Raw genomic sequence first — 49177 nt, 5'->3', positions numbered from 1 at the left:
TCACCGTCCAATATGTTTGACAAACCTACAAAACCTGTAAACAAATGATTGCGTTACGATTCAGCGGCTTCCTCTTCCAGCTCCCGTAGCAGCTTCTGATCCTCTTTGGAGGTCAGATCCAGCTTGGCATAGAGATCCGGGCGGCGCTGACGGGTGCGGAGGATGGACTGCTTGCGCCGCCACCGGGCGATGTTTTTGTGGTCGCCGGAGCGGAGGATGGGGGGAACCTTCCGGCCGTGCCACTCCTCGGGGCGGGAGTACTGGGGGTACTCCAGCAGGCCGTTCCAGTGGCTCTCCTCCTCGAAGCACTCCGGGTCGGAGAGCACCCCGGGTACCAGCCGTGCCACCGCGTCGGCCACCACCATGGCGGCCAGCTCGCCGCCGGTGAGCACAAAGTCGCCGATGGAGATCTCCTCGTCTACACACTCCTCAATGAACCGCTCGTCGATGCCCTCATAGTGGCCGCACACCAAAATCAGGTGGTCGTAATCGTCCCGCAGGCGGCGGGCGTCGGCCTCCACGAAGGTTTTGCCGGCGGGGGACATGTAGATGGTATGTCCCGGGCCGAAGGTGTCTACAATGTGCTTCCAGCACTGGTATAGGGGGTCGGCCTGCATGACCGCGCCGTGGCCGCCGCCGTAGGGATAGTCGTCCACCTGCTTCTGCTTGTTGAGGGTGTAGTCCCGGATCTGGTGAGCCTCGATGCGAATGATGTCCCGCTCCTGGGCGCGGCCCAGGATGGACTCGTTCATCATATCGCCCACGGTCAGATCAAAGAGGGTCATAATATCGATCCTATACATCGGTGCGCATCCCCTCGATCAGACGAACCTTGATATAGCCGCCCTCCACATTGGTCTCCGCCAGGAACTCGTCCACGGCGGGGATCATGTATTCATGCTCGCCCTTCACCACATAGACCTCGTGGGCGGGCGGGGTGAGCACGTCGGCCACAACCCCCAGCTTCTCTCCGCTGCCGGCGTCCAGAACCTCCAGGCCGAGCAGATCGGCGATGAAGTGCCGCCCCTCAGGCAGCACCACGCCGGAACGGTCGATGGAGACGGTCTTGCCCTTGAGGGCCATGGCGGCGTTCACGTCGGCGACGCCCTCCAGCGCGGCGAGGACATTGCCCTTGTGTACCCGAGCGGCGCGCACCTTTACGGGCGCTCCGTCCAGATAGAGGGTATCGAACTGGAGCAGAAACTCGGGGCTGTCGCACCAGGGGACGATTTTGACCTCCCCCTGAATGCCGTGGGTGTTGACAATCTGTCCGGCCTCCAGAAACTGATTTTTCATTTGAAATACCTCCCGCAGGCGGCGCGTCCAGGAGGCCGCGCCCTACATTGAAAAAGCGGCGGGGCTCGCTACCCCGCCGCTTTTTAGTCGACGATTTCGACGGAAACCTTGGTGCCCTGGCGCTGGGCCACGGAGCGCATCAGCGTGCGGATCTCCTTGGCGATGCGGCCCTGGCGGCCGATCACCTTGCCCATGTCCTCGGGGGCCACCCGAAGCTCCAGAACGGTCTCACTCTCGCCCTTGTGCTCGGTGACCGACACCGCGTCGGGGTGATCCACCAGGTTCCGGGCGATATAGGTCAGCAATTCCTTCATGCCAGCCGTGACCTCCATTAGATGGCGCCAGCTTTTTTCAGCAGAGCCTTCACGGTCTCAGTGGGCTGGGCGCCAGTCTTGATCCAAGCCTGGGCGCGCTCCGCGTCCACCTTGATCTCGGCGGGCTGGGTCAGAGGATTGTAAGTGCCGATCTCCTCGATGAAACGGCCGTCGCGGGGATAGCGGGAGTCCGCCACCACGATGCGGTAGAAGGGAGCCTTCTTGGCGCCCATCCGGCGCAGTCTGATCTTAACCATTGTATCTTCACCTCCATGTAATTGTTGCACATCTATGGAAACGCGCCGCAGCGCGCTTACCAACCGGTCAGAAGGGGAGTCCCGGCAGCTTGCCGAGCTTTCCCATTTTTCCAAGTTTGCCCATGCGCTTCATCTGCTTGCCGGAGAACTGCTTGGTCATCTGCTGCATCATATCGAACTGCTTGAGCAGGCGGTTGATGTCCACGACCTGAGTGCCGGAGCCGGCGGCGATGCGCTTTTTCCGGCTGTTGTTCAGCAGGGAGGGGTTCTCCCGCTCCGCCGGGGTCATGGACAGGATAATGGCCTCGGTGCGGGCCAGGGCGTTCTCGTCCACGCTGGCCCCTTCCAGTGCCTTGGCGTTCATGCCGGGGAGCATCCCGGCGATGTCGGACAGGGAACCCATGCCCTTGATCTGAACCAGCTGATCGTAAAAATCAGCCAGGGTAAACTTGTTCTTGCGGAGCTTCTGCTCCAGCTCGGCGGCCTTCTTGGCGTCAAAGGTCTGCTGAGCCTTCTCGATGAGGGAGAGCACGTCGCCCATGCCCAGAATACGGGAGGCCATGCGGTCGGGGTAGAAGAGCTCCACCTGGTCCAGCTTCTCGCCCACACCCACAAATTTGATGGGCTTGCCGGTGACCGCCTTGATAGAGAGAGCCGCACCGCCCCGGGCATCGCCGTCCAGCTTGGTGAGCATGACGCCGGTAATGTCCAGCGCCTCGTCGAAGGTCTTTGCGGCATTCACCGCATCCTGGCCGATCATGGCGTCCACAATCAGCAGGATTTCGGTGGGGTCAATGGCGGCCTTCATCACCTTGAGCTGCTCCATCAGCTCCTCGTCCACGTGGAGTCGGCCGGCGGTGTCGATGAACACAATATCGTTGCCGTGCTTCTTGGCGTGCTCGATGCCCGCCCTGGCAATGTCCACCGGGTCAATCTGGCCCATCTGGAACACCGGAACGTCCACCTGCTGGCCCACCACCTCTAACTGGGTGATGGCGGCGGGGCGGAAGGTGTCGCAGGCCACCAGGAGGGGCCGCTTGCCCTGCTTCTTCATAAAGCCCGCCAGCTTGGCGCCGTTGGTGGTCTTGCCGGCGCCGTTGAGGCCGACCAGCATCACCACCGTGGGGGGCTTGGGGGAAATCGTCAGCTTGGTGTTCTCGCCGCCCATCAGGGCGGTCAGCTCCTCATTGACGATTTTGACAATCATCTGGGCGGGGGTCAGGCTCTCCAGCACGTCGGAGCCGATGGCCCGCTCGGTGACGGTGGCCACAAACTGCTTGACCACCTTGAAGTTCACGTCGGCCTCCAGCAGGGCCATGCGGATCTCCTTCATGGCCTCCTTCACGTCGGCCTCGGAGAGGCGGCCCTTGCCGCGCAGCTTCTTGAAGGCGGCGGAGAGCTTTTCGGTCAGTCCTTCAAATGCCATGGGTTACTCCTGTTTCAACTGGGCCAGAACGCCCTTGAGCTGTCCGCACAGGGACTCCAGCTCGTCGTCCTGCCAATGGGCCTCGTTGCGTTGGGCGATGGCGTCCACCGCCGTCTCCATCTGGCCGAACTGCTCCTGCATTCTGTGGAAGCGGCGGATGATGCCCGTCTTGTCCTCCAGCTCGGTGAGGATGGCCTCGGCGCGGACGATCACATCCCGGACGCCCTGGCGGGTGATGCCGTAGTTCTCCGCGATCTCGGCCAGGGAGAGATCCTCATTGTAGTAGAGGTCGTAGAACTCCTTCTGGCGGTCGGTGAGCATGTCGCCGTAGAAATCATAGAGCAGGGCCATGCGGTATGCCTGGTTTTTCATCGCTGCCGCCTCCTCCCGTGTGCCGGTTTTCTGTAAAGGTGGTAAAGCTGCGGAGCTTTACAACAGAAGTGATGATACTATAAATTGGCCGGATTGTCAAGAGAAAGATTGCGTCTTTTCCGGCTCTGCGGCGTACCAGAGGGGGAGGCCCAGCAAAACCGCGCCGCCCAGCAGGTTGCCCAAGGTGACCCACAGCAGGTTCCAGCCCATGGAGGCCCAGTCCGCGCCGCCGTTCAGCAGGGCATGGAGTGCGAAATAGGCCATGTTGGCGATGGAGTGCTCCAGTCCGGTGAGGACGAAGGTGGTGATGGCCAGGGTGATCACCAGGGCCTTGGCGGTCTCGCTCTGGAGGCGGAAGCCGGCGAACACGCCGATGCACACCAGAAAATTGCACAGCACGCCCCGGAGGAGGAGCAGATACCAGGGGGCGGACAGCTTGCCCGGGACGATCAGGGCCAGATAGGCCCCCAACAGCTCCCCGCTGGAGCCGGAGCCGGCCAGCAGCAGGCAGAGCACCAGAATGCCCAGGAGATTGCCCAGGTAGGCCAGCGCCCAGACACGGAGGGTTCCGGCCAGGCGGACCCGGCCGTCGTAGAGGGATACGCTCATGACCAGGATACAGCCGGTGAACAGCTCACCACCCAGCAGGACAATGAGGGTGAGAGCGGCAGAGAAGGCCAGGGCCCCCAGCAGCTTGGCCAGAGGGAGATTGGTGTCGTAGAACCAGGCGGCGCAGAGGCTGGAGAGCAGGGCGCCCACAAAGATAAATGCCCCCGCCAGGGCGGCCCGGGTCAGGTAGCGGCCCGGCGCGGTGCCGGAGAAGCGGAGCTTCTGCACTCCGGCCTGCGTGATCTGTTCCACAACGGTTCGTGTCATGGTGTGGCCTCCTTATAAAATATAGGTAATTTCATTTTACCGGAGGTTGGGGGCGGGAGCAAGCTGCCGCGGCACCAATCTTTTTTCGTTTTCCTAGTGTCAAAACCGTCAAAACGTTGTATAATATCCGATGTTGATACTTTGGCAGTTCCCATAAGGAAAGGAATGGTAAAGCTGTGATTGAGGTCACCCGGACACAGCTTCTGCCCGGCGTCCATCTGACGGCGGTGCAGACGCAGAAATTCAAATCCAGCGTGCTGGGGATGCAGTTCCTGCTGCCCCTGGCCCGTGAACAGGCCGCGCTCCACGCGCTGCTGCCCATGGTGCTCCGCCGGGGCACCGCGGAGCACCCGGATATGGAATCCCTCTCCGCCGTTCTGGACGAGCTGTACGGCGGTTCCCTGGAGCCTACGGTGCGCAAAAAGGGGGAGACCCAGTGCGTGGGCTTTGTGGGCAGCTTCTTGGACGACGCCTATACTCTGGACGGTTCCGCCGTGCTGGAGCCGTCGGCCGCCCTGCTGGGGGAGCTGGTGCTCCGCCCGTACACCCGGGACGAGGTATTCTGCCCCGACTATACCCGCCAAGAGCGGGAGAACCTGGTCACCCGTATCCGCGCCCAGGTCAACGACAAGCGCCAGTATGCCCAGGTGCGTGTGGTGGCGGAGATGTGCGCCGGAGAGCCCTTCGGGGTGGACAAGTTGGGGGATGAGGCGTCCGCGGCGGCCATCACACCCCAAAAGCTGTGGGACTGCTACCAGCAGGTGCTTCGCACTGCCCCGATAGAGTTCTACTATTGCGGTTCCGCCCCCCTGGAGCGGGTGCGGGCGGCGGTTCAGGCCATCGTGGACGGCCTGCCCGCAGGGGAGCGCGCGCCCCTCGCGCGCCCCGAAAAGGGGAACGCTCCCGCCCAGCCCCGCCGGGTGGAGGAGGCGCTGGACGTGACCCAGGGCAAGCTGGCCATGGGGTTCCGCACCTGCATTGACGCCTGGGACGAGGATTACCCGGCCCTGATGCTGCTCAATGCGGTCTACGGCGGAACCACCACCTCCAAGCTCTTTCTCAACGTGCGGGAGAGGCTCTCCCTGTGCTACTATGCCAGCTCCGGCCTGATGAAGTACAAGGACGTGATGCTGGTCTCCTCCGGCGTGGAGTTCTCCAAGGTGGGCCAGGCGCAGGACGAGATCCTTGCCCAGCTTCAGGCCTGCAAGGACGGCGGCTTTACAGACGACGAGCTGGAGTGGGCCCGCCGCTCGGTGGTGAGCACCCTGATGACCACCCTGGACGCCCAGAGCCGTCTGGAGGATTACTGGCTGGGTCAGGCGGCCGCCGGCCTCACCGAGGCGCCCGACGAGCTGGCCCAGCGGGTGGAGCGCACCACCCGGGCGCAGGTACAGGCGGCGGCCCAGAAGCTGACGCTGGACACGGTCTATTTCCTGAAAGGCAAGGAGTGAGCCCATGGTAAGCAAAGAATACCCCCGCATCGGGGAGAAAATCTATCACGCGGAGCTGCCCAACGGCCTGCACATCTATGTGGACCGGCGGCCCGAGTTTCAGAAGAGCTACGCCTTTTTTGCCACCAACTACGGCGGCATGGATATGAAGTTCCGGCTGGATGGCCAGTGGCGGGACACTCCGGCGGGGGTGGCCCACTTCCTGGAGCACAAGATGTTCGATACCGAGGACGGCAACGCCCTCCAGGATCTGGCGGCCAACGGGGCTTCCCCCAACGCTTTCACCAGCTCGGCCCTCACCGGCTACTATTTTGAAAGCACGGAGAAATTCTGCGACAACCTGAAAATTCTCCTCTCCTTCGTGTCCATTCCCTGGTTTACCCAGGAGAGCGTGGACAAGGAGCAGGGGATCATCGGCCAGGAGATCCGCATGGTGGAGGACGATCCGGACAACCAGGTGTTTTACGGCCTGATGGAGTGCCTGTTTGATCACCACCCCATCCGGGTGCCCATCGCCGGCACCCAGGAGTCCATCTCCCACATCACCGCCGACACCCTCTACGCCTGCCACAAGGCGTTCTACACCCCCTCCAACATGGTGCTCACTGTGGCGGGGGACGTGGAGCCGGAAGAGGTGGTGCGCATTGCCCGGGAAATCCTGCCGAAGGAGCCGGGCGGGCACATTGAGCGGGATTACGGCGGGGAGGAGGACGGCGCGGCGGCCAAGCCGGAAAAGGAGCTGCGCATGGAGGTGTCCACCCCCATCTTCCAGCTTGGCTTCAAGGCCGAGCCCGCCCCCGCCGGGGAGGAGCACCTGCGCCGCCAGCTCATGGGCGAGCTGGCCTGCGAGGCGCTGCTGGGCAATTCCAGCCCCCTGTATGCCAGGCTCTACAGCGAGGGCCTCATCAACAAGAACTTTGGCTACGGCTTTGAGCTCTATCCCGGCTGTGCCCTGATGGCGGCGGGCGGCGAGAGCTGCGATCCCCGTGCGGTGCGGGACGCCGTGCTGGCCGAGGGGGCCCGCATCGCCCAGGAGGGTGTGGACGAGGGCCTGTTCCGCCGGCTGAAAAAGGGGGTGTACGGCGCCAAGGTGCGGGGCCTCAACTCCTTTGAAAACGTGTGCATCGAACTGGCCCAGGCCCACTTTGCCGGTGTGGAGTACCTGACCTTCCCCGAGGTGTTCGACGGTATCTCCAAAGCCGATGTGGAGGACTGCATCCGCCGCTGGGTAACGCCGGAGCGGTGCGGTCTGGCCGTGGTCCGGCCGGGGGAGGAGGCATGATGGGAACCGTCTCCTTTCCCGGCCTGGGTCTGGAATTCCACCTGAACCGGGTGGCCTTCCACATCGGGAGCTGGCCGGTGTACTGGTATGGCATCATCATTGCCGCCGGATTCCTGCTGGCCGTCCTGTACTGCTGCCATGCGGCCAAGCGCTTCGGCATCAAGCAGGACGACATCATCGACATGCTCTTTTTTGCCGTGCCCCTGTCCATCGTAGGGGCGCGGCTGTACTACATCCTCTTTTACCTGGACCTCTACCGCCGGGAGGACGGTTCCCTGGACTTTGGAGCCATGGTCCGCATCTGGGACGGGGGCCTTGCCATCTACGGCGGCGTCATCATGGCGGTTGTCGTCCTGCTGGTGTTCTGCAAGGTGCGGCAGATCCGATTTCTGGCCTTTGCAGACCTGGGGGTGTTCGGTATGCTCATCGGCCAGATGATCGGCCGGTGGGGCAACTTTGTCAATATTGAAGCCTACGGCGGCCCCACAGAGCTGCCCTGGCGCATGGGCATCTATGCCTATGTGGACGGAGTGCGGCAGTACATGGAGGTGCACCCCACCTTCCTCTATGAGTCTCTGTGGAATCTACTGGGCTTTGCCCTTCTGGTGCAGATTGCACGGCGCTGGCGGAAGTTTGACGGCCAGATGTTCCTGAGCTATTTTGCCTGGTACGGCGTGGGCCGGGGCTTTATCGAGGGCCTGCGCACCGACAGCCTGTACCTGTTCGGCACCTCCATCCGGGTGTCTCAACTGTTCGGATTTGTCACCGCGGCCGTCGCCATCGTGCTGCTGGTGGTCAACCTGGGCTTCCGCAACCATGACCCGGCCAAGCTGTGGGTGAATCAGATGAAGCGGCGGGCCCGCCGGGTGGCGCTGGTGTATCCGGCTGGAGTGCCTGCGGCGGAGAAGTGGCTCAAGGCCCAGAAGAAGAGCCTGGAGCAGGAGTTTGCCAAGACCGAGGAGTATGCACTGCCTAAGGGAACCCCGGCTGAGGAGGCTGCGGAGTTGGTGGCCTCCCTCAAGGCCCGGGAGGATCTCAGCGAGGTACGCCAGCCAAAAGCGGGCAGATAAAAAATAACAGAGGCGACGGACATCCTGTCCGCCGCCTCTGTTATTTATAGGTAGCGTCTGACCGAGCCGCAGTAGCGCTCGTAGGCCGCGCCGAAGGTCTGGCGGCACCAGCGCTCCTCGGCCCGGATGACGGTGTGGGCGGTGAGCTGAAAGACGAGGAGGGCGGCCAGAAGCGGTAGCGACTGCGTGAGGAGGACGCAGCCTAGAAAGACGAAAAAATAGGAAACATACATGGGATTGCGGGAGATGCGGTAGACACCCTTGTGGCGCACGCCGCTCTCCGAGGGGGCCGCGAAGCCGATGACGGAGAGCAGGAGAAGGAGCAGGCCGAATGCGTAGAGGGCCGCTCCGCTCCAGAAGAGGGGGGCGGGCGCAGTATGGACCGACGCGAAGAAGGGGCCCAGCAGCAGGGCGGCGCTGGAGAGCTGATAGAGCCAGTAGGCAGGCTTTTCGGGCCCGCGGAACGGGGGGAAGTGGGCGGCCCGCCGGAGTGCGCTGCTGTCCAGCATGGAGAGCACTCCGAAGCGCAGGCTTAGAAATGGAATCAGCAGAACGGCCGCCATGATATGTCCTCCCTGTGTCATGATAACCCATTATAGCACGGGGCGGCGGGGAGGGGAAGAGGAGGAAAGGGCGGGATACCCATGGGTATCCCGCCCCTTCCTGTTGTTTGCCGGGCTCAGCCCAGCAGCTTGCTCTCCAGATCCTGGAGCATAATGTCCAGAGCGGTGATGCCGCCCTCGGCGGTGTACCATACGGCGGGGTGGGCCAGATAGACGATATTGCCGTTCTTGTAGGCATCGGTTCCCATGACCAGCTCGTTCTCCATGATTTCCTGGGCGAGCTGGGCGCCGTCGGTCTGAATAGCGGCGTCCCGGTCCATGACGAAGATGTAGTCGGGGTTCTTCTCCACAACGAACTCGAAGGAGGCCTCGTTGCCGTGGGTGGAGGTATCGATGTCAGCATCCACGCCGATGTTCTCAAAGCCGATCTCCCGGCCGATGATGGAGCAGCGGCCGTCGTTGCCCAGCACGTTGAAGCCGCCGCTGGTGCACATGCCCACAATGGCGGCCTTGTCCGCGGCGAAGTCGGCCAGGGTCTGGATGCGGGCGTCAAAGCCGGCCATCAGCTCGTCCACCTTGTCTTCCAGACCAAACATGGAGGCGATGGTAGCGGCGTTTTGGCGGACGCTCTCCACCACGCCCAGCTCGCTGTCGGTGGCGAGGTAGACCACGGGGGCGATCTCGCTCAGGGCGTCGTAGGACTTGGCCAGGCGGCCGCCGATGAAGATCACATCGGGCTGGGCGGCCATGACCGCCTCCAGATCGGCGGTTTTGATGGTGCCCAGATTGGCCACGTTCTCATCGGTCACATAGCTCTGGAGGTAGTCCAGGGAGGTGTCGGCGGAGCCGACAACGCGGCCCCCGGCCACGCCCAGGGCATCCAGAATATCCAGGGAGGCCATGTCCAGAATGGCGATGCGCTGAGGATCGTAGGGGACCTCCAGCTCCACGGCCTCCTTGTCGGCGTTCAGGGAGGTGATGGTGACGGTTTCGGGGGCGGAGGGAGCCTCGGTGCCGGCCGCAGGGCTCTCCACGGCGGGGGAGGGGCTGCCGGTGGACCGGGTGTCGTCTCCACCGGTGGAGCAGGCGGTCAGGCCCAGTGCGAGGGCCAGGGCGAGTGCAAGAGAGATTCCTTTTTTCATGTGTGTTCTCCATTTCTAAGCGAATGTTCGCGGTTGTTTGAGCGGCAGGGTCAATAGTAGATGGACAGGGGGCGACCCTCGATCTCCATGATTTCAAAGTCCACCTGATAGATCTGCGACAGCGTTTCCTTGGTCATCACCTCCTCTACGGTTCCGAATTTGGCGATCCTTCCGTCCTTGAACGCGCAGATGTAGTCGGAATAGAAGGCCGCGTAGTTGATCTTATGGAGGACCAGAATCACCGTCTTTCCCAGCTCATCGCAGAGGCGGCGGACGATTTTCATCATGTTGGTGGCGTGATAGATGTCCAGGTTGTTGGTGGGCTCGTCCAGAAGGATAAACTCGGTGTCCTGGGCGATGACCATGGCGATATAGGCCCGCTGGCGCTGGCCGCCGGAGAGCTCGTCAATGAACCGGTCCTGAAAGGGCTCCAGCTCCATGTAGGCGATGGCCTTGTCGATGATGCGCTGATCCTCCTCGTTCAGATGGCTGCCTGAGTAGGGGAAGCGGCCGAAGGTCACCAGCTCCCGAACCGTGAGCTTCATCTGTATGTTGTTGCTCTGGGTGAGGATGGCCAGCCGCTTGGCCAGCTCCTTGCTCTTCCACTTGCCGATGTCCCGGCCGTCGAAGTCCACCAGGCCGCTGTCCCGGGCGATCAGGCGGGAGATGATGTTGAGCACCGTGGACTTGCCCGCGCCGTTGGGGCCGATCATGGAGATGACCTTGCCTTTCGGGATTTCAAAGCTGACGGAGTCCACCACCGTCTTGCCGTCGTACTGTTTGGTCAGATCCTTGACACGCATGGGTTACACCCTCCTGTTGGACAAAAGAAGATAGAGAAAGTAGACGCCGCCGCCCACGGTGATGAACACGCTGATGGGCACCGCGTAGTGGTAGATACGCTCCACCACAAGCTGTCCCGCCACCAGCACCACCATGCCCACCAGGGCGGAGCCCAGAATCAAATAGGTGTGGCGGTAGCTCTTGAAGAGCTGACGGGCGATGTTGGCGATAATCAGGCCGAGGAAAGAGATGGGGCCCACCATGGCAGTGGCCACCGCGATGCACAGGGTGACGCCCAGCAGCAGGCGGCGGATGCTCCGGTCGTAGTCCACTCCCAGATTGATGGCCTGGTGCTTGCCCAGGGTGAGCACATCCAGCAGGGCCAGATCCCGCCGCAGGACGAAGATCAGCCCCGCCAGCAGCACCAGGGCGAAGACGATGATCTCGGAGTTGATGTTTTCAAAGTCCGCCACCAGGGTGGAGAGCAGGCTGTCGTACTCATTGGGGTCCATCACCCGGGTCAGCGTGGTCTGGATGCTGGAGAAAAAGGAGGAGAGCACGGTGCCGATGAGCAGGACATAGAGTACATTGTGGTTCGTTTTTTGAAAGAGATAGCTGTAGATAATGGTGGCCACAATGCCCATCAGGATCACATCCGCCGCGAAGGACAGGTTCGCGCTGCGGGCCAGAAGGCTGCCCGAGCCGGCGAAAAAGACCACCGCCATGTGAATCAGGGTGTAGAGGGAGTTCATACCCAGCAGGCAGGGGGTGACGATGGTATTGTTGATGATGGATTGGAACACGATGGAGGCGCCGCCGATGGCAAAGGCGGTGATGAGCATGACTACCAGCTTGGGGGTGCGGATTTTCATGGAGTAGAGCATCAACTGCTGGCTGCCGAAGTTGACCGCCACAACCATGTAGCACACCGCGGCCAGCAGAACCAGCAGGGCCAGCAGAGTCACCTTGCGGACGTTCGCCTGATAGGAGGCGGAGGGAAGGGCCGTGCTTGTCCGGTTCATGCGGCGTCACCTCCATCCAGATGGGCCGCCGAGGCGCAGCCGCAGCCGGCGCCGCCTCCCGTGAGACGGATCGCCTTGCGGCCGTGGCGGAGCCGGTAGAGCAGCAGCACCACGAAGATAAGGCTGCCCAGTATGCCCACAATCAGCTCGATGGGGAGCTCGTAAGGGGCGATGACCACCCGGCCGATCATGTCGCACCCCAGCACGAAGACGGCGCCGAACAGGGCCGTGTCCATCAGCGTGCCGCGGATCTTGTCCCCCTTGAACATGGCCACCACATTGGGGACGATCAGGCCGATGTAGGAGATGGAGCCCACGACCACAACCACGCTGGCGGTGATCATCGCGGCGATGGTCAGCCCGAGGAACAGCACCAAGTTGTAGGGCACGCCCAGGTTCTTGGAGAAGTCCTTCCCCATACCGACAATATTGAAGTGGTTGGCAAACAGAAAGGCCAGGGTGACCAGCGGTACGATCAGGTAGACCAGCTCATACCGGCCGCGGAGCACCATGGAGAAGTGGCCCACGGTCCAGGTGGACAGGGCCTGAGTCATCTCATACTGGTAGGCCAGATAGTTGGTGAGGCCGCCGATGACATTGCCGAACATGATGCCCACCAGGGGAACCATGACCACGTCCTTGAACTGGATGCGCTGAATGAACCAGACAAAGGTCCAGGTACCCAGAACGGCAAAGACGAAGGAGAAAAGCGCCCGTCCCCACAGAGTGGAGTTCGGCAGGAACAGGAGGGCCAGAAGAATGCCGAACTGGGCCGAGGAGATGGTGGCTCCGGTGGTGGGAGAGACGAATTTGTTCATGCAGAGCTGCTGCATGATCAGACCGGCCACGCTTATGCCGACCCCGGTACACAGGATCGCCAGCAGGCGGGGCAGACGCGAGATCAGAAAAATCTCCAGTTGTTCGAGCTCTCCCGACAGCAGCCCGGACAGGTTTATATCGATCACGCCGAGAAACAGTGACCAGATCGACAGCACCAGAAGGGCCAGTGCCAAGAGCAGGGTGGAAAGATGTCGTTTGATGGGAGGTCCTCCTCTCAAGGTTATAATTAGCTATAACTAACTTTTGGGCAAAAAAAGACAGCGCACCTTGTGAGCAAACTGGACTTACATGCCGCATCACATTGCACGTCGCTCGGGACTCAGTAAAGTGGTTAGCAATAACAAACCTAATTCGTCCATAGGGTACCATATCCGGGGAGAACTGTGCAAGCGGTGATTCCGACAAAATTATGACCGCCAATCTATGGAAAATATACAAAATAGATAGGAATAGTGAATATAAATAGAAGGGGCATAAACGGGGACAGGCGTTCATAGGATGTGCCAAGTACAAAAGAAGGACGTGAGGGTATGTCGGAAGAACGAAATGCAGTCCGGTTCCGCCAGGCGGCGGCTCTGCTGCCGCCCCATCTCAGGCGGCCGGTGGAACGGCTGGATGGGACAAGCCAGGCCCGGGCGGAGGAGCTCCGCCTGCGGGCGGGGCGTCCACTGACTCTGGTCTGCCCGGAGGGTGAGCGGACGGTTCCTGGTGCGGAGGCGCCGGTGCGTTCCATGGATCTGAGCCTGGTGCTGGAGATTGCCACTCAGGCCTCCGCCCATACGGCGCTGGAACGGGTGCGCAACGGCTTTTTTACCGTACGCGGCGGGCACCGCATCGGCATCTGTGGAAGCGGCGTGGTGCGGGATGGGGAGGTGCGAAATCTGCGGCAGCTCTCCTCGCTGGCCATCCGGGTGGCCCGGGAGGTGCCGGGGCTCTCCGCGGCGGTCCTGGACAGGCTGTGGAGTGGGGGCGTGCTCCAGAGCACACTGCTCCTCTCGCCGCCGGGAGGCGGAAAGACCACCCTGCTGCGGGATCTGATCCGTGCCGTCTCCGACGGGGAGGGCGGCCCCGCCCTCCGTGTGGGGGTAGCGGACGAGCGGGGCGAGCTGGCCGCCATGTATCAGGGGGAGCCGCAGTTCTCCATCGGGCGGCAGACCGACGTGCTGGACGGCTGCCCCAAGGGACCGGCACTGCTGATGCTCCTGCGGGGAATGAACCCCCAAGTGCTGGCGGCGGATGAGATCACCGCGCCGGAGGACGCTGCGGCGCTGGAGATGGCGGCCAACTGCGGCGTGTCGCTGCTGTGCACCGCCCATGCGGGGAGTCTGGAGGAGCTGAAGGCCCGTCCCCTGTACCGCCGCCTGCTGGACGAGGGGCTGTTCCGGCGGCTGGTGATCATCGAGCGGGCGGGGAGGGAACGGCGCTACCAGGTGGTGGAGCTATGCTGAAGCTGATCGGGGCGCTGCTGCTGGCCGGCGGGGCGGGGGCGCTGGGCTGCTCCGCCGCCGCCCAGCTCTCCCGCCGGGTGGCGGTGCTTCGGGCTCTGCTGGGGGCACTGGAGGGGATGGAGCGGGAGATTGCCTTCCGCCTGACGCCCATGCCGGAGCTGCTGGAGCGCGCCGCGGCGGAGAGCCCTCCGCCGGTGTGCACGCTGTTTGCCCGCTGCCGGACCCTGCTGGACGAGCTGGGAGAGCGGTCCATGGCGGAGCTGTGGCGGGAGGCCCTGGAGCAGGTGCCCCTGGGGCTGGACGGCCCGGGGCGGCTGGCCCTGGAGGAGCTGGGGGAGGTGCTGGGCCGCTATGACGGGGACGGGCAGCGGGAGGCCCTCGCCCACACCCGTGCGGAGCTGTCCCGGGCGCTGGAGCAGGCCCGGGAGGCCCGGGAAAAACAAGGGAGGATGTACCAGGTGCTCGGTATCACGGCCGGGGCATTCCTGGTTATCCTGCTGCTGTGAGGGAGCGTGCGATATGGATGTGGATTTGATTTTCAAGATTGCGGCCATTGGGATTCTGGTCTCGGTGCTCAATCAGGTGCTCTCCCGCTCGGGGCGGGATGAACAGGCCACCATGACCACCCTGGCCGGGCTGGTAGTGGTGCTAATGATGGTGGTGCAGCAGATCAGCGGCCTGTTTGAACTGGTTAAAAACCTGTTCGGGCTGTGAACCATGGAGGATATTCTGAAGATTGCCGCCGCCGCCGTAGCCGCCGCTGTGTGCGCCGTGGTGGTGAAGCAGCGGGCGCAGGAGGTGGGGCTGGTTCTCTCTCTGGCCGCCGGAGCGCTGGTTCTGACCATGGCCCTGGGGGCGGTGGAGAGCGTGCGCGCCCTGATGGACGAGCTGGGCGAGGCCGCCGGCCTGTCGCCGGCGGTGCTGGCTCCGGTGCTCAAGACCGTGGGTATTGCAATCCTGACCCACATTTCCGCCGAGGTGTGCCGGGACGCGAAGGAGAGCGGCATCGCGGCCTTCGTGGAGACCGCGGGGGCCGCCGTGGCCCTGTGCGTGGCCCTTCCGCTGCTGCGGGCGGTGCTGGACACTGTGACGGGACTGCTGTAAAAGACGAAGGGGATACGAATGAGACGAAGAATACTGATGTGCCTGGCGGTTCTGCTTCTGCTGTCGGGCATGGGGGCGGCCTCGGCCAGCGATGTGCTGGCCGCCCAGTCGGAGGCGCTGGATCTGGATGCGCTCCAGGACGCGGCGGGGGGCTATCTGCCCGACGGAGCGCTGGAGGCGGGCATCAGTCTGGATGAAGGGCTCCAAACCATTCTGGATACCGGCAGCGGACAGATCTCTGGTGTGGTGCGCAAGGCTGTGCGCAGCGGTGTGCTGCTGCTGACGGTGGTGCTGCTGTGCGGCCTGGCCGAGGGGCTGTATGGCGGCATGGGGGTGAGTCAGACCACCGATGTAGTGGCCATTGTGGGCGCACTGGCCATCACTGCGGTGGCGGTGGCGGACGCCAACTCCCTCATCGGAATGGGACGGGAGGCGCTGGAACAGATGGAGACCTTTTCAAAGATACTCCTGCCCACGATTACGGCGGCGGCCGCCGCCGCAGGCTCTCCCAGTGGGGCAGTGGCCCGCCAACTGGCCACCATGCTCTTTTCCGACATGCTGATTACCCTCATCAACCGCCTGCTGCTGCCCCTGGTCTATACCTACATAGCCGCCTGTGTGGCCTATGCGGCGGTGGGAAACGAGGGGCTCAAGCGCATCGCAGGCACCCTGAAGTGGGTGGTGACCAGTGTACTAACCGTGGTCCTGCTGGTTTTTGTGGGTTATCTGACCGTCAGCGGTGTGATTGCGGGCTCTACCGACGCGGTAACCGTCAAGGCGGCCAAATTTACCATGTCCAGCCTGGTTCCGGTGGTGGGCGGTATCCTGTCCGACGCGGCGGAAACCGTATTGGCCGGGGCCGGAATACTGAAAAACGCGGTGGGGGTGTTCGGCATGCTTGCGGTGCTGTGCATGTGCGTGGCGCCCTTCCTCCAGCTCGGTATCCACTACCTGACGTATAAAGTGACCTCCGCCCTCAGCGCTACCGTTTCCAGCGGCCGGGTGGCGGGGCTCATTGACCAGATCGGCGGCGCCTTCGGGCTGGTACTTGGGATGACCGGAGCCAGCGCCCTGCTGCTGCTCATCTCCATGGTTTCCGCCATTACGGCGGTGGTGAGGTAGAGGCCATGCTGGAACTGATTCGACATTGGCTGGTTGGGATCACCTGTGCGGCTATGCTCGTGGCTCTGGCCGAGAGCCTGATTCCGGCGGGGAGTATCAGGCGCATTGCCCGCCTGACCGGGGGGCTGGTGCTGCTGGCGGCTATCCTGAACCCCCTGCTAAAGCTGGATACCACGGCGCTGACCCGGGCACTGACGGAGTACAAGCTGGAGCTGAGCGCATACAGCGCGGATCTGGAGGAGGAGAACGAAATCTTGATGAAGGACATCATAGAAGAACAGTCCGGCGCATATATTCAGGACAAGGCGGCCGCCCTGGGCATCGACTGCCAAGTTACGGTGGAGGCGGACGGGGAGGAAGAGTGGCCTATTCCACAGTCGGTTACCGTCATGGGCAGCCTGACGGCAGAGCAGCAGGAGGCGCTGGAGCGGACCATTGAGGAAGACTTCGCCATCCCGGCGGAGCGGCAGCGGTACGAAAGCGGGGACGAGGGATGAAAACAGAGGGCTTCGGGGTATGGGGCAGCAAGCTGCGCAGCCTGTTTGACCGGTACAAATTTGTACTTGTGGTGATTCTGGCCGGAGTGGTGCTTTTGCTGCTGCCTTCCTTCGGCGGGGAGAAGCGCGGCGGCGGGGCGGTTGAAAGCAGTCAGGAATCCGGTTCCGACCCTTTCCAGGTGGAGGAGCTGGAGCGGAAGCTGGAACAGGCCTTGGCCCAGATCGACGGCGTTGGGGAGGTGCGGGTGGTGCTGACCCTACAGAGCGGCCCGCGCCGGATTCTGGCCCAGGACTCCCAGAGCACAGTGGATGAGGGGAGGACGGAGGCGGAGGTAACCAATGTAGTGATTTCAGCCGGCTCCGGCGTAGAGGGAACGGTGACTTTACAGCAGCTTTCGCCCCAATTCCAGGGGGCTCTTGTGGTATGCTCGGGAGGCGGAGAGCCGACGGTCCAGCTTCGTCTGGTGGAGGCGGTTTCCGCGTTAACGGGACTTGGCGCGGACAAGATATCAGTTTGTAAAGGAAAGTGAGGAAGCAAAGATGAAAGTGTGGAAACGAAATGCCGTGGTGGCCGCGATCGTGCTCTTTGTCTGTGTGGCCGTCTATCTGAACTGGTCGTATCAGAGTGGAGAGACGGCGGATGCGGGCAAGACACTGGGTGAGGCGGCCCTGGTGAACGGCCAGACCAGCGACCCGCTGGTGGGAGGAACGGCAGCGAGCCCCGACCCGGCATCCTCCGCCTCGCCCGAGGCAGGGACCACCGGCGGCGGGAGCTATTTCGACTCGGCCCGTCTGAACCGGCAGCAGGCGCGGGACAGCGCCCTGGCGATCCTCCAGGATTCCATCGCCAATGAGAGCGCCGATGAGACCATGAAGGAGGCCAACGGCGAGGCAATCCAGACCCTGGCCAGTTATACCGTCTCCGAGGCGCAGATTGAGAACCTGGTGACGGCCAAGGGCTACACCGACTGCGTGGCCTTTATCGGCGATGAGAGCGTCAGCGTGGTGGTATCGGCCCGGGAGGGCGGCCTCACCGATGCGGACGTGGCAAAAATCACTGAAATTGTCACCGACGAGACCGGGATGGAGGCCAGCCAGGTGAAGATTATCGAGGCCGAGTGATAGGTGGTTCTGGAGCGCGCGGAGAAAAACCAGTTGTAATTTCTCTATTTTGTGGTACAATGAAAACGACCGAGTAGAGAAAAGGAGCGTGACCGGAATGGCGGATGGAAAGGAATATGTCTCCCGCCCTGACGAGCTTGGGAACATCCATATTTCTGAGGAGGTTCTGGCGGTGATCGCCGCTGCCGCTGCCATGGAGGTGGAGGGGGTTGGAAGCCTCGCCGCCAATCTGGGCAGTGACATCGCCGAACTGCTGGGCGGAAAGAAGAACCTGTCCAAGGGCATCCATATCGCAGTGGAGGAGGAGAGCATCCGCGTGGATGTCTCTTTACTCATCAAGTATGGCTATACCATTATTGATGTGGCGAAGGAGGTCCAAAACGCAGTATACAGTGCCATCGAGAACACCAGCGGCCTGACGGTGGAGTGTGTCAACGTCCATGTGCTGGGCGTTGCCTTCGACCGGGATGGAAAGAAGGCCCAGTAAAGGGAGAAGCACCAGACGCGTGCCGGGTTCCGGCACGCGTCTGTGTATGTTTTTCCTGGAAAACCCGGGGTGCGGAGGGCGTGCCCTGGGCTTTTTGACGTTGCGTGGAATTTGCTCTTTTCTTTTTATGCATGGTTGTTGTATAATACAATCATCTATGACAAAAAGCCGCGGGATTATCCCGCCATGGAGGAACCGGAATGACCAGAACTGCTGCCCGAGAGATTGCCGTCCACTTTGCCTTTGAGCTGGGCTTTACCAACCAGACGGCAGAGGAACTGCTGGCGGAGGCGCTGAACCGCAAGACCTTTGAGCAGATTGGGGAGGAGGAGCCGCTCTATGCGGAGTTCCCCAATGAGAAGCAGCGGGAGTATATCTCCAAGCTGGTGAAGGGCGTGTATGAACACAGCCCCGAGCTGGATGAATACATCTCGAAGTATGCCATCGGCTGGAAATACTCCCGTCTGAACCGGGTGGCCATCGCGATCATGCGGGTGGCCATGTATGAGATCCTGTATATGCAGGATATCCCCAACGCCGCCGCCATCAATGAGGCGGTGGAGATGACCAAGCACTATGAGGAGCCGGAGGTCGTGTCCTTTGTCAACGGCATCCTGGGCTCCTTCGTCCGCAACGAGTGCCCGCCGGAGCCGGTGGGCCTCAAGCCAGCGGCGGAGCGGCCGCAGGACGAGGCGTAATATGCGCGCACTGGGCATCGACACAAGCAACTACACCACCTCGGCAGCGGTATTTGACGGCAGCGGCGGCTATAACGCCGGCCGGCTGCTGGAGGTGCGCCCCGGCGAGCTGGGTCTGCGGCAGAGCGACGCGCTGTTCCAGCACATCAAACACCTGCCTGGGCGCTTTGCCGAGCTGCGGGCGGAAGGCTGGCTGACCGGCCTGTCCGCCGTGGGGGCCAGTACCCGGCCGAGGGCGGTGGAGGGCTCCTATATGCCCTGCTTTCTGGCGGGAGAGGGGCAGGGGCAGACGCTGGCGGATGCGTTGGGCGTGCCGTTTTACGCCGTGTCCCACCAGCAGGGCCACATCGCCGCCGCCGCCTGGTCAGCGGGACGGCTGGAGCTGCTGGACCGGCCCATGCTGGCTTGGCACCTGTCCGGCGGCACCACAGAGCTGCTCTATGTGGAGCCGGACGGGGGCAATGTCAGGGCGCAATGTGTGGGCGGCACCAGCGACATCTCCGCCGGACAGCTCATCGACCGCACCGGTGTGCTCCTGGGCCTGCCCTTCCCGGCGGGAAAGGCGCTGGACGTCCTGGCGTCGGAGAGCGACTTGATACGGGGATTTCCTGTAAAGCTGAACGACCTGACATTCTCCCTGTCCGGGATGGAAAATAAGGTAAAGGCGCTGGCAGAGCAGGGAAAGCCGCCGGCGGAGATCGCCCGCTTTACCCTGGAGACGGTGGCGTCGGCAGTACGTCGGGCCACCGACGCGGCCCGGAAACGCTGGCCCGGCCTGCCGGTGCTGTGCTCCGGCGGCGTGGCCTCCAACCGCCTGCTGCGTACTGTTATGAGCGACGCAGCCTTTGCCGCGCCCCAGTACTCCACCGACAACGCCATGGGGGCGGCCATTCTGGCTTGGCGCAGTCTGAGACAGGAGGCCGAGGCATGAAGAACGCCCCAATTTACAGCGTAACCCAGGTCAACCAATATATCAAAGGCCTGCTGGACCGCGACGGTGCTCTGGCCGGCCTTTTTGTGCGGGGAGAGCTCTCCAACTACAAGGCCTATCCCTCCGGACACCACTACTTCTCCCTGAAGGACGCGGAGGGGGCCATCCGCTGTGTCATGTTCCGGCGGGAGGCCATGGGCCTGCGGTTCCGTCCGGAAAACGGCATGAAGGTGGTGGCCTTTGGCCGGGTAACGGTCTTTCCAAGGGACGGGCAGTATCAGCTCTACTGTAGTGAGCTGACACCCGACGGCGTGGGGGACCTCCATGTGGCCTTTGAACAACTCAAGCAGAAGCTCTACCAAGAGGGGCTGTTCGACCCGGCCCACAAGAAGCCCATCCCGCGCTATCCCCGAAAAATCGCCCTCATTACCTCCCCAGCGGGGGCGGCGGTGCGGGATATGCTCCGCATACTGGGGGCCCGCTGGCCGCTGGCGGAGGTGCTGGTGCTGCCGGTGCGGGTACAGGGGGCGGAGGCCCCTGGGGAGCTTTGCGCGGCCATCGCCTGGGCCAACCGGCATAGGGTGGCCGACCTGCTGATTACCGGACGGGGCGGCGGCTCCATGGAGGATCTCTGGGCCTTCAACGACGAGGACGTGGCCCGTACCATCTACACCTCTGAGATTCCGGTCATCTCCGCCGTGGGCCATGAGCCCGACGTGACCATTGCGGATTTTGTGGCGGATCTCCGGGCGGCCACCCCCTCCAACGCCGCGGAGCTGGCGGTGCCGGATCAGAACGAGTGCTATGGCTGGCTGGAGCAGATGGAAGGTCGCTTGACCGGGGCAATGGGCCGCCGACTGGAGCGGGCCTGCCGTGAACTGGAGCAGGCCGGGCGCTGCCGGGCGCTACAGGACCCCATGAATTATATCAATGACCGGCGGATGCTGCTGGACTACCAGCGGGACCGGCTGGCCCACGGACTGACCGGGGCCATGGGCCGGGAGCGGGAGCGCTTTGCCCGATTGGCGGCGGCGCTGGACGCCCTGAGTCCCCTCAAGGTACTGGGCCGGGGCTATGCCATTCCCCAGCGGTCAGACGGGGCGGTACTTCGCTCCGCGAAGGAGGCCATGCCGGGCGAGACGTTGCGCCTGCGCATGGCGGATGGCAAGGTTTCCTGTAAAGTGATTGAACCTGCCGGATAGGGAAAGGACGAAATAGATGGCGGAAAAGAAAGTGACCTTTGAACAGGCCATGGCGCGGCTGGAGGAGATTGTAAAACAGTTGGAACAGGGTGACGCTCCTCTGGAGGATGCGCTGGCCCTCTTTGAAGAAGGGACCAGACTGATGAAGAAATGCACCACACAGTTGGACAAGGCGGAGCAGAAGGTCTCCAAGCTCCTAGCCGGGCCGGATGGAAACCCGAAGGAGGAGCCGTTTGAGGGGGAGGGATAGTCATGGCGGAGCTGGAACGTCTGGAGGAGCACCGGGCCCGGATCGAGGACTGGCTGCACGCCTGTTTCCAGGACTGTGCGCCCCGTGGGAACCTGTATGACGCCATGCGCTACAGCCTTCTGGCCGGCGGAAAGCGCCTCCGGCCCGTGCTGTTGCTGGAGGCCTGCCGCCTGTGCGGCGGAGCGGTGGAGGATGCCCTGCCCTTTGCCGGGGCGATTGAGATGGTTCACACCTACTCCCTGATCCACGACGACCTGCCCTGCATGGACGATGACGATCTGCGGCGGGGCCGCCCTACCAACCACAAGGTGTTTGGAGAAGCCAACGCGGTTTTGGCCGGCGATGGCCTTCTGACGGCGGCCTTTGAGACCATGCTGGCCCCGGGACAGAAGCTTCCGCCGGAGCGTGTATTGGCGGCGGCGGGCATCCTGGCCCGGGCCGCCGGCGGCCGCGGCATGGTGGGCGGACAGGTGCTGGATATGGCCGGCGAGGGCCGCGCCCTTGGCCTGACCGAGGTGGAGGAGCTTCAGCGCCTCAAGACCGGTGCGCTGATCAGAGCGGCTGTGGAGATGGGCTGCGCCGTGGCCGGCGGAGCGGAGGAACAGCGGGAGGCCCTGTGCCGCTATGCCGACTGCCTGGGGCTGGCCTTCCAGATTCAGGACGATATCCTGGACGTAGTGGGTGATGAGGCCACCTTGGGCAAGCCCATCGGTTCAGACGTCAGGAGCGACAAGACCACCTTTGTGGCGCTCAAAGGTCTGGCGGACTGCCGTATCCTGGTGGCGGAGTTGACCGACCGGGCGGTGGAGGCCCTGGCGCCCTTCGGTTCGGAGGCGGAGAGCCTCCGCGGTCTGGCGCAGTCGCTGGCCGGCCGCGAGAAATGAGAGGACTTATATGAGCAATGTCGTAGATTTTCTGACCGGAAATCTGATTTTAAACCTGTCCATCCTGGCCTGGGCGATCGCCCAGGTGCTCAAGTTTGTCATCACGCTGATTTCCCAGGGAAAGCTGGACTGGCGCCATATTCTCTCCAGCGGGGGAATGCCAAGCTCCCACTCTGCCTTTGTTTGCGCCTGCGCGGCGGCCATGGGCTATATGTACGGCTGGGCGTCGCCCGTATTCACCATTTCTGCCGTGGTCGCCATTGTGGTGATGTACGACGCGGCCAATGTCCGCAAGGCGGCGGGGGAGCAGGCCAAGATCCTGAACTATATCATGGAACACTGGACTGAGATGAAGCCCGCCATTTTCGGTAAGGAGCTCAAGGAGTTCCTGGGGCACACGCCGTTCCAGGTGCTGATGGGCGGCCTATTGGGTATCAGTGTAGGATTGCTGGGCGCTTGGCTGTGGACGTAATTTTGAATTCCGGGCCTCTGTGGGCCGGGAGGTGGAACCATTCTGAATTTTGATTTGAATCACGTACCGAATCAACTGGGAGAACTGAGTGACGGTGAGGCTGTGGAGCTGTGCCGGCTGCTGCGGGCGCGCCTGATCGACACGGTTTCCCGCACCGGCGGCCACCTGGCCTCCAGCCTGGGAGCGGTGGAGTTGATTGTCGCCATCCACCGGGTGTTCGACACCGGACGGGACCGTTTGGTGTTCGATGTGGGACACCAGTGCTACGCCCACAAAATTCTCACCGGCCGCAATCAGGCGATGGAAACGCTGCGTACCTTCGGCGGAATTGCTGGCTTCCCCAAACCGGTGGAGAGTGAAAGCGACGCCTTTGTCGCGGGACACGCCTCTAACTCAGTATCGGTGGCCATTGGAATGGCAAGGGCAAGAACATTACAACATGCGGACTATCATGTTCTGGCGTTGATCGGCGACGGCGCCTTGTCCGGCGGGCTCGCCTATGAGGGCCTGTCCGATGCGGGGGACAGCGGGGAACCGCTCATCGTCATTCTCAACGACAACGGCATGTCGATCACAAAGAGCGTGGGCGGCGTGGCGGAGCATTTGGCGCGCCAGCGGCTGAAGCCCCAGTACCTGCGCTTTAAAAAGGGCTACCGTAAGGTCATGAGCGTATTGCCGCTGGGCGGTCACATCTACCATGCAACCCACAAGATCAAAACGGCCATCAAGGACAGTCTGTTGCCGTGCAGCCTGTTTGAGGATATGGGCTTTACCTACCTGGGACCAGTGGATGGGCATGATGTCAAGTATCTGACGCAGCTTTTGAGCTATGCGAAGGAGCTGAACGGCCCTGTTTTGCTCCATGTAAGAACTGTGAAGGGGAAAGGCTATACACCAGCGGAGCGCAATCCGGATCAGTTTCACGGTGTTGGCCGCTTCTGTGTAGAGACAGGGGAGCTGGTGCATGGTTCAGGGGAGAGCTTTTCCGCCGTGTTTGGAGAGACCCTCTGTTCCTTGGCAGAGCAAGACGGCAAGCTCTGTGCCATTACGGCCGCCATGCAGGGGGGAACCGGCTTGAACCGCTTTGCCCGTCAGTTTCCGGCGCGCTTTTTTGACGTGGGCATTGCCGAGGGCCATGCGGTGGCCATGGCAGCGGGCATGGCCAAGCAGGGGATGCGCCCGGTCTTTGCAGTGTACTCCTCCTTCCTCCAGCGCAGCTACGATATGCTGCTCCACGACGTGGCGCTTCAGCAGCTCCATGTGGTGTTGGCGGTGGACCGGGCCGGGCTGGTGGGGGAGGACGGCGAGACCCACCACGGCGTCTTTGATCCAGCCTTTCTCGACACCATCCCCGGCATGACGGTGCTTTGCCCCAGCAGTTTTCAGGAGCTGCGGGAGATGCTGCGCTATGCCATCTATGACGTGGAGGGTCCAGTGGCAGTCCGTTACTCCAGGGGAGGGGAGGGCGCCTACCAGGGCAGCGTCCCGGTGGAGCCAGCCACCCTATTGCGGACGGGAGCGGACATTACCCTGGCGGGCTATGGTATGATGCTTAACCAGCTTCTAGACTGCGCTGACCGTCTGGCACGGAATGGCATCCAGGCAGAGGTTGTGAAGTTAAATACCATTACACCGATTCCGCTGGAGCGGCTGACTGCCTCTGTTCAAAAGACAGGACGGCTTCTGGTTGCGGAGGACAGCGCGGCGGCGGGCGGTGTGGGGCAGCGCATCGCCGCAGGCCTGTTTGACGCTGGCATCCAGGTGCGAGGGCTGGCCTTGGTGAATACCGGACACGCCTTTGTTACCCATGGAACGGTGCCCCAGCTTCAAAGGCTGTGCGGTTTGGACGGGGCGAGCCTATATCACAGAGCATTGGAGGTCTGCCGTCATGGCTAATGTAAAAAAGCGGCTGGATGTCCTGCTGGTGGAACGAGGTCTGGCTGAAAGCCGGCAGCGGGCCCAGGCGGTGATCATGAGCGGTCAAGTCTATGTCAGGGAACAAAAGGTGGACAAGGCCGGGACGCAGGTTGAGGAGAACGTCCCGATTGAGGTGCGTGGACAGGCTTTGGCCTATGTGAGCCGGGGCGGGCTGAAGCTGGAGAAAGCCCTCAAGACTTTTTCCGGCATCCGCTTAAAGGGAGTACATGCCATTGATGCCGGGGCGTCCACCGGCGGCTTTACCGACTGTATGCTCCAAAATGGGGCGGAAAAGGTGTATGCAGTGGATGTGGGCTATGGACAGTTGGCCTGGAGCCTGCGCAGTGATCCCAGGGTGGTGTGCATGGAGCGGACCAACGTGCGCTATTTGACGGCGGAGCAGATTCCAGAGCTGCTGGACTTCGGTACAGTGGATGTGTCCTTTATCTCCTTAAAGCTGATTTTACCCGCCCTACGGGGTATCCTAAAGCCGGACGGACAGGTAGTCTGTCTGGTGAAGCCCCAGTTTGAGGCGGGCCGTGAGAAGGTGGGCAAGAAGGGGGTTGTGCGGGATCCCGCTGTCCATCTGGAGGTGCTGCGGCAGTTTTTGCAGAACGCTCATGAGGCGGACTTTACTGTAAAGGAAATGACCTTTTCGCCTATTCGGGGACCGGAGGGCAACATCGAATATTTGGGACACCTGTGTGTCGGGGCGGGCGAGCCCTGGAACGGCGACCTTTCAGCTCTGGTCGAGGCATCGCACGGGGCATTGGAGGGAACCGGACAATGAAAGTGGTATTGAGCCCAAACCCATACCGGGACCGGGGCCTGCGGGCGGCCCAGGCCGCGGAAAAGATTCTGCGGAACGTGGGGGTGGAGACCGCCATGTGTCTGCCCTTCCTCCTGGAGGGCAGCAATCTGGAATTCCCAAAGCATATCCAGTTTAAGGACACCCAGGAGGAGCTGAAAAACGCGGACATGCTGGTTTGCTTCGGAGGAGACGGAACCATCCTCCACGCGGCCAAGGACGCCAACGCCCACAAGGTGCCTATACTGGGGGTCAATCTGGGTAGCGTGGGTTTTATGGCTGAGCTGGAGCAGAGCGAGCTGTCCATGCTGTCCAAGCTGGCGGCCGGGAAGTACACGATCGAATCCCGTATGATGTTGGATGTAGCGGTCCGCCGGGATGGAAAGGTGCTGTTCAATGACATCGCCCTGAACGACGCAGCCCTCACGAAAGGGGCTGTGGCCCGGGTCGTGGATCTGGAGGTATATGGCGACAAGGTGATGATCGCCAATTTTTCGGCTGACGGCGTGATTGTGAGTACGCCCACCGGCTCTACAGCCTATTCCATGTCGGCGGGCGGCCCCATCGTGGAGCCTACGGCGGAGAATATGATTGTGACGCCCATCTGTCCCCATGCCCTCTCCGCCCGGTCCATCGTCTTGGGACGGGAGCGTACGGTGTCCATTAAAATGGGGAAGCAGTCACGCAAGACTGCCTATTTGTCGGTAGATGGCGGCAAGGCGTTTCGTCTGGGCAGCGGCGATGTGGTGGAGCTGAAGATGTCCAGCTCCAAGACCCGTCTGGTACGGGTGACAGGGCGGAGCTTTTATGATATACTAAGTCAGAAACTGGGAGGTGCCAAGGCGTGAAGGGAAAACGTCAGCAGGAGATTTTGCGCATTATTGAGGAACAGGATATTGATACACAGGATCAGCTTCTGGCGGAGCTGAGGGCCCGCGGACTCCAATCTACCCAGGCGACCATTTCCCGGGACATCAAAGAGCTGCATCTGATCAAGGAGCTTACCGGCTACGGGACCTACCGCTACGCGGTGTCAGAGCGCAAGGCGTCGCTGAATGTCGCCAGCCGGCTGCGCACGATTTTCAAGGAGGGGGTCATCTCCTTTGATCTGGCCCAGAACATCATTGTGCTCAAGACCATGCCGGGAGTGGCATCGGCGGCCTGCGCAGCCATTGACGGCATGGAGATCACAGGACTGGTGGGCAGTCTTGCGGGGGACGATACCGCGATGCTGGTCATGCGCACCAACGAGGACGCGCAGGAGTTCTGCAACGAGATCCACACAATGCTGAAATAAAGCGGAAACGGCGGGGTGGTCGGCATGCTCTCACTGTTGCACATTGAGAATATCGCAGTTATCGAATCGGCGGACATTCAGTTCGACAAGGGATTCAACGCTCTGACGGGGGAAACGGGAGCCGGCAAGTCCATTGTAGTGGATGCCATCGGCGCCATCATCGGAGAGCGGACCAGCCGGGATCTGATTCGGACAGGGGCCAGATCCGCCCTCGTCAATGCCGTCTTTACCGGCCTGCCTCCGCTGGCCTGGTTCCAGGAGAACGGCGGAGGGCCGGACGAGGATGGAAATCTGCTGATCCAGCGGGAGATCCAGCCGGACGGCAAGAATGTGTGCCGCCTGAACGGACGGCTGATTACCGTAGCTCAGCTACGGCAACTGGGCCGGCAGCTCCTCAATATCCACGGGCAGCACGACGGCCAGCAACTCCTGGATGAGCGGTGCCACCTGGAGTATCTGGATGGATTCGGAGAAACGGGAGCGCTGCAGGAAGAATACCGGGCGGCCTTTGGCCGCTTTGCCGTCCTGCGCCGGGAGATTGCGGCTCTCCAGATGGACGAGGCGGAGAAGGCCCGGCGCATCGACGGCCTGGAATTCCAGATCACCGAGCTGGAGCGGGCCGGACTGAAGGCCGGGGAGGAGGAGGTCCTCACCGAGCGCCGCAATTTGCTGCGCAATGCGGGCAAGCTGATTGAGGCGGTGGAGGGCGCCCATTTGGCCCTCTCAGGCGATGAGGAGCGTGAGGGGGCCGCCGGCCTGATCGGCGCGGCAGAGAGTTCACTCCACGCGGCGGTCCGGCTGAGCGGGCAGGTGGCGGAGCTGGTGGACAGGCTGACGGAGCTGCGCTGCTCGGCCGATGATCTGGCCGAGCAGGTGCGGGATTTACGGGATGGTTTCGACTTTGAACCCGGTGAGCTGGACGAGCTGGAGAGTCGTCTGGATGTGATCTACCGGCTGAAAAAGAAGTACGGGGACTCCGTGGAGGAGATGCTGGACTACTTGGAGCGGTGCAGAAAGGAGCTGGACGAGATTCAGTTCTCCAGCGATACCATTGCCCGGTTGGAAAGGGATCTGAGCAAAGCGATGGAGGAGGTCCGGCGGCGGGGTGAGGCGCTGAGCCGGGCGCGCCGTGAAGCGGCCAAGGCGCTGGAGGAGCGTATTCAAACGGAATTGGCCCAACTGGACATGCCGAAAGTGCGGTTCCAGGTGGAGTTCCGGCCCAAAGCGGGGGAGTACGCCATGGACGAAACCGGACTGGACGAGGTGCAGTTCCTTATGTCCGCCAATGTAGGGGAGGATCTGAAGCCCATCCAGAAGATCGCCTCCGGCGGTGAGCTGGCCCGCATCATGCTGGCCCTCAAGAATGTGCTGGCGGAGAATGATCAGGTGGGCGCACTGGTTTTTGACGAGGTGGACACCGGTGTGTCCGGCCGGGCAGCCCAGAAGGTGGCGGAGAAGTTGGCGGGCGTGGCCCGCACCAAGCAGGTGCTCTGCGTCACTCACTTGCCCCAGCTTGCGGCCATGGCGGACGTCCATTTCTCTGTGGAGAAGGGGGAGCGCAAGGGGAGAACCTTCACAGAAGTAGAGCGCCTGAGCCGGGAGCGGCGCATGGAGGAGCTGGCCCGGCTGACCTCTGGTGAGCGCATCACCGGCGCGACACTGGCGGCGGCGGGGGAACTGCTGGACAGTGCGGAACGGTTCAAGCGGGCTTTAACCCAACAAAAGTAATCTTTTGTTGAGTTAAATCTTTCCCTTGACAAACTGGCTGCCCCGTACTATAATCCAACTCAATATGAGACTGCGATGACAGGGAGAAGTACCGTCTTATGTCCCGCCCAGAGAGCCCCCGGCTTGGTGTGAGGGGGAGGGGACAGGCCGGGAAATACACCCTGGAGCAGCCGCCCGAACCGCGTGAAGGCGCGCAGTAGGGCTGTGTCGGGTGCGCCCGTTACCGCGCCGGAGTGTGTTGGCACTCCATGAGGCTGTCTCCGTGAGGGGATGGTGAACCAGAGGTGGTACCGCGTTTGACAACGCCCTCTGTCCGTGAGGACAGGGGGCGTTTTTTATTTTAAAACACAAAGTGCAGCCATACTAATTAGCAATTACTGTAGGGGCGTCCCTATGGACGAAAGAAAAGGAGAATGAAACTATGACCTGTTACGAAGAACTGAAGGCCCGTGGCCTCATTGCCCAGGTAACCAATGAGGAAGAGATCTCCAAGATGATCAACGAGGGTAAGGCAGTGTTCTATATCGGATTCGATCCCACCGCCGATTCCCTCCACGTGGGCCACTTCATGGCCCTTTGCCTGATGAAGCGGCTCCAGATGGCGGGCAACCGGCCCATCGCCCTCATCGGAGGCGGTACCGGTATGGTGGGTGACCCCTCCGGCCGCACCGACATGCGCTCCATGATGACGGTGGAGACCATACAGCACAACTGCGCCTGCTTTAAGAAGCAGATGGAGCGTTTTATCGAGTTCGGTGACGGCAAGGCCCAGATGGTGAACAACGCCGACTGGCTGATGGACCTGAACTATGTGGAGCTGCTCCGCGAGGTGGGCGCCTGCTTCAGCGTGAACAACATGCTGCGGGCCGAGTGTTATAAGCAGCGCATGGAGAAGGGGCTGAGCTTTCTGGAGTTCAACTACATGATCATGCAGTCCTACGATTTCTACCACCTGTTCCAGCACTACGGATGCAACATGCAGTTCGGCGGTGATGACCAGTGGTCCAATATGCTGGGCGGCACCGAGCTCATCCGCCGCAAGCTGGGCAAGGATGCCCACGCCATGACCATTACCCTGCTGCTCAACTCCGAGGGGAAGAAGATGGGCAAGACCGCCAAGGGCGCGGTGTGGCTGGATCCCAACAAGACCAGTCCCTATGAGTTCTACCAGTACTGGCGCAACGTGGGCGACAGCGATGTGCTCAAGTGCCTGCGTATGCTCACCTTCCTTCCCATTGAGCAGATCGACGAGATGGACAAGTGGGAGGGCGCCCAGCTCAACCAAGCCAAGGAGATCCTGGCCTTTGAGCTGACCAAGCTGGTTCACGGCGAGGAGGAGGCGCAGAAGGCCCAGGACGCGGCCAAGGCCCTGTTCGCCCAGGGAGGCGACAAGTCCAACGTGCCCACCACCACCCTGGACACCGGCGATCTGACTGACGGGGCGATCGGGGTGCTGGAGCTGATGCTCAAGTGCGGCCTGGTGCCCTCCAAGAAGGAGGCTCGCCGCCTGGTGGAGCAGGGAGGGGTGGAGTTGGACGGTCAGAAGGTCACCGATGTGGCCGCAGCCGTGACCGCCGAACAGCTCTCCGGCGAGGGTATAATGCTCAAAAAGGGAAAAAAGGTCTTCCACCGTGCGGTGCTCGGTGAATGAAAAAAGGCGCCGGAGGATAATTCCCCTCCGGCGCCCTTTTTCGGTTGCGGAAGTGATTGGATCATGATACAATCTTAACAGGATAGCCAATACGGAAGGGGATTGCGGCATGGAGGATAAGGACAAGCAAGGGGAAAAGAAATGGTATATTCTGGATCGGGGATCGTTATCTCTCCTGATCGTCCTGTTGGCCGCTATCCTGTTTTATGTGGGATTGACCAATTTCGATGTTATCGCGGTCCGGGTGCGCACATTTATGGGTGTGCTGACGCCCTTTATTGCAGGTTTTGCTATCGCCTATCTGCTCAATACGCCCATGTGCTTTTTTGAGCGAAAGCTCTACCAAAAGCAGAAGCACCGGCATGGGCTGGCGATTCTGACGGTCTATCTGATCGCCCTGGCGATCGTTGTGGTCCTGCTCAACCTGATCATACCGCAGGTGGCGCAAAGCGTGGTAGATCTGGCCACCAACATGCAGACCTATCTGACCAGCCTGAACAGCCTGGTGCAGACCCTCTCCGAGCAGTTTGGACTGGAGGCGGAGGCCCTGAATGAGGCTATTGGCTCTTATCAGGACCTGATGACCAATATTGCCGCCTATCTCTCCAAGGCTCTGCCGGATCTGCTGAACTTTGGCTACGCCATCGGCAGTGGGGTGATCTCGGGCATTACCGCACTGATCTCCTCGGTTTACATGCTGGCAGGGAAGGGGCGGCTGGTTCCGCAGATCAAGAAGATGCTCTACGCCATTCTGCCCAGGCGGCGGGCGGACTGGCTTCTCGGGGTATGCGGACATGCCAACCGGGTATTTGTAGGCTTTATCAATGGCAAGCTGATCGACTCGGCCATCATCGGTGTGCTCTGCTTTATCCTTTGCTTGATTTTCCGCATCCCATATCCCATGCTGGTCAGCGTCGTGGTGGGCGTCACCAACATTATCCCCTTTTTTGGACCGATCATCGGCGCCATCCCCTGTCTGATGATTCTGGTGATCGTCGACCCTTGGGCGGCCCTGCGGTTCTTTGCCTTGGTCATCGGCCTTCAGCAGTTTGACGGCAACATCCTCGGCCCCAAGATCTTGGGCGACAGCACGGGCCTGTCAGCCATCTGGGTGCTGGTTTCCATTGTGGTGTGCGGCGGCCTGTTTGGGTTCCCGGGTATGGTACTGGGTGTGCCCACCTTTGCCGTGCTGTATGCACTGGTGCGGGACTGGGTCAACAAACGCTTGGCACTCAAGCGCCTGGACGGAAACGGGAGGCCTCTGGACGGCGCTCCTTAAAAACTGAACGAGTAGAGTAGTGAAGGGAGGTGCGAAGCGAAGCTTCGCACCTCCCTTTTAGAGGCCCAAATAGGTCACCAAGTCCGCCATGGAGTATAGACCGGGGGACTGCCCGGCAGCCAGAAACCGGGCGGCCTGAACCGCTCCGGAGGCAAACACCTCGCGGCTCAGGGCGGAGTGCCGCAGCTCAATGAGCTCATCCCGCCCGGCAAAGAGCACCTCATGGTCGCCCACAATTCCACCGCCCCGCACCGAGGAGATGCCGATTTCACAGCGCTCCCGGCTCCGCCGGATACCCTGCCGGCCGCAGACCAGCTCCGGTTGGCAAGGGAGGGCGTCCGCCGCGGCCTCTGCCAGCATGAGGGCCGTCCCACTGGGGGCATCCATCTTCTTGTTGTGGTGCCGCTCCACGATTTCGATGTCACAGCTCCCGCCCAGCACCGCTGCGGTCCGGCGTACCAACTCGACGAGGATGTTTACGCCAAGGGACAGGTTGGCGGAGCGAAAGATAGGGATGGAACGGGCAGCCTGCTGTATCTCCTCCAGTTGTCCCTGGTCATAGCCGGTGGTGGCCAGCACAAGGGGCATCCTGTGTTCCAGGCCGAAGCTCAGCAGAGCGGGAAGGGCCGAGGGACTGGAGAAGTCCACCACAACGTCGGCTTCTCCCTGAAATTCGGCGGGGGAGGCGTATACCGGGAAATCGCGGATATCCGCGCCCAGCAGATCAAAGCCGGCGGTCAGCTCCAGCTCCGGTTCAGCGGCACAGATAGCCTCTACCGCATGGCCCATCCGGCCGTTACAGCCGGAGAGGAGCAGTTGAACCATAGTTCACATCCTTTCTCTGCGCTATTGGAGCAGGTGAGCGCTCTCCATGGCGCGGCGCAGGGTCTCCAGGTGCCCGTCGGACATGGCGCAAAGGGGGAGGCGCAGGGAACCCACCTCATAGCCGGCCAGATTCAGGGCGGTCTTGATGGGGATGGGGTTGACCTCCAGAAAGAGGGCGTCAATGAGGTCGGTGTACTCGATCTGGAGCGCAGCGGCCTCCCGGAACCGGCCCTCCAGGCAGAGGTGGCTCATCTGAACCATCACCTCAGGGACGAGATTGGCCGCCACGGAGACGACCCCCTTGGCCCCCAGACTCATCATGGGCACCACCTGATCGTCGTTGCCCGACCAGATGTGGAAGTCATCGCCGCAGAGGGCGCGGGTGTGGGAGAGCAGGGAGAAGTTTCCGCTGGCCTCCTTGACCCCGTTGATGTTGGGGTGCTGCGAGAGAAGCTGGTAGGTCTCGGCGGTAAAGGATACGCCGGTGCGGGAGGGGACATTGTAGAGAAGGATGGGCAGCTCCACCCGGTCGGCTATGTAGGTGTAGTGCTGAATGAGGCCGGTCTGGGACGCTTTGTTGTAGTAGGGGGTGACGAGCAGCAGGGCGTCCGCGCCGGAGTCCTGGGCGTGCTGGGAGAGGTAGAGGGCAGCGGAGGTGTCGTTGCTCCCCGCGCCGGCAATGACCTTCACCCGGTGGTTAACCCGCTTGACGCAGAAGGCCACGGCGGCGATGTGCTCCCGGATAGAGAGGGTGGCGCTCTCGCCGGTGGTTCCGCAGACGCAGATGGCATCCACGCCGTGGTCGAGCTGCTGGTCGATCAGGTGGCCGAAGCAGCCGTAATCAATGGCGCCGCTCTGGTCAAAGGGGGTGACAATGGCGGTACAGGCTCCGGTGAAAACAGGCTCTCGCATAAGATGGGGTTTACCTCCTTTGGATATACCCCTCCGCGCAGAGAAGCTCAGCAAGGAGAACCGCACCGCCGGCCGCGCCGCGGAGGGTGTTGTGGGACAGACAGACGAACTTGTAGTCGTACTGGGTGTCGGGACGCAGCCGGCCGATGCACACGGCCATGCCGCCCTCGGTCATCCGGTCCAGCCGGGTCTGGGGGCGGTCAGGCTCCTCAAAGTAGTGCAGGAACTGCTTGGGGGCAGAGGGCAGGGCCAGCTCCTGGGCACGGCCCTGGAAGCCCGCCCAGGCGGCTTTGATTTCGTCCAGAGAGGGCTTGTTCCGGAACCGGGCGAAAACGGCTGCCATGTGGCCGTTGGAGGCGGGAACGCGGAGACACTGGGCGGTGATGGACGGGCCTGCGGCATTGACGATAACGCCGTCCTCCACCCGGCCCCACAGCTTCAGGGGCTCCTGCTCGCTCTTTTCCTCCTCACCACCGATGTAGGGTATCACGTTGTCCACCATCTCCGGCCAGGTTTCGAAGGTCTTGCCCGCACCGGAGATGGCCTGATAGGTGCAGACCAGCACCTGCTCCAGGCCGAAGGCGCGCAGGGGATGGAGGGCGGGGACATAGCTTTGCAGGGAACAGTTGGACTTGACGGCGATAAAGCCGCGCTCCGTTCCCAGACGCCTGCGCTGGGCTTCGATGACCCGGAGGTGCTCGGGATTGATCTCCGGCACCACCATGGGCACGTCGGGCGTCCAGCGGTGGGCGGAGTTATTGGAGACCACGGGGCACCCGCGGCGGGCATAAGCCTCCTCCAGGGCCTGAATTTCCTCCTTCTTCATGTCCACCGCGGAGAATACGAAGTCCACCTGGGCGGCAATCCGGTCGATGTCTGTTTCCGCGTTGAGCACCACCATGTCCTTGGCCTCCCCGGGCATGGGGACATCCAGGGCCCAGCGGCCACCAATGGCCTCCTCGTAGGTCTTGCCCGCAGAGCGGCTGCTGGCCGCGATGGCGGTCAACTGAAACCAGGGGTGGTTCTCCAGAAGGGTAACGAAGCGCTGACCGACCATGCCGGTGCCGCCGATGACGCCAACTCTGTACTTTTCCATAACCAATACCTCCGTCGTTCCATAATATCCTATTCCAGATCCAGCTTGTTTGAGACTGGGAAAATGAGGACTTTCATATAAAAAGAAAATCAGCAGTTTACATGTCCGCTGATTTTGTACTATAATGTCAAAGACGATGCCGCTACGGCGCAGTCCAACTTAGGTGCAGGGCGCTCCCTGTCATTTTTGAAACCGCCACGGCTCCTATCCTGCATCTGATACTGATTAGTTTTCAAAGATTGTACCACAGATGGAGCCCATGTGTCAATGAAAGAGAGTTGAAAAGTGATTCGATGAAGCAGAGGGTAAAAGGAAATATTTTGCGGCTTGTAACTGCCTGTCTTGCAATTTTATTGATAAGTGGGCTTGCTCCGGCTGGTGCGGCCTCGGCGGAGGCCAACCCGATGGTCCGGGTGGGCCTGTTCTACGGCGGAAACGCCCTGTCGGGGGCCAACCTAGCCAACGACGTGGGCAGCGGCTACCGCTTCGGCTACTTTGATGGCGATCTGACCTTCCAGCTCCTGGGCTACACCAGCGAGACGACGGTCTCCATGGTGAAAACCCAGAATGTGTACTACGGGTCGAATGTGGACTGGAGTGGCTCCGGCTATTACGACAGCAAGACCTCCGACATCGCCGTGGGGTGTTACCATCTCCAGCTCCCCCAGACCTACGCCACCTTTGAGGAGGCATCGGCCGCCGCAGCACAGTACAGCGATGGCTTCCCGGCCTGGATCGACGGCACCTACTATGTGCGGGTGGGCTCCTTCCTGGACAGTACCTCCGCCCAGGCGGCCCAGGCCTCCCTCGGCCTGACCGGGGCCACGGTGGCGGGCACCTCGGGAGCGGGGATCTCTGTGGTAAAGACGGGCACCAATACGGTCCTCTTTCAGTTTGACAGCACCTCCGGCCTGTATCTGGCGGTTAAGCCCGGCCGGGACGACACGGTGAAGGCGGAAACCTACTTCCGGGGCTATTCCTATTTCGGGGCGTTTGAATACCGCCGGAACGGCGGGGACATCACGGTGGTCAATGTGCTTTCCATGGACGACTATCTCCAGGGCGTCATCGTCCAGGAGATGAGCCCCTCATGGCCCCTGGAGGCATTGAAAGCCCAGACGGTTTGCGCCCGCAGCTACGCCTATGGAAAGCTCCAGGCGGGCAAGCACCAGAGCCAGGGCTTCGACCTGTGCAACACCACTGACTGTCAGGCCTACGTGGGTATCGCTACCGCCAGCGACAACAGCCGCCGGGCGGTGGAGGAGACCAGCGGGGTGTATCTGTGGTACAATGGGCGGGTGGCGGACCAGGCGGTTTACTCCTCCCACAACGGCGGAGCCAGCGAGAGCGCCGTCAACGTGTGGGGGAGGGATTACCCCTATCTCATCGGGAAGATTGACCCCTATGAGGCCTCCGTCGTGGACCGTATCTCTAACTACAACTGGACGGTGACCTATACCGCCCAGGAGCTGACCGAGCTGCTCCAGAGCAAAGGCTATGGAAACAGCACCATCGTGGATTTCCGGGTGACCAAGACCAGTCCCACCGGAAATGCCATCGAGATCACCTTCACCGATGCCAACGGCCGGAGCTGGAGCAAGACGCGGGAGGCGTGCCGCACCTTCCTGGGGCTGCGTTCCCAACACTACACCATATCGGGCGGCAGCGGAGGAGGCTACGCGGTCAATGGTACCGGTTCCCTCAGTACACTGAACGGAGCCTATGCCGTGGATGGGAGTGGGGCAATGAGCACACTGACTGAGGGGCAGGTCTATGCCATCGGCGGGGACGGCGTCATCTCTCAGGTGAAGCCCTCCGCGTCGGCCGGCAGCTCCGGCGTCTTTACCATCACTGGATCCGGCTGGGGGCACGGAGTGGGCATGAGCCAGTGGGGTGCCTATTCCATGGCCCAGCAGGGTGATACTTACAAGGATATTCTGACCTTTTACTATACTGGAATCGAGGTGCGCAAGCCATAAAAACCGCTGATTTTGATTTTTATCTGCCGGAGGAGCTGATTGCTCAGACCCCGCTGGAGCGGCGGGACGCCTCCCGACTGCTGGTGCTGGACAAGGAGACCGGAGCCACCCGGCACATGCATTTTTTTGATCTGCCTACCCTCCTGCGCCCGGGGGACTGCCTGGTGCTCAACGACTCGCGGGTGCTGCCCGCCCGGCTACTGGGCCATCGGGAGCCCACCGGCGGTGCGGTGGAGGTGCTGCTGCTCATCGACCGGGGGGACAAGGTGTGGGAGTGCCTGGTGCGCCCCGGCCGCAAGCTGAAGCCGGGGACGCGGCTGTCCTTCGGGGACGGCTCCCTCAAGGCCGAGGTGGTGGAGGTATGCGAGGGGGGCAACCGGCTGGTCCGCTTCGAGTATGAGGGGATCTTCCTGGAGACCCTGGAGCGGCTGGGCAAGATGCCCCTGCCGCCCTACATCAAGGCGGAGCTGAACGACCCCGAGCGCTACCAGACGGTGTACTCCCGGGCGGTGGGCTCCGCCGCGGCACCCACCGCCGGACTCCACTTTACCCGTGCCCTGCTGGAGCAGGTGCAGGAAATGGGGGTAAAGGTCTGCTATGTGACGCTCCATGTGGGCCTGGGCACCTTCCGTCCGGTGAAGGAGGAGGAGATCACCGACCACGAGATGCACAGCGAATACTGCATGATCTCCGCCGAGACCGCCGAGACCATCAACCGTACCAAGCGGGAAGGGGGGCGGGTCATCTGTGTGGGTACCACCTCTTGCCGCACCATCGAGAGCTGGGCGGCGGAGGACGGCACGTTGAAGGAGTGCGCGGGGTGGACGAATATCTTCATCTATCCCGGCTACCGCTTCAAGGCGCTGGACTGTCTTATCACCAATTTTCACCTGCCCGAATCCACGCTTATCATGCTGGTTTCCGCCCTGGCAGGGCGGGAGCATGTCCTGGCCGCCTATAAGGAGGCGGTGGAGCAGCGCTATCGGTTTTTCTCCTTTGGAGATGCGATGTTCATCGGCTGAGTCAGAACGAAAAAGAGAAACCGGGGTTCCCACAAGTTGTGGGAACCCCGGTTTTTGTATGGGTCAGATAAGGCCCTCTTCCACCAGAAAGTCATGGGCGACATCGGCGGCGTTTCTGCCCTCGAGGTCTACCTCGGCGTTCATGGCGGCCATTGCCTCATTGGAGATGCGACCGTCCAGCAGGGCGAGCACCTCCTTCAGCTCGGGGTACTCGTCCAGACACTCCTGACGGATAAAGTTGACCGCGTAGTAGGGCGGGAAGAAGCTGGCGTCATCCTCCAGCTGAACCAGGTCAAACTTGGAGAGGAGGGCGTCGGTGGCGAAGGCGTCGATAACATCCACCTGGCCGCTGTCGATGGCGGTATAGCGCACCGCCACGTCCAAAGCGTTGACCTCGCCGAACTTGGTATGGAAGGTGGACTCCAGGCGGGGAAGGGCATCCTCCCGCTGGGTGAAGTCGGCGGTACAGCCCAGACGGAGTTCGGGTGCTACGGCCATCAGATCGGTGAGGGTTTCGAGCTGATACTGCTCGGCGATCTCCGGCCGGACGCTCATGGCATAAGTGTTGTTGTAACCCAGGGGGGCGGAGACGGAGATGTTGTAGTCGTCCCGCATTTTCTCCGACAGGATCTCATAGACTTCGTCGGTGTTGGTGTTCAGAGGCAGTCCCAGGACAGAGAGGTACACCTGTCCGGAGTAGTCCACCACCATGTCGATGTCGCTGTTCTCCATGGCGGTCATCTCCAGGGAGGTGCTGGCCAGGCCGAAGGTGGTGTCCACCTGGATGTCGGTCTTGGCCTCGATGAGCTCCTTGTAGATGTTGCCAACGATGTAGACCTCGGTGAAGTTGGAGGCGCCGACGGTCAGGTGCTTGTCAGACTTCTTGTTGACCAGGTTTCCGCCAATGGCGACCACCACCAGGGCGATACACACGCCCACGGCGATCACCTGCCGGCGGCGGATGACCTTCTTGGGCAGATTCTGGATCTGCTCGTTGGGAAGCAGGCCCTCACTGGTGATCGCCTGCTCCAGCTTGGCGAAGATGAAATCAAAGAGCAGCGCCAGCAGGGAGACCGGGACGGCGCCCAGCAGGATCATCTCCACATTCAGGGAGTTGAGGCCCAGATTGATAAACCAGCCCAGACCCTTGGCGCCGGCAAAGGCGGCGATGGTCATAGTGCCCACAGAGGCCACGGCGGCGATGCGGATACCGGCCATGATGAAGGGGGCGGCGATGGGCAGCTCCACCAGAAACAGGCAGCGCGTGCGCGTCAAGCCCATGCCCCGGGCTACCTCCAGGTTCTTGGGGTCCACGCTCATGATGCCGGTATAGGTATTCTTCAGAATGGGGAGGAAGGCATACACAAAGACCATCAGGATGGCGGGCACCGTGCCGATGCCCAGAAAGCAGACGGCCAGGGACAGCAGGGCGATGGAGGGGATGGATTGCATGACGTTGGCGATGCCAATGACGATTTTGGCTGCTGTCTGGTTGCGGGTGATAAGGATGCCCAGCGGCACACCGATGGCCAGGGAGATGAGCAGGGCCAGTGTGGTCATGTTGATGTGGCGGAAAAGCTCGGTGACCAGTTCGGGCCAGCGGGAGACCAGGAGCTCCCAGAAGGAGGACAGAGAGAATGAAATGCCCATAATTACGCACCCTCCTGTTCGTCGCGCTCAACCGGCTCGTCGATGAAACGGCGGCTCAGGGTGGAGAGGAGGCTGCTCCGGTTCAGGAAACCGCGAATGGCTCCCTCCGCATCCAGGACGGGCAGGATGCCGAAGTCCTTCTCGCCATAGTCCGCTACCTTTTCCAGTACAGTGCTCAGGCTGTCGTCCACCCGGACGGACAGATAATCGTCAGAGAGGAACGAGGAGACCGGGGAGCTGTATTGGTCGATGCCGATCAGATCCTGGAGCCACACCATACCGGCAAACTTATTGTCGTCGCCGGTGACCAGCAGGCTGTCGATGTTATAGTGCCGCATGAGCTGTACCGCCTGCACCACTGTGCGGCTCTGAGAGATGGTGATGGGGCGGGGGCGCATGATGTCCTCGGCCCGGATAAAGGAGGGGTTCTCCCACAGGCGGTTCTTGCCGATGAAGGAGTTGATGTACTCGTTGGCGGGATGCTTGAGGATGTTCTCCGGCTTGTCGCACTGGACCACATGGCCGTTTTGCAGGATGCAGATGCGGTCGGCCAGCTTGACGGCCTCATCCATGTCGTGAGTGACGAAAACAATGGTCTTGTGGAACCGGAGCTGGAGCCGGTGCACCTCGTCCTGGAGCTCGGCGCGGGTCATGGGGTCCAGGGCGGAGAAGGGCTCATCCATGAGGATGATCTCCGGGTCGGCGGCAAAGGCGCGGGCTACGCCGATGCGCTGCCGCTGGCCTCCGGAGAGCTGGGAGGGGTACTGGCTGCGGTATTGGTCCGGCTCCAGGTTGACCAGCTCCAGCAGCTCGGTGATCCGGTCGTAGATTTTTTCCTTGGGGTACCCGGCCACACGCATGGCCAGAGCGATGTTGTCCTCCACCGTCATATGGGGGAACAGGCCGCCCTCCTGGACGACATAGCCCATCAGGCGGGGAAGCTGGGTCACCTTGATCCGGTTGATGGGGGTGCCATTGATGAGAATCTCGCCTTTGTCAATGGGGTTGAGCTTGTTGAGCGTTTTCAACAGGGTCGTTTTCCCGCATCCGCTGGAACCGATCAGGACAAAAAACTCGTTGTCCTGGATGGTCAGACTGATGTTCATCAGTACCGATTTTCCGCGGTATGACTTGTAGAGATTTTTCAATTCAATCACAGCAAAGGAGCTCCTTTCTGAATGATCCCTATTGTAGTATGGAGTGGATTGAAATGGAGTAAGGATTGACGGATTTAGATAAAGAATTTGTTAAGGCAGGGAGAATTCGCTTGACAGATCATTCTGTATCTGCTAAAGTTACAGTACAAACTGTAACTAAAAAAATTACAAATAAGTATGAGTGGAAGCCGCAAAGGCTTGGAACCCTATCTCCAGTAGAAAAGAAAAGGGCAAACAGAAAGGATGAATGTAATGGAAGCGATCGTCATCACGAAAGAAAATTTTGAGGAGCAGGTGCTGAGGGCGGAGAAGCCGGTTCTGGTGGACTTCTGGGCGCCCTGGTGCACCTATTGCCGGCGTATTGCCCCTGCGGTGGACCAGGTGGCTGGACAGTATGGGGAGCAGATGGTGGTCGGCAAGGTGAATGTGGACGAGCAGCCGGAGCTGGCAGAGCGGTTTGGGGTGGAGACCATCCCCACGCTGCTGGTATTTCGGAATGGACAGGCGGGAGAGCCGCTGATCGCCCCCGGCTCAAAGGCGCAGATTGTAGAGTGGGCCGGACTGTAAGAGAGGAGGTGCGCCGGATGGGTGTAAAGCACTATGACGTGATTGTGATCGGCGGCGGACCCGGCGGCTATACGGCGGCCCTGTACTGTGCCCGGAGCGGGCGCTCGGTGGCGGTGCTGGAAAAGCTCTCCGCCGGAGGCCAGATGGCGACCACGGACCGGATTGACAATTATCCCGGCTTTGAGGAGGGCATTGACGGCTTCGAGCTGGGAGAGCGGATGGAGCGCCAGGCCTGGCGGTTCGGCGTGTCCACGGTATACGGCGAGGTGCGCTCGGTGGAGCTGGCGGGCCGGCCCAAGCGGATCGAGAGTACCGAGGGCAGCTTTGAGGCCGAGGCGGTGATCCTGGCCACGGGGGCGTTCCCGCGGGAGCTGGGCCTGCCGGACGAGCAGGCGCTCCGCGGGCGCGGGGTGGCGTACTGCGCCGCCTGCGACGGCATGCTCTACCGCGGCAAGACGGTAGTGGTCAACGGAGGCGGAAACACCGCTGTGGGCGACGCGCTCTATCTGGCCAAGCTTTGTAAAAAGGTCTATCTGGTCCACCGGAGAGACGAGCTGAGGGCCTCGGCGGTCTATCGGGACGCGCTGAGGGAAAACGGCGTTGAGATCCTTTGGAACAGCCGCATTACCGCTCTGCGCAAGGAGAAACGCCTGACAGGTGTTGAGGTGGAGGATCTTCGCACCGGCGCACGGCGGGAGCTGTTCTGCGACGGCCTGTTTGTGGCCATCGGCCGGGTGCCGGATACGGCCCTGTTTGCCGGCCAGGTGGAGCTGGACCCCTCGGGCTATATCGTGGCGGATGAAACCACCCGCACCAGCGTGCCCGGCGTCTTTGCGGTGGGCGATGCCCGCACTAAGGCGGTGCGCCAGATCGTCACCGCAGTGGCAGACGGGGCCGTGGCGGCCCACTATGCGGAGGAGTTCCTGTTGGAGGATGCTGTAAAGGATAAAAACCTGTCATGAATAGTGCGTTTTGTGTGGCGGTCCACGCCCTGATCTGCCTGAACCGGCGGCAGGAGCAGCTCTCCAGTGAGGAGCTGGCCCGCAGTATCTGTACCAATCCGGCCCGCGTGCGGAAGATCATGGCGGGGCTGAAGCGGGCCGGACTGGTGGAAACCAAGGAGGGGAATGAGGGTGGCTACCGCTTTGTGGGCGATCCCGCCGCCCTTACATTAGATCAGGTAGCCCGGGCGCTGGAGGTGCGGTTCGTGTCGACCAACTGGCGCGGCGGGGGCGTGGATCAGCCCTGCCTGGAGGCATCGGGTATGTCGGAGGTCATGGACGGTCTGCTGGAGGAGCTGGACCAGGGCTGCCGGAGCAGGCTTTCGGAGATCAGCCTGGCTGAGCTGGACAGCAGACTTTATTTGAAACAAAGGAGATGAATATGGGTCTTTCACTGGAGACGAGCGTGCCGGTACTTACGGTGTTTTTACAGGGGCTGCTGAGCTTTTTCTCTCCCTGTGTGCTGCCCCTTGTGCCCCTCTACGTCAGCTATCTGGCGGGAGGCGCCAGGGACGTGGACAGCGACGGCAATATCCGCTATCCCAGGGGAAGGGTACTGGTCAACACCCTGTTCTTTGTGGTGGGCATCAGCTTTACCTTTTTCCTGCTGGGGTTCGGCTTTACAGCACTGGGAAGCTTTTTCCGCAGCAACCAGACCTGGTTTGCCCGCATCAGCGGCATCATTATGATCCTGTTTGGCCTGTACCAATTCGGCGTGTTCGGGCGCTCGGGCGCCCTGGAGCGGGAGCACCGGCTGCCCTTCCGGCTGGACCGGTGGGCTATGAACCCGCTGGTGGCCCTGGTGCTTGGCTTTACCTTCAGCTTTGCGTGGACGCCCTGCGTGGGCCCCACGCTGGGCAGCGTTTTGCTGATGGCCTCTTCGGCGGGCAGCGCCGCCCGCGGCTTCCTGCTGATTGCGGTATACACCCTCGGCTTTGTGATCCCCTTCCTGGCCGTGGGACTGTTTACCGGGGCGGTGCTGGGCTTTTTCAAGCGCCACCAGAGGGTGGTACGCTACACTGTGAAGGTGGGCGCGGTCCTGCTGGTGCTTATGGGCATCATGACACTGACTGGCTTCATGAACGGCATTACCAGTTACCTGTCCAGCGCGGCGGGCAGCGGAGCGGCCGAAACGCCCCAGGCTCAGACAAGCGGAACTCCGGACCCCACACCAGAGGGGAGCGTGCCCGCCGGACCGGAGGAGAGCCCGGCGGCCAGCGGGCGGCCGGTGATTCCCGCGCCGGATTTCACCCTGGTGGACCAGTACGGGGAGGAGCATACCCTCTCCGACTATGAGGGCAAGACGGTGTTTCTCAACTTCTGGGCGACCTGGTGCGGTCCCTGCAAGCGCGAGATGCCGGAGGTGCAGGCGCTCTACGAGAAATACGGGAACAACGAGGGAGATGTGATCGTTCTGGGCGTGGCCAATCCAAAGTCGGAGGAGTACCCCTATAATCAGGATGTTACTCAGCCGGAGGTGGAGCAGTTCCTGGAGGACGGCGGCTACACCTTCCCGGTGGTGATGGACGTTACAGGAGAGGTATTCTACTCCTACGGCATTTCCGCCTTTCCCACCACCTTCATGATCGGCGCGGATGGGAATGTGTTCGGCTATGTGCCGGGAGCTCTCACCGGCGATATGATGGAGTCCATTGTCCAGCAGACCATAGACGGCGTTGAGGCGGGGGCATGAGGGATACTCTTGTCAAAGCTCAGTCCTTCTGGTATTATGGAAGGTAAGTTTTTGACAAAGGAGTTTTGACGTGTTTGAAGTCCTGAAAACAGAGGGAAAGGCCCGCCGGGGTGTCTTTACCTGCGCCCACGGCACGGTGCAGACGCCGGTGTTCATGAACGTGGGCACCCAGGGGGCCATCAAGGGTGCGGTGTCGGCCCACGATCTGAAGGAGATCGGCTGTCAGGTAGAGCTGTCCAACACCTACCACCTTCACCTGCGCCCCGGCGACCAAGTGGTGCGGCAGATGGGCGGCCTGCACAGGTTCATGCGGTGGGACGGCCCGATCCTGACCGACTCGGGCGGGTTCCAGGTGTTCTCCCTGTCGGGCCTGCGCAAGATCAAGGAGGAGGGGGTCACCTTCGCCTCCCACATCGACGGGCGCCGCATCTTTATGGGGCCGGAGGAGTCCATGCAGATTCAGTCCAACCTGGGCTCTGATATCGCCATGGCCTTCGACGAGTGCGTGGAAAACCCGGCGACCTATGAGTATGCCAAAGCCTCCTGCGAGCGCACCCTGCGCTGGCTGGCCCGGTGCAAGGCGGAGCACGACCGGCTCAACGCCCTGCCTGATACGGTGAATCCCCGCCAGATGCTCTTCGGCATCAATCAGGGCGCCACTTTCCCGGAGCTGCGCATCTGGCACATGAAGGAAACCGCCAAGATTGACTGCGAGGGCTACGCCATCGGCGGCCTGGCGGTGGGGGAGCCCACCCAGGTGATGTATGACATCATCGACGCGGTGGAGCCCTATATGCCGGCGGACAAGCCCCGCTACCTCATGGGGGTGGGTACCCCCTCCAACATTATCGAGGGTGTGGCCCGGGGCGTGGACTTCTTCGACTGCGTGATGCCCGCCCGCAATGCCCGCCACGCCAAGCTCTTCACCTGGTCGGGGGCGCTGAATATCCGCAATGAGAAGTACAAGCTGGACGAGCGGCCCATCGACCCGGACTGCGACTGCCCGGTGTGCCGCTCCTTCTCCCGGGCCTATCTGCGCCACCTCTTTGCAGCGGAGGAGATGCTGGCCATGCGTCTGGCGGTGCTTCACAACCTCTATTTCTACAACAAACTGGCCGAACGTATCCGCCAGGCACTGGACGCGGGCCAATTCGCGGCATTCCGGGCGGAGTATTCCGAGAAATTGGCCGGGCGGCTGTGAAGTTTCTGTGAATGAGGCGAAAAGGGCTTGTCAAAATCTGCTTTTCGCTTTATAATGTCCTATTGGTGACGTTTTAACGTCAAAGTATGAATCGGAGGGGGATTATTTTGCTGACACAGACTGCTGGCGTTCTGCTGACAAATTCAGGGACGAATGGTAGTGCAAGCTTATTGAGCATGCTTCTGCCGTTCGTGATCCTGATCGCGGTCTTCTATTTCTTGCTCATCCGGCCGGAGAACAAGAAGAAAAAGGCGGCGGCCAAGATGCGCTCTGAGCTGGCGGTGGGCGATGAGATCACCACCATCGGCGGCGTGGTAGGCACCATCTGCCAGGTGAAGGAGGATACCATCATCATCGAGACCAGCGCCGACCGTGTGCGTATGGAGTTCACCAAGTGGGCCATCTCCACCAAGGGCACCCAGTCCACGGAGAACGCTCCTGCGGACACCAAGGATTCCAAGGACAAGAGGTAATAGTGAACGCCCTCCCTGCATAGGTTTCAGTAGGAATCCATGCCAAGGGAGGGTGTTTTTATGAAAAAAAAGGAGGAGGAGCAGAGCGCAAAGCTGATCCGCTGCGGAATGGGGCTGGTGCTGGGGGGCGTGGCCGCGCTGGCGGTTTGCTTTGTCTTTCTGCTGGTGGCGTCGGCGGCCATTTCCGGCGGACTGGCAGGGGAGGAGCTGATGTATCAGCTCACCATCGTGGGATGTGTGCTGGGGGCCTTTGCGGGCGGCCTGCTGGCAGTGCGGCGCTGTGGGAGCCGGGCGCTGATCGTTGGCCTTACCACCGGCGGAGTGCTCTTCCTGCTGCTGCTTACCATCGGGGCGCTCTGCTTCGAAACGGTCTCTCTGGAGGCGGGGGGCATCGGCCTGCTGTGCGGCTCCCTGTGCGGCGGAGCTGCCGCCGGAATCCTGGGCGGCGGGGGTAAGAAGAAGCCTGCCCGGAAAAAACGCAGAAAATAATTGAAATCGGGCGGAGAATGTGTTATAATCGCTCCAAACCATCGTTATGGGAGGGAAACCAGAATGAAGCATGTGAAGACGCTCAACGGCGCGACTCTGAAGAAGAGCGCCGCCCACGGCGGCTGCGGCGAGTGCCAGACCTCCTGCCAGTCCGCCTGTAAGACCTCTTGCACCGTTGCCAACCAGAAGTGCGAGAACCAGTAAAAACGAACTTGGCTCGAAAAGGGTGGGGCATCCCACCCTTTTTGTATGCCGTAATAAAGTGAGGAACGAACAAATATGGTACATACCTTTCAATGCCTTGGCGTGAATATCGCCGTGGATGTCAACAGCGGCGCCGTCCACGTGCTGGACGAGCTCACCTACCACCTTCTGGAGCAGGTGCAGCCCCCCATGGGAGAGCACTGCCCGGCGGAGCTTTGCGCCAGGCTGCCCCAGTACGACCCAGCCGCCCTGGAGGAGGCCTGGCAGGAGCTGCGCGGTCTGGCGGCCGAGGGGCTGCTTTTTGAGGAGGACGACTACATTGACCGGGAGAAGGCTGCCTCCATGCAGCAGCAGGCCCTGGTGAAGGCCCTGTGCCTCCATGTCTCCCACGACTGCAACCTGCGGTGTAAGTATTGCTTTGCCTCCACCGGCGATTTCGGCACCGGCCACCGCATGACCATGGACTTCGAGACCGCCAAACGGGCCATCGACTTCGTCATCGCCAAGTCGGGCCACCGCCGTAACATCGAGGTGGACTTCTTCGGCGGCGAGCCGCTGATGGCCATGGATACCGTAAAGAAGACGGTGGAGTACGCCCGTTCCATTGAGGAGGAGCACAACAAGTGCTTCCGCTTTACAATTACAACTAATGGTGTGCTCCTCGATGATGAGAACATCGAGTACATCAACCGTGAGATGTCCAACGCAGTTCTCTCCATCGACGGGCGAAAGGAGGTCAACGATGACCTCCGGCCCACGGTCAACGGCAAGGGCAGCTATGACGTGATTGTGCCCAAGTTCCAGAAGCTCATTGAGGGCCGTGGGACGAAGGACTACTACCTCCGGGGCACCTTTACACGATTCCACCAGGACTTTGCCGAGGACGTGAAGGCGTTGGCTTCCATCGGACGGAATATCTCGGTGGAGCCGGTGGTGGGGAAGGAGGACGACCCCTACGCCCTCCAGGAGGCGAATCTGCCCGCCTTGAAGGCGGAGTACGAGCGCCTGGCGGAGTATCTCAGGGACCACCCGGAAACCAACTTCTTCCACTTCAATGTGGATCTGGCCCAAGGCCCCTGCGTGATCAAGCGCCTGCGGGGCTGCGGGGCGGGCTGCGAGTATGTGGCTATCACCCCGGAGGGGGACATTTACCCCTGCCACCAGTTTGTAGGCAACGAGGACTACAAGCTGGGCAGCCTTTATGATGGCACCTTCGATCAGGAGCTGTCGGGCCGCTTTGCCGGACTGAACATCTACACCCGCGAGGAGTGCAGGGATTGCTGGGCACGGTTCTACTGCTCGGGTGGGTGTAGCGCGTCCAACCTGCTTGTCAATGGCGACATAAAAAAGCCCCACCGTGTGGGCTGTGAGTTGGAGCGAAAGCGGCTGGAGTGTGCCATCGCTCTGCGGGCGATCGCGGCCGGAATGGCGGAGTGACATATACAGATCGTAATTATACAAATCGTAATCTCCGCTACAAACAGACAAAAAGTGATGAATTGAGCCGGATGTCGGCAAAAACAGTGACTATAATTTTAGTAAAGAGGAGCGCCACAAAGTGTGGCGCTCCTCTTTTTGTATACACAGTTTACATAATTAAGTAAACATAACAACTTGGCATAATATACAAAAATGAAGTTTTTTCTTTTCCGTCCTTGCACAAGACGGCCTGGTAAGCTATAGTTAGCATGTAAACCGTTGGCACGCGTCTAATCGAGGCCCTGTCCGCATATGCTCCCATGGGAGGTGAGGGCGATGCGCAGGGCGGCGGAAGCGTGGAGAATTTCAGGGGATGGGCTTATTCCGGTGCTGGCGGTAACTGCGGCCTGCTTTTTGTTGGGCGGGCTGGTAGGATGCCTGCTGGCATCCCATATCGGAGGCGGGGGTCAGGAGAGCCTGGCCGCCTACGTGGAGGGATTTCTTCGCGCCGCTCAGGCGGGGGAGATTACAGCGCCTGCGCTGGCCTCACTGGTGTGGGACACCGTGCGCTGGCCGCTGCTGGCGCTGCTGCTGGGCTTCACCGCGCTGGGACTTCTGGGGCTGCCCCTGCTGTTTGCGGTGCGGGGATTCCTGCTGGCCTTTTCGATTGCCTCATTTGTGCGCCTGTTCGGCGGCGCGGGCTGTCTGCTGGCCCTCTTGGTCTTTGGGGTGAGCGGTGCGCTTTCGGTGCCGGTGCTGTTTGTGCTTGGGGTGCAGGGCCTCCTGGCCGCCCGGGTGCTGGCCGGACGGGTCTGGGGGGATGGGAAAACCCCTCCGCCCTATGGGAAACTCTATTTTTTCCGCTGCGGCGCCTGTGCCGTCGCGCTGTGTGTGAGTCTGCTGCTGGACTGCTTTGTAGTGCCCGGCCTGGTATCCAGCCTGGCGGGGACGTTCCTGAGCCTATAGAGATACTGCGAGAAGGTGTTGGACGGATGGATTATCAATCAGGTTATGCGCACTATTTGACAGAGGAAAAGCGGGCCTCCGCCAACACGTTGAGCTCCTATCTGCGGGATGTGACCCAGTATCTCCACTGGCTGGAAGGGGAGGGGGTTCCGCCGGAGCAGGCCGCACAGAAGGATGTGGAGTCTTATACGAGATTTTTGTCGGCCAAGGGTAAGTCGGCGGCCACGGTAACCCGGTCGCTGGCCTCTCTGAAGTCTTTCTACAGCTATCTGATCGCGGAGGGCAGGGTGTCCGTCAATCCGGCCAGGGGGCTGGCCCCGGCGAAGGTAGAGCGGAAGCTGCCCCACATCCTTACCTCCAAGGAGGTGGAACTCTTTCTGGAGCAGCCGGATGCCTCGGATGCCAAGGGCTGCCGCGATCGGGCCATGCTGGAGCTGCTTTATGCCACGGGTATCCGTGTCTCTGAACTGATTGGTCTGGATCTGGAAAATGTCAACCTGTCCGCCGGCTTTATCCGCTGTTCCGGCCGGGGAAAGGAGCGGATGATCCCCCTCTACCCGGCGGCTGTCCGGGCGCTTCAGGACTACATAGAGCACGTGCGGCCCCAGATGCTGGAGCACCCGCAGGAACGCGCCCTGTTCGTGAATATGAGCGGGGAGCGCATGAGCCGCCAGGGCTTTTGGAAGATCATCAAGCACTATCAGGAGAAGGCCGGAATTCAGACAGAAATCACCCCGCACACCCTGCGCCACTCCTTTGCCGCCCATCTGCTGGAAAACGGCGCGGATCTCCACTCCATCCAGGAGATGCTGGGACACGCGGACATTTCGTCCACCCAGATCTATGCCCAGCTGGTCAACCAGAAGCTGAAGGATGTCTACAACAAAGCCCACCCGAGAGCCTGACTGACGGGCCGCGGCGCGCTGCGCCGC

At 61.5% G+C, this 49177-nt stretch carries 56 protein-coding genes and 1 other annotated feature; of the genes, 39 read left to right on the top strand and 17 right to left on the bottom strand.

The annotated features are described in order from the left end of the window. Nucleotides 1-53: 53 nt before the first annotated feature. The 7 genes from trmD to HMPREF0372_RS04740 all read right to left on the bottom strand — a co-directional run bounded on the left by trmD (nt 54) and on the right by HMPREF0372_RS04740 (nt 4541). Nucleotides 54-803: a tRNA (guanosine(37)-N1)-methyltransferase TrmD gene (trmD, locus tag HMPREF0372_RS04770; RefSeq protein ID WP_007489431.1), complete on the bottom strand. Its 750-nt coding sequence runs from the start codon at nt 801-803 to the stop codon at nt 54-56. Continuing rightward, complete coding sequence (rimM, locus tag HMPREF0372_RS04765; RefSeq protein WP_007489430.1) at nt 796-1296, bottom strand: ribosome maturation factor RimM; 501 nt, start codon at nt 1294-1296, stop codon at nt 796-798. The genes trmD and rimM overlap by 8 nt, the downstream gene beginning before the upstream one ends. A gap of 83 nt (nt 1297-1379) precedes the next feature. Continuing rightward, nucleotides 1380-1610, bottom strand: coding sequence for a KH domain-containing protein (locus HMPREF0372_RS04760; RefSeq protein ID WP_024724055.1), 231 nt, complete (start codon nt 1608-1610; stop codon nt 1380-1382). Between the two features lie 17 nt (nt 1611-1627). Further along, nucleotides 1628-1867 carry a 30S ribosomal protein S16 gene (rpsP, locus tag HMPREF0372_RS04755; protein WP_007489428.1) on the bottom strand — a complete coding sequence of 80 codons (240 nt, stop codon included), beginning with the start codon at nt 1865-1867 and terminating at the stop codon, nt 1628-1630. A gap of 67 nt (nt 1868-1934) precedes the next feature. Continuing rightward, on the bottom strand, nt 1935-3293 hold the full coding sequence (gene ffh / locus HMPREF0372_RS04750) for a signal recognition particle protein (RefSeq protein ID WP_007489426.1): 1359 nt from the start codon (nt 3291-3293) through the stop codon (nt 1935-1937). Between the two features lie 3 nt (nt 3294-3296). Further along, the gene (ylxM, locus tag HMPREF0372_RS04745; protein ID WP_007489425.1) at nt 3297-3665 is read right to left on the bottom strand and encodes a YlxM family DNA-binding protein; all 369 of its coding nucleotides are present in this window, start codon (nt 3663-3665) and stop codon (nt 3297-3299) included. Nucleotides 3666-3761: 96 nt separating this feature from the next. Further along, entirely contained in the window at nt 3762-4541 is a 780-nt protein-coding gene (locus HMPREF0372_RS04740) for a formate/nitrite transporter family protein (protein ID WP_007489424.1), read from the bottom strand. A gap of 176 nt (nt 4542-4717) precedes the next feature. On the opposite strand from HMPREF0372_RS04740, the gene yfmF reads away from it, so the two are divergent. Genes yfmF through lgt form a run of 3 tightly spaced genes read left to right on the top strand, consistent with a single transcriptional unit; the run spans nt 4718 to nt 8344 of the window. Beyond that, nucleotides 4718-5992: an EF-P 5-aminopentanol modification-associated protein YfmF gene (yfmF, locus tag HMPREF0372_RS04735; protein WP_007489422.1), complete on the top strand. Its 1275-nt coding sequence runs from the start codon at nt 4718-4720 to the stop codon at nt 5990-5992. A 4-nt stretch (nt 5993-5996) separates the two neighbouring features. After that, the gene (yfmH, locus tag HMPREF0372_RS04730) at nt 5997-7274 is read left to right on the top strand and encodes an EF-P 5-aminopentanol modification-associated protein YfmH (protein ID WP_007489421.1); all 1278 of its coding nucleotides are present in this window, start codon (nt 5997-5999) and stop codon (nt 7272-7274) included. Beyond that, entirely contained in the window at nt 7274-8344 is a 1071-nt protein-coding gene (gene lgt / locus HMPREF0372_RS04725) for a prolipoprotein diacylglyceryl transferase (protein ID WP_009256809.1), read from the top strand. The genes yfmH and lgt overlap by 1 nt, the downstream gene beginning before the upstream one ends. A 44-nt stretch (nt 8345-8388) precedes the next feature. Here lgt and HMPREF0372_RS04720 read toward each other — a convergent pair whose 3' ends face one another. The 5 genes from HMPREF0372_RS04720 to HMPREF0372_RS04700 all read right to left on the bottom strand — a co-directional run bounded on the left by HMPREF0372_RS04720 (nt 8389) and on the right by HMPREF0372_RS04700 (nt 12912). After that, nucleotides 8389-8907, bottom strand: coding sequence for a methyltransferase family protein (locus HMPREF0372_RS04720; protein ID WP_039996698.1), 519 nt, complete (start codon nt 8905-8907; stop codon nt 8389-8391). Nucleotides 8908-9023: 116 nt separating this feature from the next. Further along, the gene (locus HMPREF0372_RS04715) at nt 9024-10049 is read right to left on the bottom strand and encodes a siderophore ABC transporter substrate-binding protein (RefSeq protein WP_007489418.1); all 1026 of its coding nucleotides are present in this window, start codon (nt 10047-10049) and stop codon (nt 9024-9026) included. Nucleotides 10050-10099: 50 nt separating this feature from the next. Next, nucleotides 10100-10852 carry an iron ABC transporter ATP-binding protein gene (locus tag HMPREF0372_RS04710; RefSeq protein WP_007489416.1) on the bottom strand — a complete coding sequence of 251 codons (753 nt, stop codon included), beginning with the start codon at nt 10850-10852 and terminating at the stop codon, nt 10100-10102. Between the two features lie 3 nt (nt 10853-10855). Beyond that, nucleotides 10856-11854: an iron chelate uptake ABC transporter family permease subunit gene (locus tag HMPREF0372_RS04705; RefSeq protein WP_007489414.1), complete on the bottom strand. Its 999-nt coding sequence runs from the start codon at nt 11852-11854 to the stop codon at nt 10856-10858. Further along, nucleotides 11851-12912 carry an ABC transporter permease gene (locus HMPREF0372_RS04700; protein ID WP_226916605.1) on the bottom strand — a complete coding sequence of 354 codons (1062 nt, stop codon included), beginning with the start codon at nt 12910-12912 and terminating at the stop codon, nt 11851-11853. The genes HMPREF0372_RS04705 and HMPREF0372_RS04700 overlap by 4 nt, the downstream gene beginning before the upstream one ends. 312 nt (nt 12913-13224) lie before the next feature. Here HMPREF0372_RS04700 and HMPREF0372_RS04695 point away from each other — a divergent pair, with 312 nt between their 5' ends. The 22 genes from HMPREF0372_RS04695 (at nt 13225) to HMPREF0372_RS04590 (ending at nt 31591) form a co-directional block, all read left to right on the top strand. After that, nucleotides 13225-14142: a hypothetical protein gene (locus tag HMPREF0372_RS04695; protein ID WP_007489410.1), complete on the top strand. Its 918-nt coding sequence runs from the start codon at nt 13225-13227 to the stop codon at nt 14140-14142. Then, complete coding sequence (locus HMPREF0372_RS04690; RefSeq protein ID WP_007489409.1) at nt 14136-14648, top strand: stage III sporulation protein AB; 513 nt, start codon at nt 14136-14138, stop codon at nt 14646-14648. Before HMPREF0372_RS04695 ends, HMPREF0372_RS04690 begins: the two co-directional genes overlap by 7 nt. Nucleotides 14649-14661: 13 nt before the next feature. Next, complete coding sequence (gene spoIIIAC / locus HMPREF0372_RS04685) at nt 14662-14856, top strand: stage III sporulation protein AC (RefSeq protein WP_007489408.1); 195 nt, start codon at nt 14662-14664, stop codon at nt 14854-14856. 3 nt (nt 14857-14859) lie between these two features. Continuing rightward, on the top strand, nt 14860-15246 hold the full coding sequence (locus HMPREF0372_RS04680) for a SpoIIIAC/SpoIIIAD family protein (RefSeq protein ID WP_007489407.1): 387 nt from the start codon (nt 14860-14862) through the stop codon (nt 15244-15246). 18 nt (nt 15247-15264) lie between these two features. Beyond that, on the top strand, nt 15265-16368 hold the full coding sequence (locus HMPREF0372_RS04675; RefSeq protein ID WP_039996695.1) for a stage III sporulation protein AE: 1104 nt from the start codon (nt 15265-15267) through the stop codon (nt 16366-16368). Between the two features lie 5 nt (nt 16369-16373). Beyond that, nucleotides 16374-16865, top strand: a complete 492-nt coding sequence (locus HMPREF0372_RS04670) for a stage III sporulation protein AF (protein WP_007489405.1) — start codon at nt 16374-16376, stop codon at nt 16863-16865. Next, nucleotides 16862-17395 (top strand): stage III sporulation protein AG, encoded by a 534-nt coding sequence (locus HMPREF0372_RS04665; protein WP_007489403.1) that lies wholly within the window; start codon nt 16862-16864, stop codon nt 17393-17395. The genes HMPREF0372_RS04670 and HMPREF0372_RS04665 overlap by 4 nt, the downstream gene beginning before the upstream one ends. Nucleotides 17396-17405: 10 nt before the next feature. Then, complete coding sequence (locus tag HMPREF0372_RS04660) at nt 17406-17987, top strand: SpoIIIAH-like family protein (protein ID WP_007489402.1); 582 nt, start codon at nt 17406-17408, stop codon at nt 17985-17987. 97 nt (nt 17988-18084) lie between these two features. After that, on the top strand, nt 18085-18474 hold the full coding sequence (locus tag HMPREF0372_RS04655; RefSeq protein WP_007489400.1) for an Asp23/Gls24 family envelope stress response protein: 390 nt from the start codon (nt 18085-18087) through the stop codon (nt 18472-18474). Nucleotides 18475-18674: 200 nt separating this feature from the next. Then, complete coding sequence (nusB, locus tag HMPREF0372_RS04650; RefSeq protein WP_007489398.1) at nt 18675-19172, top strand: transcription antitermination factor NusB; 498 nt, start codon at nt 18675-18677, stop codon at nt 19170-19172. 1 nt (nt 19173) lies between these two features. Continuing rightward, nucleotides 19174-20103 (top strand): tRNA (adenosine(37)-N6)-threonylcarbamoyltransferase complex transferase subunit TsaD, encoded by a 930-nt coding sequence (locus tag HMPREF0372_RS04645; protein WP_007489396.1) that lies wholly within the window; start codon nt 19174-19176, stop codon nt 20101-20103. After that, nucleotides 20100-21305: an exodeoxyribonuclease VII large subunit gene (gene xseA, locus HMPREF0372_RS04640; protein WP_007489395.1), complete on the top strand. Its 1206-nt coding sequence runs from the start codon at nt 20100-20102 to the stop codon at nt 21303-21305. Before HMPREF0372_RS04645 ends, xseA begins: the two co-directional genes overlap by 4 nt. 16 nt (nt 21306-21321) lie before the next feature. Continuing rightward, nucleotides 21322-21555, top strand: a complete 234-nt coding sequence (xseB, locus tag HMPREF0372_RS04635; protein ID WP_007489394.1) for an exodeoxyribonuclease VII small subunit — start codon at nt 21322-21324, stop codon at nt 21553-21555. Between the two features lie 2 nt (nt 21556-21557). Next, the gene (locus HMPREF0372_RS04630) at nt 21558-22439 is read left to right on the top strand and encodes a polyprenyl synthetase family protein (protein WP_007489393.1); all 882 of its coding nucleotides are present in this window, start codon (nt 21558-21560) and stop codon (nt 22437-22439) included. A 10-nt stretch (nt 22440-22449) separates the two neighbouring features. Then, entirely contained in the window at nt 22450-22911 is a 462-nt protein-coding gene (locus HMPREF0372_RS04625) for a divergent PAP2 family protein (RefSeq protein ID WP_007489392.1), read from the top strand. Nucleotides 22912-22965: 54 nt separating this feature from the next. Continuing rightward, on the top strand, nt 22966-24807 hold the full coding sequence (gene dxs / locus HMPREF0372_RS04620; protein WP_007489391.1) for a 1-deoxy-D-xylulose-5-phosphate synthase: 1842 nt from the start codon (nt 22966-22968) through the stop codon (nt 24805-24807). After that, nucleotides 24800-25618, top strand: a complete 819-nt coding sequence (locus tag HMPREF0372_RS04615) for a TlyA family RNA methyltransferase (protein ID WP_007489390.1) — start codon at nt 24800-24802, stop codon at nt 25616-25618. Before dxs ends, HMPREF0372_RS04615 begins: the two co-directional genes overlap by 8 nt. Then, on the top strand, nt 25615-26484 hold the full coding sequence (locus tag HMPREF0372_RS04610) for an NAD(+)/NADH kinase (RefSeq protein WP_007489388.1): 870 nt from the start codon (nt 25615-25617) through the stop codon (nt 26482-26484). Before HMPREF0372_RS04615 ends, HMPREF0372_RS04610 begins: the two co-directional genes overlap by 4 nt. Then, a complete protein-coding gene (locus HMPREF0372_RS04605) occupies nt 26481-26933 on the top strand; it encodes an arginine repressor (RefSeq protein WP_007489387.1) in 453 nt (150 codons plus the stop codon). The genes HMPREF0372_RS04610 and HMPREF0372_RS04605 overlap by 4 nt, the downstream gene beginning before the upstream one ends. Nucleotides 26934-26957: 24 nt before the next feature. Continuing rightward, a complete protein-coding gene (gene recN / locus HMPREF0372_RS04600; protein WP_007489386.1) occupies nt 26958-28661 on the top strand; it encodes a DNA repair protein RecN in 1704 nt (567 codons plus the stop codon). A 66-nt stretch (nt 28662-28727) separates the two neighbouring features. Beyond that, nucleotides 28728-28974: a binding site (T-box leader), on the top strand. A 108-nt stretch (nt 28975-29082) separates the two neighbouring features. Next, nucleotides 29083-30312, top strand: coding sequence for a tyrosine--tRNA ligase (gene tyrS, locus HMPREF0372_RS04595; protein ID WP_007489385.1), 1230 nt, complete (start codon nt 29083-29085; stop codon nt 30310-30312). A 109-nt stretch (nt 30313-30421) separates the two neighbouring features. Beyond that, a complete protein-coding gene (locus tag HMPREF0372_RS04590) occupies nt 30422-31591 on the top strand; it encodes an AI-2E family transporter (RefSeq protein WP_007489384.1) in 1170 nt (389 codons plus the stop codon). 57 nt (nt 31592-31648) lie between these two features. Here HMPREF0372_RS04590 and dapB read toward each other — a convergent pair whose 3' ends face one another. The 3 genes from dapB to asd are packed head-to-tail and all read right to left on the bottom strand — an operon-like array spanning nt 31649 to nt 34424. After that, nucleotides 31649-32416: a 4-hydroxy-tetrahydrodipicolinate reductase gene (gene dapB, locus HMPREF0372_RS04585; RefSeq protein WP_007489383.1), complete on the bottom strand. Its 768-nt coding sequence runs from the start codon at nt 32414-32416 to the stop codon at nt 31649-31651. Nucleotides 32417-32437: 21 nt separating this feature from the next. After that, entirely contained in the window at nt 32438-33328 is an 891-nt protein-coding gene (gene dapA, locus HMPREF0372_RS04580; RefSeq protein ID WP_007489382.1) for a 4-hydroxy-tetrahydrodipicolinate synthase, read from the bottom strand. Between the two features lie 10 nt (nt 33329-33338). Further along, nucleotides 33339-34424 carry an aspartate-semialdehyde dehydrogenase gene (gene asd / locus HMPREF0372_RS04575; protein WP_007489380.1) on the bottom strand — a complete coding sequence of 362 codons (1086 nt, stop codon included), beginning with the start codon at nt 34422-34424 and terminating at the stop codon, nt 33339-33341. 404 nt (nt 34425-34828) lie between these two features. On the opposite strand from asd, the gene HMPREF0372_RS04570 reads away from it, so the two are divergent. Next, nucleotides 34829-36403 carry a SpoIID/LytB domain-containing protein gene (locus HMPREF0372_RS04570; RefSeq protein WP_024724065.1) on the top strand — a complete coding sequence of 525 codons (1575 nt, stop codon included), beginning with the start codon at nt 34829-34831 and terminating at the stop codon, nt 36401-36403. Continuing rightward, nucleotides 36400-37425 carry a tRNA preQ1(34) S-adenosylmethionine ribosyltransferase-isomerase QueA gene (gene queA / locus HMPREF0372_RS04565; protein WP_039996690.1) on the top strand — a complete coding sequence of 342 codons (1026 nt, stop codon included), beginning with the start codon at nt 36400-36402 and terminating at the stop codon, nt 37423-37425. Before HMPREF0372_RS04570 ends, queA begins: the two co-directional genes overlap by 4 nt. 63 nt (nt 37426-37488) lie before the next feature. Here the strand turns inward: queA and HMPREF0372_RS04560 are convergent, their stop codons facing one another. Both HMPREF0372_RS04560 and HMPREF0372_RS04555 read right to left on the bottom strand, forming a co-directional pair. Beyond that, nucleotides 37489-39075, bottom strand: a complete 1587-nt coding sequence (locus tag HMPREF0372_RS04560) for an ABC transporter permease/substrate-binding protein (protein WP_007489375.1) — start codon at nt 39073-39075, stop codon at nt 37489-37491. Between the two features lie 2 nt (nt 39076-39077). Then, nucleotides 39078-40232: a betaine/proline/choline family ABC transporter ATP-binding protein gene (locus HMPREF0372_RS04555; protein WP_009256834.1), complete on the bottom strand. Its 1155-nt coding sequence runs from the start codon at nt 40230-40232 to the stop codon at nt 39078-39080. A 65-nt stretch (nt 40233-40297) separates the two neighbouring features. Between HMPREF0372_RS04555 and HMPREF0372_RS19980 the strand changes: the two genes are divergently transcribed. From HMPREF0372_RS19980 to xerD, 12 genes are all read left to right on the top strand, one after another. Further along, a complete protein-coding gene (locus HMPREF0372_RS19980) occupies nt 40298-40519 on the top strand; it encodes a hypothetical protein (RefSeq protein WP_007489373.1) in 222 nt (73 codons plus the stop codon). Next, nucleotides 40485-40799 (top strand): thioredoxin, encoded by a 315-nt coding sequence (trxA, locus tag HMPREF0372_RS04550; protein WP_009256835.1) that lies wholly within the window; start codon nt 40485-40487, stop codon nt 40797-40799. Before HMPREF0372_RS19980 ends, trxA begins: the two co-directional genes overlap by 35 nt. 17 nt (nt 40800-40816) lie before the next feature. Further along, on the top strand, nt 40817-41761 hold the full coding sequence (gene trxB, locus HMPREF0372_RS04545) for a thioredoxin-disulfide reductase (RefSeq protein ID WP_007489371.1): 945 nt from the start codon (nt 40817-40819) through the stop codon (nt 41759-41761). Beyond that, entirely contained in the window at nt 41758-42180 is a 423-nt protein-coding gene (locus HMPREF0372_RS04540) for an RrF2 family transcriptional regulator (protein WP_007489369.1), read from the top strand. Before trxB ends, HMPREF0372_RS04540 begins: the two co-directional genes overlap by 4 nt. Nucleotides 42181-42182: 2 nt before the next feature. After that, complete coding sequence (locus HMPREF0372_RS04535; protein WP_024724070.1) at nt 42183-43493, top strand: cytochrome c biogenesis protein/redoxin; 1311 nt, start codon at nt 42183-42185, stop codon at nt 43491-43493. A gap of 70 nt (nt 43494-43563) precedes the next feature. Beyond that, entirely contained in the window at nt 43564-44694 is a 1131-nt protein-coding gene (tgt, locus tag HMPREF0372_RS04530; protein WP_007489366.1) for a tRNA guanosine(34) transglycosylase Tgt, read from the top strand. Between the two features lie 176 nt (nt 44695-44870). Next, nucleotides 44871-45167 carry a preprotein translocase subunit YajC gene (gene yajC / locus HMPREF0372_RS04525; RefSeq protein ID WP_007489365.1) on the top strand — a complete coding sequence of 99 codons (297 nt, stop codon included), beginning with the start codon at nt 44871-44873 and terminating at the stop codon, nt 45165-45167. Between the two features lie 60 nt (nt 45168-45227). Next, nucleotides 45228-45656 carry a TIGR04086 family membrane protein gene (locus HMPREF0372_RS04520; protein ID WP_024724072.1) on the top strand — a complete coding sequence of 143 codons (429 nt, stop codon included), beginning with the start codon at nt 45228-45230 and terminating at the stop codon, nt 45654-45656. A gap of 63 nt (nt 45657-45719) precedes the next feature. Next, nucleotides 45720-45860, top strand: a complete 141-nt coding sequence (gene scfA, locus HMPREF0372_RS19010; RefSeq protein WP_007489363.1) for a six-cysteine ranthipeptide SCIFF — start codon at nt 45720-45722, stop codon at nt 45858-45860. A gap of 75 nt (nt 45861-45935) precedes the next feature. After that, on the top strand, nt 45936-47297 hold the full coding sequence (gene scfB, locus HMPREF0372_RS04515; protein ID WP_007489362.1) for a thioether cross-link-forming SCIFF peptide maturase: 1362 nt from the start codon (nt 45936-45938) through the stop codon (nt 47295-47297). A gap of 318 nt (nt 47298-47615) precedes the next feature. Next, nucleotides 47616-48245 carry a hypothetical protein gene (locus tag HMPREF0372_RS04510; RefSeq protein ID WP_039996687.1) on the top strand — a complete coding sequence of 210 codons (630 nt, stop codon included), beginning with the start codon at nt 47616-47618 and terminating at the stop codon, nt 48243-48245. Nucleotides 48246-48271: 26 nt separating this feature from the next. Further along, the gene (gene xerD / locus HMPREF0372_RS04505; RefSeq protein ID WP_007489359.1) at nt 48272-49150 is read left to right on the top strand and encodes a site-specific tyrosine recombinase XerD; all 879 of its coding nucleotides are present in this window, start codon (nt 48272-48274) and stop codon (nt 49148-49150) included. The last annotated feature ends 27 nt before the right edge of the window (nt 49151-49177 follow it).

The sequence above is a fragment of the Flavonifractor plautii ATCC 29863 genome, from assembly GCF_000239295.1.
Lineage (GTDB): Bacteria > Bacillota > Clostridia > Oscillospirales > Oscillospiraceae > Flavonifractor > Flavonifractor plautii.
This window is presented reverse-complemented; position numbering and strand designations above follow the sequence as displayed.

Coding starts and splice junctions, on each gene's coding strand:
- trxB (WP_007489371.1), top strand. CDS start 40,817: ATGGGTGTAAAGCACTATGACGTGATTGTGATCGGCGGCGGACCCGGC.
- xseB (WP_007489394.1), top strand. CDS start 21,322: ATGGCGGAAAAGAAAGTGACCTTTGAACAGGCCATGGCGCGGCTGGAG.
- HMPREF0372_RS04675 (WP_039996695.1), top strand. CDS start 15,265: ATGAGACGAAGAATACTGATGTGCCTGGCGGTTCTGCTTCTGCTGTCG.
- HMPREF0372_RS04660 (WP_007489402.1), top strand. CDS start 17,406: ATGAAAGTGTGGAAACGAAATGCCGTGGTGGCCGCGATCGTGCTCTTT.
- HMPREF0372_RS04560 (WP_007489375.1), bottom strand. CDS start 39,075: ATGGGCATTTCATTCTCTCTGTCCTCCTTCTGGGAGCTCCTGGTCTCC.
- nusB (WP_007489398.1), top strand. CDS start 18,675: ATGACCAGAACTGCTGCCCGAGAGATTGCCGTCCACTTTGCCTTTGAG.
- HMPREF0372_RS04625 (WP_007489392.1), top strand. CDS start 22,450: ATGAGCAATGTCGTAGATTTTCTGACCGGAAATCTGATTTTAAACCTG.
- spoIIIAC (WP_007489408.1), top strand. CDS start 14,662: ATGGATGTGGATTTGATTTTCAAGATTGCGGCCATTGGGATTCTGGTC.
- yfmH (WP_007489421.1), top strand. CDS start 5,997: ATGGTAAGCAAAGAATACCCCCGCATCGGGGAGAAAATCTATCACGCG.
- HMPREF0372_RS04720 (WP_039996698.1), bottom strand. CDS start 8,907: ATGGCGGCCGTTCTGCTGATTCCATTTCTAAGCCTGCGCTTCGGAGTG.
- rimM (WP_007489430.1), bottom strand. CDS start 1,296: ATGAAAAATCAGTTTCTGGAGGCCGGACAGATTGTCAACACCCACGGC.
- dapA (WP_007489382.1), bottom strand. CDS start 33,328: ATGCGAGAGCCTGTTTTCACCGGAGCCTGTACCGCCATTGTCACCCCC.
- HMPREF0372_RS04710 (WP_007489416.1), bottom strand. CDS start 10,852: ATGCGTGTCAAGGATCTGACCAAACAGTACGACGGCAAGACGGTGGTG.
- HMPREF0372_RS04570 (WP_024724065.1), top strand. CDS start 34,829: ATGGTCCGGGTGGGCCTGTTCTACGGCGGAAACGCCCTGTCGGGGGCC.
- HMPREF0372_RS04695 (WP_007489410.1), top strand. CDS start 13,225: ATGTCGGAAGAACGAAATGCAGTCCGGTTCCGCCAGGCGGCGGCTCTG.
- HMPREF0372_RS04630 (WP_007489393.1), top strand. CDS start 21,558: ATGGCGGAGCTGGAACGTCTGGAGGAGCACCGGGCCCGGATCGAGGAC.
- HMPREF0372_RS04645 (WP_007489396.1), top strand. CDS start 19,174: ATGCGCGCACTGGGCATCGACACAAGCAACTACACCACCTCGGCAGCG.
- HMPREF0372_RS04540 (WP_007489369.1), top strand. CDS start 41,758: ATGAATAGTGCGTTTTGTGTGGCGGTCCACGCCCTGATCTGCCTGAAC.
- asd (WP_007489380.1), bottom strand. CDS start 34,424: ATGGAAAAGTACAGAGTTGGCGTCATCGGCGGCACCGGCATGGTCGGT.
- xerD (WP_007489359.1), top strand. CDS start 48,272: ATGGATTATCAATCAGGTTATGCGCACTATTTGACAGAGGAAAAGCGG.
- HMPREF0372_RS04690 (WP_007489409.1), top strand. CDS start 14,136: ATGCTGAAGCTGATCGGGGCGCTGCTGCTGGCCGGCGGGGCGGGGGCG.
- HMPREF0372_RS04520 (WP_024724072.1), top strand. CDS start 45,228: ATGAAAAAAAAGGAGGAGGAGCAGAGCGCAAAGCTGATCCGCTGCGGA.
- HMPREF0372_RS04535 (WP_024724070.1), top strand. CDS start 42,183: ATGGGTCTTTCACTGGAGACGAGCGTGCCGGTACTTACGGTGTTTTTA.
- tyrS (WP_007489385.1), top strand. CDS start 29,083: ATGACCTGTTACGAAGAACTGAAGGCCCGTGGCCTCATTGCCCAGGTA.
- trmD (WP_007489431.1), bottom strand. CDS start 803: ATGTATAGGATCGATATTATGACCCTCTTTGATCTGACCGTGGGCGAT.
- HMPREF0372_RS04715 (WP_007489418.1), bottom strand. CDS start 10,049: ATGAAAAAAGGAATCTCTCTTGCACTCGCCCTGGCCCTCGCACTGGGC.
- HMPREF0372_RS04740 (WP_007489424.1), bottom strand. CDS start 4,541: ATGACACGAACCGTTGTGGAACAGATCACGCAGGCCGGAGTGCAGAAG.
- ylxM (WP_007489425.1), bottom strand. CDS start 3,665: ATGAAAAACCAGGCATACCGCATGGCCCTGCTCTATGATTTCTACGGC.
- rpsP (WP_007489428.1), bottom strand. CDS start 1,867: ATGGTTAAGATCAGACTGCGCCGGATGGGCGCCAAGAAGGCTCCCTTC.
- scfB (WP_007489362.1), top strand. CDS start 45,936: ATGGTACATACCTTTCAATGCCTTGGCGTGAATATCGCCGTGGATGTC.
- HMPREF0372_RS04655 (WP_007489400.1), top strand. CDS start 18,085: ATGGCGGATGGAAAGGAATATGTCTCCCGCCCTGACGAGCTTGGGAAC.
- yajC (WP_007489365.1), top strand. CDS start 44,871: ATGCTTCTGCCGTTCGTGATCCTGATCGCGGTCTTCTATTTCTTGCTC.
- HMPREF0372_RS04615 (WP_007489390.1), top strand. CDS start 24,800: ATGGCTAATGTAAAAAAGCGGCTGGATGTCCTGCTGGTGGAACGAGGT.
- lgt (WP_009256809.1), top strand. CDS start 7,274: ATGGGAACCGTCTCCTTTCCCGGCCTGGGTCTGGAATTCCACCTGAAC.
- HMPREF0372_RS04680 (WP_007489407.1), top strand. CDS start 14,860: ATGGAGGATATTCTGAAGATTGCCGCCGCCGCCGTAGCCGCCGCTGTG.
- HMPREF0372_RS04510 (WP_039996687.1), top strand. CDS start 47,616: ATGCGCAGGGCGGCGGAAGCGTGGAGAATTTCAGGGGATGGGCTTATT.
- HMPREF0372_RS04670 (WP_007489405.1), top strand. CDS start 16,374: ATGCTGGAACTGATTCGACATTGGCTGGTTGGGATCACCTGTGCGGCT.
- HMPREF0372_RS04590 (WP_007489384.1), top strand. CDS start 30,422: ATGGAGGATAAGGACAAGCAAGGGGAAAAGAAATGGTATATTCTGGAT.
- recN (WP_007489386.1), top strand. CDS start 26,958: ATGCTCTCACTGTTGCACATTGAGAATATCGCAGTTATCGAATCGGCG.
- HMPREF0372_RS04705 (WP_007489414.1), bottom strand. CDS start 11,854: ATGAACCGGACAAGCACGGCCCTTCCCTCCGCCTCCTATCAGGCGAAC.
- dapB (WP_007489383.1), bottom strand. CDS start 32,416: ATGGTTCAACTGCTCCTCTCCGGCTGTAACGGCCGGATGGGCCATGCG.
- scfA (WP_007489363.1), top strand. CDS start 45,720: ATGAAGCATGTGAAGACGCTCAACGGCGCGACTCTGAAGAAGAGCGCC.
- HMPREF0372_RS04665 (WP_007489403.1), top strand. CDS start 16,862: ATGAAAACAGAGGGCTTCGGGGTATGGGGCAGCAAGCTGCGCAGCCTG.
- ffh (WP_007489426.1), bottom strand. CDS start 3,293: ATGGCATTTGAAGGACTGACCGAAAAGCTCTCCGCCGCCTTCAAGAAG.
- trxA (WP_009256835.1), top strand. CDS start 40,485: ATGGAAGCGATCGTCATCACGAAAGAAAATTTTGAGGAGCAGGTGCTG.
- xseA (WP_007489395.1), top strand. CDS start 20,100: ATGAAGAACGCCCCAATTTACAGCGTAACCCAGGTCAACCAATATATC.
- HMPREF0372_RS04760 (WP_024724055.1), bottom strand. CDS start 1,610: ATGAAGGAATTGCTGACCTATATCGCCCGGAACCTGGTGGATCACCCC.
- HMPREF0372_RS04610 (WP_007489388.1), top strand. CDS start 25,615: ATGAAAGTGGTATTGAGCCCAAACCCATACCGGGACCGGGGCCTGCGG.